Origin of the sequence: Streptosporangium sp. NPDC002544 (assembly GCF_040295965.1) — a bacterium.
In the GTDB taxonomy this organism is placed as follows: domain Bacteria; phylum Actinomycetota; class Actinomycetes; order Streptosporangiales; family Streptosporangiaceae; genus Streptosporangium.
Genome location: NZ_JBEOWJ010000014.1, coordinates 57,672 through 115,342, shown reverse-complemented (window position 1 = coordinate 115,342; position 57,671 = coordinate 57,672). Strand labels below are relative to the sequence as shown.

The 57,671-nt window shown below is 70.3% G+C and carries 49 protein-coding genes (2 of these 49 cut by a window edge); 18 read left to right on the top strand and 31 right to left on the bottom strand.

All coding sequences use genetic code 11. From position 1 onward, the window contains the following. The 4 genes from ABT061_RS22340 to ABT061_RS22325 form a co-directional block, all read right to left on the bottom strand. On the bottom strand, positions 1-61 hold the 5' portion of the coding sequence (locus ABT061_RS22340) for an HAD family hydrolase (RefSeq protein WP_350921121.1). Its footprint begins 725 nt before the window's first position; only the first 61 of its 786 coding nucleotides appear in the window; its start codon is at positions 59-61; its stop codon lies beyond the left edge, outside the window. 157 nt (positions 62-218) lie between these two features. Beyond that, complete coding sequence (locus ABT061_RS22335) at positions 219-851, bottom strand: HAD family hydrolase (protein WP_350920899.1); 633 nt, start codon at positions 849-851, stop codon at positions 219-221. 90 nt (positions 852-941) lie between these two features. After that, positions 942-1,448, bottom strand: coding sequence for a DUF6912 family protein (locus tag ABT061_RS22330; RefSeq protein ID WP_350920896.1), 507 nt, complete (start codon positions 1,446-1,448; stop codon positions 942-944). A gap of 134 nt (positions 1,449-1,582) precedes the next feature. Then, positions 1,583-2,227 (bottom strand): HAD family hydrolase, encoded by a 645-nt coding sequence (locus ABT061_RS22325; protein WP_350920893.1) that lies wholly within the window; start codon positions 2,225-2,227, stop codon positions 1,583-1,585. A gap of 81 nt (positions 2,228-2,308) precedes the next feature. Between ABT061_RS22325 and ABT061_RS22320 the strand changes: the two genes are divergently transcribed. Continuing rightward, entirely contained in the window at positions 2,309-3,511 is a 1,203-nt protein-coding gene (locus ABT061_RS22320) for an acyl-CoA dehydrogenase family protein (protein ID WP_350920890.1), read from the top strand. A gap of 538 nt (positions 3,512-4,049) precedes the next feature. Here ABT061_RS22320 and ABT061_RS22315 read toward each other — a convergent pair. Beyond that, entirely contained in the window at positions 4,050-4,877 is an 828-nt protein-coding gene (locus ABT061_RS22315; RefSeq protein ID WP_350920887.1) for a hypothetical protein, read from the bottom strand. Between the two features lie 81 nt (positions 4,878-4,958). Between ABT061_RS22315 and ABT061_RS22310 the strand changes: the two genes are divergently transcribed. Further along, positions 4,959-9,407 (top strand): HAD-IC family P-type ATPase, encoded by a 4,449-nt coding sequence (locus ABT061_RS22310; RefSeq protein ID WP_350920885.1) that lies wholly within the window; start codon positions 4,959-4,961, stop codon positions 9,405-9,407. 66 nt (positions 9,408-9,473) lie between these two features. Beyond that, entirely contained in the window at positions 9,474-9,599 is a 126-nt protein-coding gene (locus ABT061_RS22305; RefSeq protein WP_350920882.1) for a hypothetical protein, read from the top strand. A 128-nt stretch (positions 9,600-9,727) separates the two neighbouring features. On the opposite strand, the gene ABT061_RS22300 is transcribed toward ABT061_RS22305, so the two are convergent. The 5 genes from ABT061_RS22300 to ABT061_RS22280 form a co-directional block, all read right to left on the bottom strand. Further along, positions 9,728-11,041: a glycoside hydrolase family 3 protein gene (locus tag ABT061_RS22300; RefSeq protein WP_350920879.1), complete on the bottom strand. Its 1,314-nt coding sequence runs from the start codon at positions 11,039-11,041 to the stop codon at positions 9,728-9,730. Between the two features lie 92 nt (positions 11,042-11,133). Then, positions 11,134-11,391 carry an HPr family phosphocarrier protein gene (locus ABT061_RS22295; protein ID WP_350920876.1) on the bottom strand — a complete coding sequence of 86 codons (258 nt, stop codon included), beginning with the start codon at positions 11,389-11,391 and terminating at the stop codon, positions 11,134-11,136. Between the two features lie 119 nt (positions 11,392-11,510). Continuing rightward, a complete protein-coding gene (locus ABT061_RS22290; RefSeq protein WP_350920873.1) occupies positions 11,511-11,966 on the bottom strand; it encodes a PTS sugar transporter subunit IIA in 456 nt (151 codons plus the stop codon). 42 nt (positions 11,967-12,008) lie between these two features. Next, positions 12,009-12,245 (bottom strand): PTS sugar transporter subunit IIB, encoded by a 237-nt coding sequence (locus tag ABT061_RS22285; protein WP_350920870.1) that lies wholly within the window; start codon positions 12,243-12,245, stop codon positions 12,009-12,011. A 64-nt stretch (positions 12,246-12,309) separates the two neighbouring features. Continuing rightward, positions 12,310-13,344: an SIS domain-containing protein gene (locus ABT061_RS22280; RefSeq protein ID WP_350920867.1), complete on the bottom strand. Its 1,035-nt coding sequence runs from the start codon at positions 13,342-13,344 to the stop codon at positions 12,310-12,312. Positions 13,345-13,503: 159 nt separating this feature from the next. Here ABT061_RS22280 and ABT061_RS22275 point away from each other — a divergent pair, with 159 nt between their 5' ends. The 3 genes from ABT061_RS22275 to ABT061_RS22265 all read left to right on the top strand — a co-directional run bounded on the left by ABT061_RS22275 (position 13,504) and on the right by ABT061_RS22265 (position 16,387). Further along, on the top strand, positions 13,504-14,244 hold the full coding sequence (locus ABT061_RS22275; protein WP_350920864.1) for a GntR family transcriptional regulator: 741 nt from the start codon (positions 13,504-13,506) through the stop codon (positions 14,242-14,244). Between the two features lie 49 nt (positions 14,245-14,293). Then, positions 14,294-15,661, top strand: a complete 1,368-nt coding sequence (locus ABT061_RS22270) for a PTS transporter subunit EIIC (RefSeq protein WP_350920861.1) — start codon at positions 14,294-14,296, stop codon at positions 15,659-15,661. Positions 15,662-15,877: 216 nt separating this feature from the next. Further along, a complete protein-coding gene (locus ABT061_RS22265) occupies positions 15,878-16,387 on the top strand; it encodes an Rv3235 family protein (RefSeq protein WP_350920858.1) in 510 nt (169 codons plus the stop codon). A gap of 45 nt (positions 16,388-16,432) precedes the next feature. Here the strand turns inward: ABT061_RS22265 and secA are convergent, their stop codons facing one another. Next, positions 16,433-19,246, bottom strand: a complete 2,814-nt coding sequence (gene secA / locus ABT061_RS22260; protein WP_350920856.1) for a preprotein translocase subunit SecA — start codon at positions 19,244-19,246, stop codon at positions 16,433-16,435. Positions 19,247-19,499: 253 nt separating this feature from the next. Here secA and ABT061_RS22255 point away from each other — a divergent pair, with 253 nt between their 5' ends. Then, the gene (locus ABT061_RS22255; RefSeq protein ID WP_350920854.1) at positions 19,500-19,745 is read left to right on the top strand and encodes an HGxxPAAW family protein; all 246 of its coding nucleotides are present in this window, start codon (positions 19,500-19,502) and stop codon (positions 19,743-19,745) included. Positions 19,746-19,879: 134 nt separating this feature from the next. Then, the gene (locus tag ABT061_RS22250) at positions 19,880-21,067 is read left to right on the top strand and encodes a winged helix-turn-helix domain-containing protein (RefSeq protein WP_350920851.1); all 1,188 of its coding nucleotides are present in this window, start codon (positions 19,880-19,882) and stop codon (positions 21,065-21,067) included. A gap of 138 nt (positions 21,068-21,205) precedes the next feature. Here ABT061_RS22250 and ABT061_RS22245 read toward each other — a convergent pair whose 3' ends face one another. From ABT061_RS22245 to mtrA, 6 genes are all read right to left on the bottom strand, one after another. Further along, positions 21,206-21,910, bottom strand: coding sequence for a response regulator (locus ABT061_RS22245; RefSeq protein WP_343978966.1), 705 nt, complete (start codon positions 21,908-21,910; stop codon positions 21,206-21,208). A gap of 94 nt (positions 21,911-22,004) precedes the next feature. Then, on the bottom strand, positions 22,005-22,646 hold the full coding sequence (gene hpf / locus ABT061_RS22240) for a ribosome hibernation-promoting factor, HPF/YfiA family (RefSeq protein ID WP_350920847.1): 642 nt from the start codon (positions 22,644-22,646) through the stop codon (positions 22,005-22,007). A gap of 520 nt (positions 22,647-23,166) precedes the next feature. Beyond that, positions 23,167-23,871 carry a ComF family protein gene (locus ABT061_RS22235; RefSeq protein ID WP_350920844.1) on the bottom strand — a complete coding sequence of 235 codons (705 nt, stop codon included), beginning with the start codon at positions 23,869-23,871 and terminating at the stop codon, positions 23,167-23,169. A 105-nt stretch (positions 23,872-23,976) separates the two neighbouring features. After that, complete coding sequence (locus tag ABT061_RS22230; protein WP_350920841.1) at positions 23,977-25,764, bottom strand: LpqB family beta-propeller domain-containing protein; 1,788 nt, start codon at positions 25,762-25,764, stop codon at positions 23,977-23,979. After that, positions 25,754-27,493 carry an MtrAB system histidine kinase MtrB gene (mtrB, locus tag ABT061_RS22225; RefSeq protein WP_350920838.1) on the bottom strand — a complete coding sequence of 580 codons (1,740 nt, stop codon included), beginning with the start codon at positions 27,491-27,493 and terminating at the stop codon, positions 25,754-25,756. The genes ABT061_RS22230 and mtrB overlap by 11 nt, the downstream gene beginning before the upstream one ends. 24 nt (positions 27,494-27,517) lie before the next feature. Continuing rightward, positions 27,518-28,195 carry an MtrAB system response regulator MtrA gene (gene mtrA, locus ABT061_RS22220; RefSeq protein WP_030907316.1) on the bottom strand — a complete coding sequence of 226 codons (678 nt, stop codon included), beginning with the start codon at positions 28,193-28,195 and terminating at the stop codon, positions 27,518-27,520. A 343-nt stretch (positions 28,196-28,538) separates the two neighbouring features. Between mtrA and ABT061_RS22215 the strand changes: the two genes are divergently transcribed. The 5 genes from ABT061_RS22215 to ABT061_RS22195 all read left to right on the top strand — a co-directional run bounded on the left by ABT061_RS22215 (position 28,539) and on the right by ABT061_RS22195 (position 34,049). Continuing rightward, complete coding sequence (locus ABT061_RS22215) at positions 28,539-29,843, top strand: DUF7847 domain-containing protein (protein WP_350920834.1); 1,305 nt, start codon at positions 28,539-28,541, stop codon at positions 29,841-29,843. Continuing rightward, complete coding sequence (locus ABT061_RS22210; protein ID WP_350920831.1) at positions 29,828-30,484, top strand: DUF4129 domain-containing protein; 657 nt, start codon at positions 29,828-29,830, stop codon at positions 30,482-30,484. Before ABT061_RS22215 ends, ABT061_RS22210 begins: the two co-directional genes overlap by 16 nt. Next, the gene (locus ABT061_RS22205; protein WP_350920828.1) at positions 30,481-31,656 is read left to right on the top strand and encodes a DUF4350 domain-containing protein; all 1,176 of its coding nucleotides are present in this window, start codon (positions 30,481-30,483) and stop codon (positions 31,654-31,656) included. The genes ABT061_RS22210 and ABT061_RS22205 overlap by 4 nt, the downstream gene beginning before the upstream one ends. Before the next feature lie 101 nt (positions 31,657-31,757). Further along, the gene (locus ABT061_RS22200; protein ID WP_350921120.1) at positions 31,758-32,681 is read left to right on the top strand and encodes an AAA family ATPase; all 924 of its coding nucleotides are present in this window, start codon (positions 31,758-31,760) and stop codon (positions 32,679-32,681) included. A gap of 3 nt (positions 32,682-32,684) precedes the next feature. Beyond that, a complete protein-coding gene (locus tag ABT061_RS22195) occupies positions 32,685-34,049 on the top strand; it encodes a DUF58 domain-containing protein (RefSeq protein WP_350920825.1) in 1,365 nt (454 codons plus the stop codon). 146 nt (positions 34,050-34,195) lie between these two features. Here ABT061_RS22195 and ABT061_RS22190 read toward each other — a convergent pair whose 3' ends face one another. Continuing rightward, positions 34,196-35,191, bottom strand: coding sequence for a stage II sporulation protein M (locus ABT061_RS22190; protein ID WP_350920822.1), 996 nt, complete (start codon positions 35,189-35,191; stop codon positions 34,196-34,198). A 37-nt stretch (positions 35,192-35,228) separates the two neighbouring features. Between ABT061_RS22190 and ABT061_RS22185 the strand changes: the two genes are divergently transcribed. Further along, positions 35,229-36,263 carry an RDD family protein gene (locus ABT061_RS22185; protein WP_350920819.1) on the top strand — a complete coding sequence of 345 codons (1,035 nt, stop codon included), beginning with the start codon at positions 35,229-35,231 and terminating at the stop codon, positions 36,261-36,263. Positions 36,264-36,456: 193 nt separating this feature from the next. Here ABT061_RS22185 and ABT061_RS22180 read toward each other — a convergent pair whose 3' ends face one another. Both ABT061_RS22180 and ABT061_RS22175 read right to left on the bottom strand, forming a co-directional pair. Beyond that, positions 36,457-37,839 carry an LVIVD repeat-containing protein gene (locus ABT061_RS22180; protein ID WP_502991463.1) on the bottom strand — a complete coding sequence of 461 codons (1,383 nt, stop codon included), beginning with the start codon at positions 37,837-37,839 and terminating at the stop codon, positions 36,457-36,459. Between the two features lie 237 nt (positions 37,840-38,076). After that, entirely contained in the window at positions 38,077-39,492 is a 1,416-nt protein-coding gene (locus ABT061_RS22175) for an LVIVD repeat-containing protein (RefSeq protein ID WP_350920816.1), read from the bottom strand. A 420-nt stretch (positions 39,493-39,912) separates the two neighbouring features. Between ABT061_RS22175 and ABT061_RS22170 the strand changes: the two genes are divergently transcribed. Further along, the gene (locus tag ABT061_RS22170) at positions 39,913-40,554 is read left to right on the top strand and encodes a DUF305 domain-containing protein (protein ID WP_350920813.1); all 642 of its coding nucleotides are present in this window, start codon (positions 39,913-39,915) and stop codon (positions 40,552-40,554) included. Between the two features lie 174 nt (positions 40,555-40,728). Here the strand turns inward: ABT061_RS22170 and ABT061_RS22165 are convergent, their stop codons facing one another. Beyond that, on the bottom strand, positions 40,729-41,970 hold the full coding sequence (locus ABT061_RS22165; protein WP_350920810.1) for an adenosylhomocysteinase: 1,242 nt from the start codon (positions 41,968-41,970) through the stop codon (positions 40,729-40,731). Between the two features lie 79 nt (positions 41,971-42,049). Next, entirely contained in the window at positions 42,050-43,477 is a 1,428-nt protein-coding gene (gene ahcY, locus ABT061_RS22160; protein ID WP_350920807.1) for an adenosylhomocysteinase, read from the bottom strand. A gap of 202 nt (positions 43,478-43,679) precedes the next feature. On the opposite strand from ahcY, the gene ABT061_RS22155 reads away from it, so the two are divergent. After that, on the top strand, positions 43,680-44,036 hold the full coding sequence (locus ABT061_RS22155; protein ID WP_350920804.1) for a MerR family transcriptional regulator: 357 nt from the start codon (positions 43,680-43,682) through the stop codon (positions 44,034-44,036). Here ABT061_RS22155 and ABT061_RS22150 read toward each other — a convergent pair. The 5 genes from ABT061_RS22150 to ABT061_RS22130 form a co-directional block, all read right to left on the bottom strand. Further along, positions 44,028-44,957 (bottom strand): cation diffusion facilitator family transporter, encoded by a 930-nt coding sequence (locus ABT061_RS22150; RefSeq protein ID WP_350920801.1) that lies wholly within the window; start codon positions 44,955-44,957, stop codon positions 44,028-44,030. The genes ABT061_RS22155 and ABT061_RS22150 overlap by 9 nt on opposite strands. 47 nt (positions 44,958-45,004) lie before the next feature. Then, the gene (locus tag ABT061_RS22145; RefSeq protein WP_350920798.1) at positions 45,005-46,114 is read right to left on the bottom strand and encodes an SIS domain-containing protein; all 1,110 of its coding nucleotides are present in this window, start codon (positions 46,112-46,114) and stop codon (positions 45,005-45,007) included. Then, on the bottom strand, positions 46,111-46,284 hold the full coding sequence (locus ABT061_RS22140) for a Trm112 family protein (RefSeq protein WP_012888128.1): 174 nt from the start codon (positions 46,282-46,284) through the stop codon (positions 46,111-46,113). The genes ABT061_RS22145 and ABT061_RS22140 overlap by 4 nt, the downstream gene beginning before the upstream one ends. Before the next feature lie 4 nt (positions 46,285-46,288). Next, the gene (locus ABT061_RS22135; protein ID WP_350920795.1) at positions 46,289-47,644 is read right to left on the bottom strand and encodes a phosphomannomutase/phosphoglucomutase; all 1,356 of its coding nucleotides are present in this window, start codon (positions 47,642-47,644) and stop codon (positions 46,289-46,291) included. A 356-nt stretch (positions 47,645-48,000) separates the two neighbouring features. Then, complete coding sequence (locus tag ABT061_RS22130) at positions 48,001-48,369, bottom strand: DUF3499 domain-containing protein (protein WP_030907363.1); 369 nt, start codon at positions 48,367-48,369, stop codon at positions 48,001-48,003. 264 nt (positions 48,370-48,633) lie between these two features. On the opposite strand from ABT061_RS22130, the gene ABT061_RS22125 reads away from it, so the two are divergent. Then, on the top strand, positions 48,634-49,089 hold the full coding sequence (locus ABT061_RS22125; RefSeq protein WP_350920792.1) for a metallopeptidase family protein: 456 nt from the start codon (positions 48,634-48,636) through the stop codon (positions 49,087-49,089). A 17-nt stretch (positions 49,090-49,106) separates the two neighbouring features. Here ABT061_RS22125 and ABT061_RS22120 read toward each other — a convergent pair whose 3' ends face one another. The 4 genes from ABT061_RS22120 to ABT061_RS22105 all read right to left on the bottom strand — a co-directional run bounded on the left by ABT061_RS22120 (position 49,107) and on the right by ABT061_RS22105 (position 56,422). Further along, complete coding sequence (locus ABT061_RS22120; RefSeq protein ID WP_350920789.1) at positions 49,107-50,522, bottom strand: DUF5719 family protein; 1,416 nt, start codon at positions 50,520-50,522, stop codon at positions 49,107-49,109. Continuing rightward, positions 50,519-53,404: a glycosyltransferase gene (locus ABT061_RS22115; RefSeq protein WP_350920786.1), complete on the bottom strand. Its 2,886-nt coding sequence runs from the start codon at positions 53,402-53,404 to the stop codon at positions 50,519-50,521. The genes ABT061_RS22120 and ABT061_RS22115 overlap by 4 nt, the downstream gene beginning before the upstream one ends. Positions 53,405-53,679: 275 nt before the next feature. Beyond that, a complete protein-coding gene (locus ABT061_RS22110) occupies positions 53,680-53,940 on the bottom strand; it encodes a WhiB family transcriptional regulator (protein ID WP_037969494.1) in 261 nt (86 codons plus the stop codon). A 307-nt stretch (positions 53,941-54,247) separates the two neighbouring features. Beyond that, positions 54,248-56,422, bottom strand: a complete 2,175-nt coding sequence (locus tag ABT061_RS22105; RefSeq protein WP_350920783.1) for a hypothetical protein — start codon at positions 56,420-56,422, stop codon at positions 54,248-54,250. 298 nt (positions 56,423-56,720) lie between these two features. On the opposite strand from ABT061_RS22105, the gene cofD reads away from it, so the two are divergent. Further along, positions 56,721-57,671: the 5' portion of a 2-phospho-L-lactate transferase gene (gene cofD, locus ABT061_RS22100; RefSeq protein ID WP_350920780.1), read on the top strand. Its footprint extends 15 nt past the window's final position; only the first 951 of its 966 coding nucleotides appear in the window; it begins with the start codon at positions 56,721-56,723; the stop codon falls past the right edge of the window.

Genomic DNA, 57,671 nt, shown 5'->3' with positions numbered 1-57,671 from the left:
GGCGGTTGATCGGAGCCTCCCGGAATGGGTGCGGATGCCCAGGGTACGGCCCGAGGCGCATGGCGACCGCCTCCGATGCCGAAAACATTAGTTTTTGGTGGGATTGCCCTGTGGTGGTGCCTCCTCCACCATGCCGCCCGGGAAACCCCGCCGTTCACCTGTCCGGCCCGCGACCATTTTTCGGATACGGCGGCCTCCGCAGGCCCGAGGGGCAGAGCCTAGGCGTGGTCGAGGGCGTTCGCGAGGGTGTCGACGACCGGGACGCCGCAGGACATCAGGTCGGCGCGGCTGGTCATGCCGCCGGTGTAGAGGACCGCGCGCGCGCCGACGTGCTGGGCGGCGTGCGCGTCGTCCAGGCTGTCGCCGATCACGAGGACGTCGGCCGGGTCGATGCCGAGCGCGGCCAGGTGGGCCACCATCGACTCGGCCTTGTGCCCGCCGGAGGCGCTGCGCAGACCGTCGATCCGGGTGAAGTGGTGGTCGATGCCGAACTCCGCGATCTTGGGAACCAGCCGGTCATGCGCCCACATGGACAGCAGCGACTGCCTGCCTCCCGTGTTCCCCCAGCTTTCCAGGGTGGAGAGCGCGTCGTCGGCCAGCCCGCACTCCAGCATCAGCCGGTGGTAGTTGTCGTGGAAGCCAAGATCGAGCATCTCCCACTCGCCCTCGTGGAGGGCACGGCCGAGCATGCGCTCGTAGGCGGCCCAGATCGGGCGCGTGTAGACGGCACGGAAGCGGTCCGCGTCGTAGGAGCCCAGCCCGTACGGCTCGAACACCGCGTTCGTCGCACCCACGACGGCGTCGATGTCGTGGAAGAGCGTGCCATTCCAATCCCAAACGATGTGTCTCATATTGCCTCCCAGGATAGCGAAAACCCTCGCTGGAGCGGCGCCACGACAGGGTGGTCGGCCCGCTCTCCGGACTCCGGACGCGCGAGGGGATCAGCCGACCAGGTCGGGAATCTCCTGGGTGGCGTACCAGAGGAGCTCGTTGGCCTCGACGCCGTCCACGGTGAACCTGGCGTCGTCGTCGCCCCGGTCGGCCGCGGACAGCGCCGCGACGGCGGCCTCGACGTCCTTCACCGCCGACAGGTCGTCCACGTGGACGGCGGCGATCCGCGCCAGCGGCACCGCCGCGGCGAGTCGTACCCGGGCGCGCTCGTCCAGGTCGGCGCTCACGCTCACGTCGCCCTCCGGTACGTCGACGGCGACGACCACCCGCCGCGCGGCGACCTCCGCCCCGTCTGCGCGGTCGGCGGCCAGCATCCGCAGGGAATCCCTGGCCGCCTCGGTCAGTGCGACGTACTCCAGTTCCTCGGTGTCACCCGAGACGTACCACTCGATCAACGCGGGTGTCACCGCGTAGCCGGTCAGCGGGGCCGGGCCGAGCTCCCCCACGGTGGCCACGCGGGCCAGCGCCGGGAGCGTACACGGCAGGTAGACGCGCATCCATGCCTCGATCTATCTCTTAAGACATCGGTGCCGGTTCGGCGCCGATTCACGCATCGAGTGTGCCAGTACCGGCGACCCGCGGTGGTACCGCCCGCGCGGGGTGACCCGATCCGCTCCGGACCGGACGGGCGTCAGCGCAGCGAGACCCGCAACAGGGTCTCCAACTCGGCGATGGTCACCTCGGGGTCGCGGTGGTGCACGCCGACGATGCCGAGCCGCCGGGCGGCCTCGATGTTGGCCTCGATGTCGTCGACGAACACGCACTGCTCACCGGCCAGGCCGATCCTGCCGAGCGCGTGCTCGAAGATCCTCTGCTCGGGTTTGCGCATACCGATCTCTCCCGAGATGACGACCTCGTCGAAGACGTCGTCCCAGCCCTCGCGGGGATACTCGTTCGCCCAGGAGTTGGAGAGCAGGCAGGTACGCAGCCCGGCGGCACGGGCCACCCGGAGCATCTCGTACATCGGCTCGACCCGGTGGAAACGGGAGAACATCCTGTCCAGCAGCCCCTCGGCGACCGGCGGCACGCCGTCCGTGGTGACCAGCCTGGCGGCCAGGTGGCGTTCGAAGTCCAGCCCGGAGATCTCCCCCCGCTCCAGAGCGTGGATCACGTTCTCGCTGTTCTCCAGGCCCTCGTACGCGTGGACGATGAGTTCGCGCATCACCTGCCGGTAGTGGTCCGCGTCGAGTCTCTCGGCGACGATCCACTCCGCGACCGCCTCGGAAAGGCCGACGGTGAGCACGCCCCCCCAGTCGATCAGCACGCCCTTGAGCATCTGTCCTCCTTAGTGGAACGGGTTCCAGGTTAAGTGTGGCCGGTGAACGATCGGAGAAGGGGTGGTGCCAAACTTGCCGCCATGGACTTCGCGCTCAGCGACAAGGCTCAGGAATACCTCGCCAATCTGACCGATTTCATGGCAACTCACGTATACCCGGCGGAGCCGGTCTACCATGCGTGGCGCCAAGCCAGGGGCTACGACAACCACGAACTGCCGCCGGTGGTGGAGGAGCTCAAGTCCGAGGCGCGCTCACGCGGCCTCTGGAACCTGTTCCTGCCCGATGAGTCGAACATGTCGGTGCTCGACTACGCCACCCTGGCCGAGGTCACCGGCCGTTCCATCGACCTCGCGCCCGAGGCACTGAACTGCGCGGCCCCCGACACCGGGAACATGGAGGTCCTGCACATGTTCGGCTCGCCCGAGCAGCGGGACCGGTGGCTCAAGCCCCTGCTCTCCGGGGAGATCCGCTCGGCGTTCGCGATGACCGAGCCCGCCGTGGCCTCAAGCGACGCGACCAACATCGCCACCTCCATCCGGCTCGACGGCTCCGAGTACGTGATCAACGGCCGCAAGTGGTTCATCACCGGGGTCGCCGACCCGCGCTGCGAGATCCTGATCGTGATGGGCAAGACCGATCCGGACGGCCCCCCGCACCGCCAGCAGTCGATGATCCTGGTCCCGATGGACACGCCGGGTGTGGAGGTCGTCCGTCACCTACCGCTCTTCGGCTACCAGGAGCAGCACGGCCACTCCGAGATCGTCTTCACGGACGTCCGGGTACCCGCCTCGAACCTGATCGCGGAGGAGGGCGACGGCTTCCGCATCGCCCAGGCCCGTCTCGGCCCCGGTCGCATCCACCACTGCATGCGTGCCATCGGCATGGCCGAGCGCGCCCTGGAGCTGATGTGCACCCGCGCCGCCAACCGGGTGGCCTTCGGCCAGACGCTGGCCCAGCAGGGCGTGGTGCAGCAGCAGATCGCCGAATCACGGCTGGCCATCGAGCAGGCCAGGCTGCTCACCCTGAAGGCCGCCTGGATGATCGACACGGTCGGCGTGAAGGCGGCCGCCTCGGAGATCTCCGCGATCAAGGTCGTCGCTCCGAGGATGGCGTGCGAGGTCATCGACCGCGCCATCCAGGTCCACGGCGGCATGGGTCTCGCCGACGACGTCCCGCTCGCCACGATGTACGCCCAGGCCCGCGCGATGCGCATATTCGACGGCCCGGACGAGGTTCACATTCGCACCGTGGCCCGTCGCGAGCTCAAGCCGTACCTCTCCTAGGGCGCTCCGGAACGGGGTGCATACGGTCCGATGGATTGGAGATTCCTCCCCCAATATCCGATTCAAAGGTCGGTACGAGTTTCACGGCTCCAATTCGAGGAAGATTACGAACATGGCACTCAGGCCATATAGCTGCACGTAGAAGGCGTGATCGGCCTCCTGCGGGCTCCATTTGCACCTTCCCTCGGTTCCCATGAGGAGGGATCATGGCAGTAGCTCAGGCGAGCCGGTCACGCGCCCATACGGCGCGGAAGCCGACCACACCCGCCGCGTCCACCACGCACACACCGTCAGGCCGGAAGCAGGACAACCCCTCACTGAAGTTGAACCTTCCAATGATGACCGTGCAGTTCCGGCCGCCGCATGTTCACATGCCACACGTCAGCCGGCAGGAAGCGGGCCAAGCCGTCGACACCGCCAGGTCCTTCCTTCCGCCCCCTGAGCGCATCGTCTACTACGGAGGGCTCGGCGCCCTGGCTGTGGCGGGGTTGATCGAGTGGCCGGTGGCGGCCGCCATCGGGGTCGGGACGATGATCGCTCAGCGTGCCCGCGGGAGAGGCCGGGCCCCGGTCTCCGCGCCCCGGGCTCCGACGCCCACCGCACGAGCCGCCGGCACCACCAAACCCGCTGCTCGGACCACCACCACACGGGCCGCCAAACCCACGGCGCGCGCCGCCAAACCCACGGCACGGGCCACCAGGCCCGCGGCACGGGCCGCCGGCACCACCACCCGGCCCACAAGCACCACCGCACGGGCCGCCAAACCCACGGCACGCGCCGCCAAACCCACGGCACGAGCCGCCGGCACCACCGCACGCGCCGCCAAACCCGCGGCACGGGCCACCAAACCCACGGCACGAGCCGCCGCCAAACCCACGGCACGGGCCACCAGACCCACGGCACGAGCCGCCGGCACCACCACGCGGACGACGTCCCGGACCACGAAACCCACCACGCGGACCACCAAGACCACATCGCGTGCCGCCAGAGCCACCTCACGAGCCGCCGGCACCACCGCGCGGACGACGAGGACCACGAAACCCACCACGCGGACCGCCAAGACCACGTCACGCGCCGCCAGAGCCACCTCACGAGCCGCCGGCACCACCGCGCGGACCGCCAAGACCACGTCACGCGCCGCCAGGCCCACCTCACGAGCCGCCGGCACCACCGCGCGGACGACGAGGACCACGAAACCCACCGCACGAGCCGCAGGCACCACCTCACGGACCGCCAAGACCGCGTCGCGCGCCACCAGATCCGCATCGCGGACCTCGGCGTCCGTTTCCCGTGCCGCGAGCTCCGCCTCCAGGGCCACCAGGTCCGCCGCCCGCCCGAAGACCTCGACCCGCAGGAGCACCTCCAAGTGATCACAGTGATGGGGCCGATCGGGCCACGTGTAACCACGGCCTGATCGGCCTCGTCATCTCGTCTACTGGAGATCCGGATGTTCCTGCCCCGTCTGCTCTCTCTTCCCGCGGAAACTCTCTGGGGTGCCATGCCCGAAGTGATCCGCAACGCCCTGAGGCATTCCCGAGGAAGGCGAATCTGTCCTGGTGGGCTCCGTATCGACCTGTACGTGATCGGCGGTCCCGGCAGCGGGCGGACGGCGCGACGGCTGGAGAACTCGCTGCTGAAGGTGGAGGGGGTCGAGCGGGCGGAGGTCAACGGCGCCCTCGGGGTCGTGTTCGTGGGGTGCGACCCCGACTCGGTCGACCTGGAGAAGCTGGTGGCGGTCGTCGATTCGTTCGACAACGCTGACGACGGCGACGGCGACGGCGAGCCGGACGTGGACGAGGACGCCGAGTTTGACGACGAGTCGCTGCCGGGCCCGGTGTCCCTCGCTTCCGAATACGCGGAGCACCGCATCGCCAACCCGGTGCGGAGCCACACGCGCATGGGCATCCGGCTCGGCGGGAGCCTGGTCGGAACGAGCATGGCGCTCGCCGGGCGGGTGATGCACGTGCTGCCGCTCACCCCGATCATTCCCGCCCTGCTGAGCCTGGCCGAGTCCACCCCGAAGGTCCGCACCGAACTGGACCGCCACCTCGGCGTTCCGACCGCCTCCGCCCTGCTCGAGACGGCGGACATCGTCACCTACACGCTGGCGTTGCGTCCGCTGGGAATGCTCGTCCAGTCGGCCACCGCCGTCGGCCGCTACCTTGAGACGCGCGACACGCGACGGGCCTGGGAGAGGCACGAGCACGAACTGGGTTCGTGGGGAGGCTCCTACCACCACATCCGCGCGGCTAGGAAACCGCGCCCGTCCCCCATGTCCACCAGCCCCGTGCGACGGTTCGAGCACGTCGCGAGCCAGGTGGCGGTGGGCGCCACCGGGCTGACGTACCTCCTCGGCAAAAACCGGGAACGGACCATCGCCATGCTCACCGCGGCGACCCCCAACGCCGCGAAGCTGGGCCGCGAATCCTTCGCCTCCGCGATCGGGCGCGCCCTGGCGCGGCGCGGCGCGGTCGTTCTCAACAGCCGCGCCCTGCGCCACATGGACGGCATCGACACGGTCATCCTCGACGCCGAAGTGCTCGACACGGGTTCCTGGGAGATCGACCGCATCGTACCCCTCGGCGACGCCGACACCGACGGACTGCACGCGCGGCTCTACGCCCTGCTCGACCTCACCGACCCCGGCGCGCGGCGGGAACACGAGGAGTGGACGGCCGAGCCGGTGCCGGGCCCGGCCGGGCTCATCACGGCGGACGCCGAGGAATGGGAGGCTCGGGGGCTCCGGGCCGTCCGCGTGGCGAGGCAGGGCGTTCCCGTGGCCCTGGTCGGCATGGCGCCGCAGGTGGACCCGCTGGCCGACGCGATCGTCACCGCGGCCAAGGCCGCGGGCACCGTGCTGCTGGCGGGAGGTGATCTGGGGCTCGGTCTGCGGCTCGGCGTCGACGAGTTCATACTGGACGCCTCCCGGCTGACCCGGTCGGTCCGCGAGCTCCAGGCGGACGGTCACGGGGTCGCCGTGGTGTCGGGACGCCGCATGACCGCGCTGGCCCACGCCGACCTGGGTATCGGCGTGCTGTCCCGCTCGGGCCGGGTGCCCTGGGACGCGGATGTGATCGGCGCACTCGAGGAGATCCACCTGCTGCTGAGCTGCCTGGCACCGGCGAGGAAAACGAGCGAGCGGTGCGCATGGCTCGACGCCACGGGAGCGACCGCCGGAGGCGCGCTGACCGCCCTCGGGCCGCCGTCGCGGTCACTGGGCAGGGCGCAGCTCTCAAGTGACTGCACCGCGATGGCCGCCATCGTCACGGGTGTGTGGGCGGGCTGGCACGCCGGGCAGGAGACGCCGCCGGTCCGGGTGGACCAGACCCCCTGGCACGCGATGTCGACCAAGGACGTCCTGTCCCTGCTGGGCTCCTCGCCCAGCGGGATCACCGAGGCCGAGGCCATCCGGCGCAGGACCTCGGCGGGATCCGCGGAGTCCGAGCGTCCCGCCTCGCTGCTCCGCGCGTCCGCCGAGGAGCTGGCCAACCCGCTGACCCCGGTCCTGGCCACCGGGGCGGGCCTGTCGGCCCTGGTCGGCTCGATCTCCGACTCGGTGATGATAGCCACGGTGGTGTTCGCCAACGCGTTCATCGGAGGGGGCCAGCGGTTCACCGCCGAACGGGCGTTGCATCGCCTGACCGAGTCGGTCGCGATCCGGGTTCGGCTGCGCCGCCCCAACGAGGGCGTGAGCGTGACGGTCGAAGACCTCGTACCGGGCGATGTGCTCGAATTGCGCGCGGGCGACACCGTGCCGGCCGACTGCCGGGTGCTCAGGGCAACGGGCCTGGAGATCGACGAGGCCGCGCTGACCGGCGAGTCCCAGCTCGTCACCAAGTCGCCGGCGCCCATCAACGCACCCGCCGTCGCCGACCGGAGCTCGATGGTCTACGAGGGTACGACCGTGGCGGCCGGTAGCGGGCTGGCCGTGGTGGTCGCGGCGGGCGAGGCGACCGAGGCTGCCAGGACCGCCAGGCTCGCCAAGGAGCGGCCACCCGTCTCGGGCGTGCAGTTGCGACTGCGGAAGCTGAGCCGCCGGATCCTTCCGGTCGCGGTCGGCTCCGGCTTCGTCCTGCTCGCCGCCGACCTGCTGCGCGGCAGGTCGATGGTCGAGGCGCTCGCGCCCGCGGTGAGCCTCGCCGTCGCCGCCGTGCCCGAGGGGCTGCCTTTCGTCGCCTCGGTCGCGGAACTCGCCGCCGCCCGGCGGCTGTCGACCCGCAACACCCTGGTGCCCAACCCCTCCACGATCGAGGCCCTCGGCCGGGTGAACGTGCTCTGCTTCGACAAGACCGGGACGCTCACCGAGGGGCGCATCAGCCTGCGGTGCGTCTCGGACGGGCAGGACGAACGTCTCGTCGAGGCGTTGACGCCCGAGATGAGGCACATCGTGGCCGCGGGGCTGCGCGCGTGCCCGCGGCACGATGAGGGGCGTCCCATCGCGCACCCCACCGATCGCGCCGTGGTGAACGGGGCCGAGCAGCTGGGCGTGGTGCCCAGGGAGGGCACAGGGAGCTGGGAGAGGGTCGACGAGCTTCCCTTCGAGCCCGGGCGCGGCTATCACGCGGTACTCGGCGCGAGCGACTCGGGGCCGCTGCTGAGCGTCAAGGGCGCTCCGGAGGTCGTGGTCACCCGCTGCACGTCCGTACTTCGCGACGGTCAGGTGGTCCCCCTCACGGATTCCCTTGAGGCGGAGCTGGAGAAGGAGCTCGACCAGCTCGCCCGGCAGGGCTACCGGGTGCTCGCGGTCGCGGAGCGCGCCGCCTCCGACCGTCGCGACCTCGACGAGTCCCGCATCCAGGGTCTGTGCTTCCTGGGCTTCCTCGGCCTGGCCGACCCGGTGAGGCCCACGGCGGCCGAAAGCGTCGGCCGGCTGACACGGGCGGGCGTACGCATCATCATGATCACGGGTGACCATCCGAGCACGGCGGAGGCGATCGGCGTCGAGCTGAACGTGCTGAACGGCGGACAGATCATGACGGGGCCCGAGCTGGACGAGATGGACGACGAGACCCTGCTGGAGGCTCTGCCGGACGTGACCGTCTTCGCCAGGACCACCCCGGCCCACAAGGCCAGGATCGTCGGCTGTCTGCGCCGGGCCGGCAAGGTCGTGGCGGTCACCGGGGACGGCGCCAACGACGCCCCCGCGATCCGGCTCGCGGACGTGGGGATCGCCCTCGGCTCCCGCGCGACCCCGGCGGCCAGGGCCGCGGCCGACATCGTGGTGACCGACGACCGCATCGAGACGATCGTCGATGCGATCATCGAGGGCAGGGCCATGTGGGGGTCGGTCCGCGACGCCCTGAGCATCCTGCTGGGCGGCAACATCGGCGAGATCGTCTTCGCGGTCGGATCCAGCCTGATCAGCGGCCGGAACGTACTGAACGCCCGGCAGCTGCTGCTGGTCAACCTGCTCACCGACATGCTGCCCGCGATGGCGGTGGCCTCCCGGCCACCGACCGCGACCAGTCCGGAGAAGCTGCTGGAGGAGGGCCCGGAGGCCTCGCTGGGAGCCTCCCTGACCCGGGACATCTACCTGCGGGCCGCCACCACGGCGAGTGCGGCGGGCGCGGCCTGGGCGATCGGCCGGATGACCGGCACGCGTGGGCGGGCGGACACGATGGGACTGGTCGCGCTGGTGTCGACGCAGTTGCTGCAGACCCTGGCTCTGGGCACCCGGGATCGCACCGTGGTGCTGGCCTCGCTCCTGTCCCTCGGCGTTCTGGGCATGACCGTCTCGGTTCCCGGGCTCTGCCACTTCTTCGGCTGCCGCTTCCTCGGGCCGGTGGGGTGGTTCATCGCCCTGGGCAGTGCCGCCGCCACCACGGCCGCCGGGGTCGCCTTCCAGGCATCCACTCGACAGGTGTCACCGAACGTTCACCGAACGGTAATCTCCTAGCTGGTGACTTAGTCCTGTTTGGTATGGATTATCGCATTAAGCGATCCTTCTCCCTGTGAGGTTGTTATGTCTGGATTCCTCTCCACGGTGCTCGCCAAGGCGGCGGTCATGCTGATCGAGGCCCTCCTCATGCGCGTCATGCAGTCCCTCGTCGTCTCGCTGGCCAGGACCGGCAGCCTCCAGGCCGTCTGACCCGGTTCCGCGGCACGGACCCGGCCGTGACCGCGAGAGAACCGTGACCATGAGAGAACCATGGCCGGGTACACGACCATGACCACGGCGACCGGGGCCCAGGCCGCGGTCGCGATCTTAAAGCTCGCTCAGCGGGCCCGCGAGTTGATGAGCCGGGCGACCTTGAGGTGCCCGGCCGAGCGCAGTACCCGCTCGGCCCTGGCCGGGTCGGCGACCGGCGCCCTCTCCAGCAGGCCACGGGCGGCCTTCAGCTTCAGCAGGCGCCGGACGGACTGGTCGAGCCGCGCCTCCGAGATCTTCCCGGACTTCACCGCGGCCAGCAGCGCCCCATGGGCCTCGCGGTAGTCCGGCGGCATGAGCAGCAGGTCCACCCCGGCCTGGATCGCCCGTACCGCCACCTCCCCGTCGCCATACCTCTTGCGCACCCCCGCCATGTCCAGCGCGTCCGTCGAGACGACCCCGTCGAAGCCGAGCTTCTCCCTGAGCAGCCCGGTCAGGATCGGCCTGGAGAGGGTGGCCGGGTCGCCGGAGGGGTCGAGCTTCGGCATGACGACGTGCGCAGTCATGATCGCGTCGACGTCCTTGCCGATGGCGGCGGCGAAAGGCGGGGCGTCCAGCCTTTTCCACTGGGACAGCGAGTGCTTGATCACCGGCAGACCGGTGTGGCTGTCGACGTTGGTGTCACCATGGCCGGGAAAGTGCTTGGCCGTGGCCGCGATCCCCGCGTCGTGGAAGCCGCGGACCGCGGCGGCGACCATCGGCGCGACCTTCTCCGGATCGGAACCGTAGGCGCGCGGGCCGATCACCGGGTTGCGCGGGTTGATGTTGACGTCGGCGACGGGGGCGAAGTCGAGGTTGATGCCCAGGACGCGCAGCTCGCGGCCGGTCACCTCCGCGGCCCGGCGGGCCAGCGAGGGGTCGCCGGTCGAGCCGATGACCGAGGCGCCCGGCAGGTTGGTGACCAGCGGGGCGAGCCGGGAGACCTGACCGTTCTCCTGGTCCGCGCCGATCAGCAGCGGGATCTCCGGCGACGCCTTCTGCAGCCCGTTGGTCAGCGCCACGACCTGCCTGACGTTCTTGACGTTGCCCGCCCAGGGGAACAGGATCACCCCGCCGGGGCGGTAGCGGGCGACCATCTTCGCCGGGGTGTCCACGCCGAACCGCGCCTGGTTCTCCCCCGACACCGTGTCGGCCGCCTGACCGTAAAGCACCGGCATGAAGAGCTGGCCGACCTTCTCCTCCAGGCTCATCGAGGCGAGCACTGCCTCCACACCGGCCGGCTTCGCCGTCTCGGCGGGCGCGGTCGCCGTGCCCGCGGACTCCGCCGGGCTCACGCTCGCGGAGGACTCGCCGCCCCCGACCGCACCGGACGCCGGTGGAACGGCCCCTCCGGTGCCGACACACCCGACCGCCATCGTCGCGATCACTGCGATCCCCGTCACACGCATCCACCGAGCCATGCCTCTTACGCTATCCGGGCGGATGTCCCGGTGCCCGCGCTCCGAACCGACCGGCGAACCAGAGGCACCTCGGCTCACGGTGCCGACGCGATGCCCGCCAACTGGTCGAGAAGCTCCTCGGCGCCCTCGCCCTCGGCCCTGATCACCACTACGTCCCCCCTCCTGACGTCGAGTGCGAGGACCGACAGGATGCTCTTGGCGTTCACCGGCGAGCCGCCCCCCTTGGCGATGGTGACGTCCAGGGACGCCTTGGTCGCCGCCCGCACGAAGGTCGCGGCGGGCCGGGCGTGCAGGCCGACCTCCGACGTGACGGTGACATGGCGCTCGGCCACGTGTTCCTCCCCAGAGTCGACAGTGCGGTCTAGACCACACGGTGTGTTTGCCGGCCTTTGGCCATCCGATGGCTCAACACCATTTCACATTCTTCGCCATCTCCCGGTCCCGCGGGCCGTCAGGCCGGATCGCTCCACTCGAAAAGCCGGTCACCGGCGTCCACGACCCCCTCGGCGAGGCCGATGACGGCGCTCGCGGTGGCGTCCAGCGCCACGACCGGGCAGATCGGGCGGCGCCCACCCGCTTCGATCCCGGCCGGGTCCCACGCCACCACCGGCTGCCCGGCGCTCACCCGATCGCCCTCCGCGACCAGCAGCTCGAAACCCTCACCCCTGAGCTGAACCGTGTCGATGCCCAGGTGGACGAGGACTCCCCTGCCGTCGTCGCCGACGACCACGAACGCGTGCGGGTGCAGCTTGACGATGGTGCCCGCGATGGGGGAGAACACCCGGCCGGGCGCCCTGTCCGGCTCGATCGCCATGCCGGGCCCGACCAGGCCCTCGGAGAAGACCGGGTCGGGTACCGAGTCGAGTCTCACGGCCACCCCCGCGACCGGTGCCAGAACCGTGGTCACCGCACTCCCCTCGGCATGCCCCCGTCCGCGAGGACACCTCCCTCAGCCGATGATGTCCTCGATGTCGCCGGCGATCGTGTCGGCCTCGGGGCCCACCACCACCTGCACGACGCCGCCGGCCACCATCACGCCGTGCGCGCCGGCCGCTCGCAGGGCCACCTGGTCGACCTTGGAGGCGTCACGCACCTCGGTGCGGAGCCGGGTGATGCACGGTTCGATCTCGATGATGTTGTCCGCACCACCGAGTCCAGCGATGATCGCGTCGGCGTCGGCCGCCATGTCGCCCTCCAGTTGTGATCACCCTGTCCCCAGGGCTATGGGCAGGCTAGAGGAGGTATCGCGATCAGTCGGTCTGGGTCACCTTGTTGAGACCACGTGGGGCGTCCGGGTCGATCCCCAGCCTGCGCGCGAGCGCCTCGGTGAGCAGCTGACCGGGGACGATCAGGCCCAGCGGCGCGACCCACTCGGGCAGGTCGGGGCCGTTCAGCGCGGCGGTGGAGACCGAGGAGAGCGCGGTACCGCCGCCGACCGTGTAGGCCGAGGCTCCCGCGCCGGTCACCCGCTCGGCGAGCGCCACGGTGCCGGCCAGGGTCGGGCCCTCGCCCGCCGCGACCAGGATCGCCGGGGTGTCGGAGTCGACCACGGCGATCGGGCCGTGCAGCAGGTCCGCGTACGACAGGCCCATGGCGTGCAGGTAGCACGCCTCCTTGAGCTTGAGCGCCAGCTCCAGCGCGGTGGAGAAGGCCAGCCCCCGGCCGGAGACCACGACGCCGGGCTTGTCCGCCAGCCCCTCGACGATCGCCTCCAGATCACCCGGGTCGCCGACCAGCTTCTCGACCGCGTCCGGGACCCGCCGCAGGTCGCCGGGGTCGACGTCCGCGCCGAGACCGAGGGCGAGCACGGCGAGGGCGGCGAGCTGGGTGGTGTAGGTCTTGGTGGCGGGGACGGCCTTCTCCTCGCCCGCCACCGTGCACAGGGCGAGGTCCGCGGCCTGGGCCAGGGGGCTCTGCTCTCCGCCGTTGGTGATGGCCACGGTCCGGGCCCCACAGTCCTTCGCCCAGGCGAGGGTCTCGACGATCTCCTCGGTCCTGCCCGACTGGGAGAGGGCGACGGCCAGCACGCCGTCGAGGTCCAGCCTGCGCCGGTAGGTGGTGGCGATCGAGGGGGCGGCGAGCGTGGAGAGCCTGCTCGTGTGCGCCTCGGCCAGATAACGGCCGTAGACTGCGGCGTTGTCGGAGGTGCCACGGGCGATGAACAGCAGCTGGCGGGTCTGCCCCGCGAGCCGCTCCACCTCCCCGACCCTGGGGAGGAGGGCGTCGAGCGTGGCTCGCAACGCGGCGGGCTGCTCGGCTATCTCGCTGCGCATCTTGGTCGTCATCTTGCGCTCATCCTTCGGCTCGGACGGACGAGATCGGGCCGTTATCGATCCGTCTCCGGTCCGTACGTTGACACCCTTTTCCGGCCTGTGGTCTAGTCCGGACTAGACCAGTACGAACCATAACTCATCAGACACCTCAGATCGAGGGGGGAGGATCCTGTGGCCCAGATCGATCCGGACAGCCCGGTGCCCAAGTACTTCCAGCTGCGGGAGATCCTGCTCGATCTCATCGAGAACAACGAGCTGGCGATCGGCACCGCGATCCCGTCCGAGCGCGAACTCTGCCAGCGCTTCGGCCTGTCCCGCATGACCGTCCGGCAGGCCGTCGACCACCTGGTCTCCGAGGGCAGGCTCCAGCGGGTCGCCGGCAAGGGCACCTTCGTGGCCCGCCCCAAGATCGAGATGGCCCTGCGGCTGACCTCCTTCAGCGAGGAGATGCGCACCAGGGGCATGGAACCCGGCTCCCGCGACCTGGACCGCCGGGTGGTCAGGGCCAGCGCGCACCTGGCCAGGGAACTCGGCATCCAGCCGGGCGACGAGGTCCACTTCATCGAACGGCTGCGGACCGCGGCGGGCGAGCCCATGTGCATCGAGCGGGCGCACATCCCCGTCTCCATCGCACCCGACCTCGACACCCACGACCTGACAGGCCGCTCCCTCTACGCCCTGCTGGAGACCCGCTACGGCCTGGTGCTCGACGCCGGCGAGCTCACCATCGACGGTGGCATCGCCGACCCCGGCGACGCCGACCTGCTGAAACTGCCACGCGGCGGGGCCGTGCTGCTGCTGCAGCGGCGCTCCTACGCGGGTGGCGTCTGCGCCGAACTCGGGGTCTCCACCTATCGCGCCGACCGCTACCAACTCCGTACGATCCTGGAGCTACCGACCCGCCGCGCCTGACCCCACCCTTCGCCGCACTCCTCCCTCCCACCCCCTGGAGGAAAGCCCGATGAGTCCCCCCTCGGCGGACGCGGGCCTGTCCGCCGCCCACCGGCCCGGGTCCGCCGCGATGAGCGTGCTCCAGCGCCTGGGACGTTCTCTGATGCTGCCGATCGCGGTCCTGCCCGCCGCGGGCCTGCTGTTCAGGCTCGGCCGGGACGACCTCCTCGGCCGGACCGACAGCGTCCTGCTCGACGACGTGGCCCGCGTCGTCGGCACGGCGGGCGGCGCGATCTTCGACAACCTGCCCATCCTGTTCGCGATCGGTGTCGCCATCGGGTTCGCCCGCAAGGCCGACGGCTCCACCGCCCTGGCGGCGCTTGTCGGCTATCTGGTCTTCCACGCCGTCAGCATGAACATGTTCTTCATCCTGTTCGACGCCGACCTGAGGGAGTCCATCACCACCGAGGTGTTCGAGCGGGCCACCCCCGGCGTTCCCAGCGTGGTACTCGACCTCGGCGCGCAGAACCCGACCAGGGTGCTCGGCGGCATCATCATGGGCCTGGTCTCGGCACTGCTCTGGCAGCGCTACCACCGCACCAGGCTGCCGACCTGGCTGGCCTTCTTCGGCGGGCGCCGCCTGGTGCCGATCCTCACCGCCTTCGCCGGGCTCGTGATCGGGGTGTTCCTTGGCTTCGTCTGGCCGGTGCTCGGCGGCTGGGTCCGTGCCTCCGGGACCTGGCTCGCCTCCAACAGCGAACTCGGCGCCGGGGTCTACGGCATGGTCAACCGCGCCCTGCTCCCCCTCGGCATGCATCACATCGTCAACAACGTGATCTGGACCCAGGTTCCCGAGTGCGTGGTCGACGGCAAGAAACTCGCCGGGGACCTGATCTGCTTCAACAGCGGCGCCGTCGGCTACGGCGGCTTCGAGGCCGGCTTCTACCCGGTCCTCATGTTCGGCCTGCCGGCCGCCGCGATCGCCATCTGGCGGGCCGCACCGCCGCACCGGCGCACCGCGGTCGGCTCGATCATGATCTCCGCGGCGCTCACCGCCTTCCTCACCGGGATCACCGAGCCGATCGAGTTCGCCTTCATCTTCGTGGCTCCGGTGCTGTTCGTGATCCACATCGTGCTGACCGGCATCTCCTTGGCCCTCGCCTCCGCCCTGGGCGCCAAGCTCGCCTTCAGCTTCTCCTCAGGGCTGATCGACCTGGGCCTGTACGGGACCGCGCCCAACGCCCGGGGGATACCGATCGTCATCGTGATGGGGCTGGTCTACGCGGTGATCTACTACTCCGTGTTCAGCTTCCTGATCAGGAAGATGAACATCATGACCCCCGGCCGCGAGCCCGAACCCGACATCGACTCCGGCGAGCCGGCCGCGCCCCCCGGTGCGGCGCCTGGCGGCCCTGACACCGGGCCGCCCGGCTCCTGAAGCGGTTTCGGCCGTCCAGCGAAGATCACGACTCGGGCCGGAACCCGCCCCCCTCGGGGATGGACCACTCCAGCTCAAGGTCACCTTCTCCGCCCGAAGGGACGAACCAACCGGGATTTTCAGAAAGTTGGCGGACCGCGTATCTGGGCAGTGGGCCGGAAACTCCTTCAAGTGTCAGTTTCCCCACCCGCAAGCCGAGCCCAATCGGAGTCACCCATGTCGCCCCCACGACGTCCGGCGCCGCTCCCCCGGATCGCGCCGTCCCCCGCCGCCGAGCCGCCCTACGACGAGGACCGCCCCGCGACGGACATCCCGGCCATGCCTCCGTACGTGCAGGGAACCCTCGCCCTCGCCCTCGAACCCGAGGCTCCGGCACCTCCGACCGGGAAGCCGCTGATCTGGGGCCCGCCGGGGGCGATCCCCGACGAGCGGCGGCTGCGCGCCCTCGCGCAGGCCGTCGCCGAGATCCTGGCCGGCAGGCGGCCGCCGGCGAGCGTCTCCTGTCACCTGACCGGCAGGGCCCAGGCCGAGCTGACCAGGAGCGGGAAGATCATCAACAGCGCACGCCCGCCCCGGGCGGGCAGGGCCCACATCTCCCAGCCCGAGGACGGGGTGGTGGAGATGTGCGCCGTGGTCGACTGCGGTGACCGCTCGCGCGTCCTGGCGCTCAGGCTGGAGCGCAGGGGCGTGCGGTGGCTCTGCACCGAGTTCGAGACGACTCCCTGACACGCCGGAGGGCCCGCACCATGGTGCGGGCCCTCCGGTCGGCGATCAGACCTCGACGTTCTTGGGGTCGCCGTGGCAGCGCTTGTACTTCTTGCCGGAACCGCAGGGGCACGGCGCGTTGCGCTCGACGTTGCCGTACGCGTCACGCTCGGCCTTGGTGCTGACCCGGGTGTGCTCCACCTCACCGCTCTCCCCCGGAGCCGTGTACTCCAGCTCGGCGGGGCGCTGCGGGCCGCGCAGGCCACGGGCGATGATCGAGCGGGTCTCCGCGATCGCCGCGTCCTCGGAGGGCTCGGCCTCCTCGACGATCGGGTTGCTCTGCACCTCGACCTCAAGGTTGAACAGGTAGCCGACCGACTCCTCCTTGATGCCCTCAAGCATCTGGGTGAACATCTCGAAGCCCTCGCGCTGGTATTCGATCAGCGGGTCGCGCTGGGCCATCGCGCGCAGGCCGATGCCCTCCTGGAGGTAGTCCATCTCGTACAGGTGCTCGCGCCACTTGCGGTCCAGAACCGACAGGATGACGCGGCGCTCCAGCACCCGCATGCCCTCCGGGTTCATGGCCTGCGCGTTGATCTCCTCCTCGCGACGGTCGTAGGCGGCCATCGCGTCGGCCTTCACCCGCTCGTTGAGGAACTGGGCGGTGAGCTCCTCGCGGCCCCCGGCCTCCTCGATGAGCTCGTCGGCGGTGATGCTGATCGGGTAGAGCTGGCCGAGCGCCTTCCACAGCTTGTCGAGGTCCCACTCCTCGGCGAAGCCCTCGGCGGTGGCACCCGCGATGTACTCGTCGATCACGTCGTTGACGAAGCCGCGGATCTGCTCGTGCAGGTCCGCGCCCTCCAGCACCCGGTGGCGCTCGGCGTAGATCACCTTGCGCTGCCGGTTCATGACCTCGTCGTACTTCAGAACGTTCTTGCGGATCTCGAAGTTCTGCTGCTCGACCTGGTGCTGCGCGGAGGCGATGGCCTTCGAGACGATGCCCGACTCGATCGGTACGTCGTCCGGGATGTTGAGGCGCGTCATGATCATCTCGACCCTGGCCGAGTTGAACAGGCGCATGAGGTCGTCCTCAAGCGAGAGGTAGAAGCGCGACTCGCCCGGGTCTCCCTGACGGCCGGAACGACCGCGGAGCTGGTTGTCGATGCGCCGCGACTCGTGCCGCTCGGTGCCCAGGACGTAGAGGCCGCCGAGTTCGGTGACCTCGTCGTGCTCGGCCTTCACGGCCTCCTTGGCCTTCTCCAGCGCCTCGCCCCAGGCCTTCTCGTACTCCTCCGGGGTCTCGACCGGGTCGAGGCCGCGGCTGCGCAGCTCCAGGTCGGCACGGAAGTCGGGGTTGCCACCGAGCATGATGTCGGTGCCTCGACCGGCCATGTTGGTGGCCACGGTGACGGCGTGCTTGCGGCCCGCCTCGGCGATGATCGCGGCCTCACGGGCGTGGTTCTTCGCGTTGAGGACCTCGTGCTTGATGCCCTTGCGCTTGAGCTCCTTGGCCAGGCGCTCGGACTTGGCGACGCTCGTGGTGCCGACCAGGACCGGCTGGCCCTTCTCGTAGCGCTCCTTGATGTCCTCGACGCTGGCCAGGAACTTGGCGTCCTCGGTCTTGTAGACCACGTCGGCCTGATCCTTGCGGATCATCGGCCGGTTCGTCGGGATCGGGACGACGCCGAGCTTGTAGGTCTGGTGGAACTCGTTGGCCTCGGTCGCCGCGGTGCCGGTCATGCCGGAGAGCGTCTCGTAGAGGCGGAAGTAGTTCTGCAGCGTGATCGTGGCGAGAGTCTGGTTCTCGTCCTTGATCTTGACGCTTTCCTTCGCCTCGATGGCCTGGTGCATGCCCTCGTTGTAGCGGCGGCCGTGCAGGACGCGACCGGTGAACTCGTCGACGATCAGGACCTCACCGTCGACGACGATGTAGTCCTTGTCCTTCTTGTAGAGCTCCTTGGCCTTCAGCGCGTTGTTGAGGAAGCCGACCAGGTGGGTGTGCTCGGGCTTGTAGAGGTTCTCGATGCCGAGCCAGTCCTCGACCTTCTCCACGCCGGACTCGAAGATGCCGACCGTGCGCTTCTTCTCGTCGACGGCGTAGTCGCCGGTGTTCTCCTCGCCGTCCTTGCCCTCGGTGCCCCTGCGGAGCCGGGGAACGATCTTGGCGAACTCGGAGTACCACTTGCCGGACTGCTCGCCGGGCCCTGAGATGATCAGCGGCGTCCTGGCCTCGTCGATGAGGATCGAGTCGACCTCGTCGACGACGGCGAAGTGGTGACCGCGCTGGACGCACTCCTCCAGCGACCACGCCATGTTGTCGCGCAGGTAGTCGAAGCCGAACTCGTTGTTCGTGCCGTAGGTGATGTCCGCGTTGTACTGCTTGCGGCGCTCGTCGGAGGGCATGTTGGCCAGGATCACGCCGACCTCGAGGCCGAGGAAGCGGTGGATGCGGCCCATCTCGTCGCCGTCGCGCTTGGCCAGGTAGTCGTTGACCGTGATGACGTGGACGCCCTTGCCCGAGATGGCGTTGAGATAGGTGGGCAGCGTACAGGTGAGGGTCTTGCCCTCACCGGTGCGCATCTCCGAGATGTTGCCCATGTGCAGGTTGGCCCCGCCCATGATCTGCACGTCGAAGTGGCGCTTGCCCAGCACCCGCCGGGACGCCTCGCGAACGGTGGCGAAGGCCTCGGGAAGCAGGTCGTCGAGAGACTCACCGTCGATGTAGCGCTGCTTGTAGTCGGCGGTCAGCGCGCGAAGCTCGGCATCGGTCAGGCTCGTGAAGTCGTCTTCAATGGAGTTGACCTGGTCGGCGATCCGCTTGAGCTTACGCAGAAGCTTGCCTTCGCCGGCGCGAAGAATCTTATCGAGAAAGGCTGGCACTTTAGGTAAAGCTCCTCGCAGGTCTTCCGCGGCCGGACCGGCCCGGCTGAGGACGAGACATGGTTCTCCGCTGCCATCGTAGGCGGTTCCGCCACCAGACACAGCCACCCTGAAAGACGCTCTTGCGGCCTGTGGAGTTCCTTGCCCGCTTCTTTGAGAGAGTACGGCCAACTTCAAAGGGTATGTCGTCTTTTGTCATGTCCGCATCAGGTGATCGTGTGGACACGACACCGCCCCCCCGGAGGGAGAGGCCGTGACGGCGAGGGAGAACCACTGGGGCAGGGCGTCGTCCTGGCTGACGGTGACCGTGATCATGTTGGGTTTCGCCGTCGCCGGAACCGGCCTCTGCATGGGTCCCGACTGGTTTCTCCTGTGGGCGGGCACGGCGGTCTGCGTCATCGGGGCCATCCTGGTGCCGGTCTTCCGGGTCTTCCAGGACGTCGTCGTGGACGGGCCCCGCACGACGCGCGACCAGAGCGCCCGGGGCGTCCTCGGCTGACGCCGGGTGGGATTCGCCCTCACTCGACCCGAATCCACCCCGTCCGGCGATGTTCTGACACCGGCATAGCATTTTCGTCGGTGTCAGACGCTAGCCTCAGCCGCACACCGTGTTGTCTTCTCCCGGGGCGGTCAATGAAGCTCTCCCTCTCTTCGGACGAGGCCCGTCGTATCGTCCTCCGCGCTCAGGGGTTCCTCGGCGCGGAGTCCCGGCGCGGCGGCGCCCCCGCGGCCCTGCGCCGCCTGGGTGCCGTCCAGCTCGACACGATCTCCGTGCTGGCCCGCTCCCACGAACTGGTCGCGTACGCCCGCCTCGGCGCCGTCGGCAGGCGGGAGGTCGAGCGGGCCTACTGGGACGAGCCCGCCAGGGCCTTCGAGTACTGGTGTCATGCCGCCTGCGTCCTGCCGATCGGCGACTGGCCGCTGTACGCCTTCAGACGGAGGTATTTCCGGGCCAGGAAGTTCCGCTGGCACGAGGTGCCCGACAGTGTCGACAAGGTGCTGCAACGGGTCCGCGAGAGCGGCCCGATCACCACCGCCGACATCGGCGGAGCCAAGAAGGGCGGCCCGTGGTGGGACTGGTCCGACTCCAAGATCGCCATTGAGTGGCTGCTCGACACCGGCGAGGTCGTCTGCACGCGCAGGGTGGGCTGGCGCCGCGTCTACGACCTGGCCGAGCGCACGGTCCCCGGGCACCTGCTGGCCGAGGAGCCGTCCGACGCCGAGTGCGTCACCCGGCTCGCCGGCATCGCCGGGCGCGCGCTCGGGGTGGCCACCCGCGCCGACCTCGTCGACTTCCTGCGTCTGAAGGCGCCCGAGGCGCTGCTGCTCGACAGGTGCCTGCGCGACGGGTCCGCCGGGCTGGTCCCCGTCCGCGTCCCCGAATGGCCCGAGCGCGCCGCCGACGCCTGGGCCGATCCCACCGCGCTGGAGACCGAGCCAAGGGGCCGGCACCGTACGACCCCGCTCTCCCCGTTCGACTCCCTCGTCTGGGATCGCGCGCGCACCGCCCGCGTGTTCGGTTTCAACCACCGCCTTGAGGCGTACGTTCCCAAGGAGAAGCGCGTCCACGGCTACTTCACGATGCCGGTCCTGGCCGGAGGCCGGCTGATCGGGCGTGTCGACCCCGCCCGCGAGGGTTCCACCCTGGTGGCCCGCCAGGTGAGCCTTGAGCCCGGCGTCGCCCCCGGCAGGGGCGCGACCTCGCTGGCCGGGGCGCTCTGGGAGGCGGCGAGCTGGGTCGGCTGCGATGCCGTCCGGGTCGAGCGGGTGGATCCCCTGCTGGCGGGCCCCCTTCAGGACGCCCTGAGCCGGGTGCGCTGAGCACGGGCGCACCGGGCCGACGCTGAGCCGTGACGCTGAGCCGTCGGGCCGCCCGGGCGCCGCAGGGCCTCGGCCGTCGCGCCCGTGACGGCGGCACGGGTGCGGTGACCGTCCCGCGGTCACCGCACCGGGGGTGGGTCAGGTGATCTCAAGCATCCGCTCGCGGACCGCGTAGACCACCGCCTCCATCCGGGAGTGGAGCTGGAGCTTGTCCAGGATGTTCCTGACGTGGTTCTTCACTGTGTTCTCGGAGATGAACAGCTGCTTGGCGATCTCGCGGTTGTTCATCCCCTTCGCGACCAGGCGGAGCACCTCCATCTCCCGATCGGTCAGGCGCGGGACGGGGAGCTGTGGGGGCCGCTCGGCCTCCTTGCGGCTCATGCTGGCGAACTCGCTGATGAGCTTGGCGGCCATCGCCGGATTGATCAGCGACTGTCCTTCGTGGACACCGCGTACGGCCTCCGGCACCTCGTCGAGCTGGACGTTCTTCAGCAGGTAGCCGGTGGCACCCGCCTTGATCGCCTCGAAAAGATCCTCTTCCTCGTCACTCACGGTCAACATGATGATCCGCGTGCTCGGCACCGAGGCCTTGATCTCACGAGTGGCCTCGATACCGCTTCTCCGTGGCATCCGGACGTCCATGAGCATGACATCCGGAGTGAGGCGGTCGGCGAGCTCGACCGCCTCTTGCCCGTCGCTCGCCTCGCCGACAACCTCGATGTCCGTCTCCGCGGCCAGCGCCATCTCCAGACTGCGGCGGATCAGCGCGTGATCGTCAACGATCAGCACGCGGATCGGTTCGCCGCGTCCGGTCGGGCTGGTTGCGTCGTCGGGTTCCGTCACGCCTCCTCCTCGGGGGGCCAGAGCCGGTGGACCGCCATGATTACACGGGTTTCATGGTCCTCGGTTGGTCGGAGAGGATCTTTGAGCGCGTCCGTCAGGGCTCGACGAGCCGCAGCACGCCGTAGTTGTACCCCTGACGCAGGTATACGACGCTCGGCTGCCCGCTCTCCTTGTCACGGAACAGGTAGAAGTCGTGCCCCACCAATTCCATCTCGAGAAGTGCCTGGTCGATCGTGATGGGATCGGCCTTGTGGAACTTCTCCCTGACCATCAACGGCCCGTCTCCGTCCATCTGGATCGGGATGATGGTCTTGTCCTCGGAAAGGTCGGCCTCGGCCTGCTCGGTGAGCGACCGGTCCGGGGCGCTCTCGAACGTCTCCGCGAGCGCGGTGGCCGTCAGCTCGGCGACCGAGGGGGGGCAGTGGTTGCCGTGGTGGACCTTTCTCCGGTCGGCGAGGCGCCGCAGCCGTCCTTCGAGCTTGCCGAGTGCGATGTCAAGGGCGGCGAAACGGTCGTCGGCCGAGGCCTCCGCCCGGACCGCTGGACCACGTGAATGAATGGTGAGCTCGACGCGCTCTCGCTGATCGACGATACGGGGATTACGTTCCTTGGACACCTCCACGTCAACGCGAATGAGCTTGTGGTCCAAACGCTCGATCCTGGCCAGCTTGGTGTTCACGTGGTCACGGAATCGGTCACTCACTCCGGTGTGCCGACCCTTGACGATGATCTCCATGCACGGCCCCCCTTCGAATCTCGACGGTGGTACTGCGGCACCCGCTCGGCCGACCTGGTCTTCGTCCCCACATCCGCCTGCTGAGGGTTTCGCAGCTCTTTGCCACTACATGCCCTTCTCTTCTGGCGAGGAACATCTGGCTCCCCGGGAAGGCAGGACTTACCTCTAAGCCGCACCGTGATCGATCGACGAAAAGTCGTCTTACGTGGACCGTTTGGCCTGCGGCTGGCATCGGCTAGCCGTGCCGGCCTCCTGTCGGAGGTCGGTCCGGCGCAACCACGGACCCGAGCGGGTGCCATGGCTCAGACGCTATCCGCATCCCGGCCGAATGTCAGCTTGGCGATCGGGTCAAGGATCACTTTGTGTGGTTCACAGCCTGTCGGCCGATCATCAGAGACCCTGTCCCCACGGGTGGGCGGTGCCGGAGGCGAGGGCCGCTCGCCACCGCTGAGCAGCCCAGAGGACACGATCGAGACAGTGAGGTGTGGCGCTGGAGTGAGATGGGACGTCGAGCCGCTCTTTACCCTCCGTCACGTTCGCCGGTTCGGACTCTCCGGCGTGTCGCGGCGACCGTGGCGGCGAAGGACGGCGTCACGCCGACCTCGCGCATCGCCCTCGCCGCCTCCGCGAGCGTCGCTCCGGTGGTGACGATGTCGTCGACCAGCACAATCGCCTCTGTGCCACCCCAGGAGCGCGGCACAGGCGCGTTGCGGCCGACCGTGACAGAGAAGGCCGCGGACAGATTCGCGGCCCGCTGGGGCGAACTCAGCCCCGCCTGGTCGGCGACACGCCGCCGCTGGGCGAGCACCCTCGCCACGGTCGCGGGCCAGCCGGCCTGGCGGAGGCAACCGGCCGCCAGCTCCGCGAGCCTGGCCACCGGATCGTGCCCGCGGCGCCGGTGGGCCGCTCGGGCGCTGGGCACCGGCACGAGCAGCACCGGCCGCTCGCCGGCCGCCGTGGCGACGGCCAGGGCGAGGGCCCCGGCCAGGGGAGGGGCGAGGGCCGTGCGGCCGCGCTCCTTGTAGGCGATGACCGCCCGCCGTACGGCGGGGGTGTATTCGGCCGCCGACCAGCACTCCGGCAGGCCCGGCGGGGCGGGGTCGGGCATCCGGCGCGCGGGCGTTCCGTGCAGCTCCGCCGCGCAGCGGGGACAGACGAGGGAGCCCGGCGCGTCGCATCCGGCGCAGCGGGGCGGCAGGATCAGGTCGAGCATGGCGGTCGTCACCAGCCCAAGGTGTCATATCGCACCGACAAAAAGCCCAGCCCAGGGCACCGGCCGGGACACCACCCCCGTCGCGGGAGGCCCGGGGCGGCCCGTGGTCAAGACGGCTCAGCCCAGGGGGAAGGCCGGCGAGGACGGGCCGTTCTCGGTGAAGTCCGTCGAACCGGTCTCGTTCTTGACCAGCGGCTCCCACTTGGTGGAGGTCCAGTAGAGGACCTGCCGGTGGCCCTGGTCGTCCTTGGCCCCGGCCAGCAGGATGCTGTCCAGCGCGGTGATGCTCTCTATCCCTATCCGCGAGTCGAAGGCCAGGGGCTTCGGCTCGGCGGTGACCGACGCCTCCAGCAGTTCCGACTTGCCGGTGAGCGCGTAAAGGGTCTTGCCGTCCTTCCAGGCTATGTCCTCGATCGTCCGCTTGCCCTCACTGTCCACCACGATCTGGAGGTTGGCGATGCGCGTGTTCTCCCGCTCACCGATGACGGTGCCGACGTGGACCTGCTCGCCCAGCCCGTCCTTGACCACCACCGCGACGTGCACGCCGTCCCGCGCGACCTTCAGCGACTTGACGTAGACCGTCTCCAGGTCGGGGGCCGACACCCGGTAGCGGTGCTTGTTGTCACCGTCGTGCCTGGTCACGATCGAGGTGTGGTCGTTGGGCCGGTCGACGGTCCAGAGCGTGTTGTAGCGGTCCCACGACGGCTGGATGAGGGAATCGCCGCTGGCCCACACCCGCCACTCGCCGCCCGCGGCGAGCGGCGCGACGGAGACGCTCTTGCCGTCCTGGGCGAGCGCCGCCACCTGCTGCACCGGCTGGCCGCTGATCGCCGGGCGGGTGAGCCCACTCTTCTTCTGGCCGGCCCTGCCCGGCACCGGCCGCCCGACGTTCTCCTTGTCCAGCAGCCACAGGGCGCCGTCGGCGAGATAGAACGAGGTGACGGTGTCGGGGGTCGTCCACGGGTCGAAGTTCGACTGCTCCTGGGCGTCGATCTGCAGCGGCGTGTCGGCGTAGTACGACTCGCCCTTGACCTTGACCTCGAACCCCCAGCCGCCCTTGGTGAGCGCGGTGAGCGTCGCGGCGAGCTGGGCCGACATCGGGTCGATCAGGTCGGGGTCCACCCGCCTGGTGAGGTCGACGACGACCCGGTTGTTCTCGGTGGTGACGTCGATGAGCTCGGTGTCGGCGAGGGCGGAGCGCACCGAGCCCTTGAGGGAGCTGCTCGGTCCCCGAAGCAGCCGCTCCACGGTCGTCTTGGCGAAGTTGGCGGCCGGGTCGATCGGTACCCGCACCTGATCGACCACCAACCCCTTCCAGTGGGAGTCGAGGAAATAGAGATCCACGGGGAGGTAGCCGCGGGCGACGTCGGCCTCGGAGAGCAGGAGCCCGTCGGGGGCCGCGCTGATGCGCCACTCCCCGCCCGCTTCCTTGGCGAGCGTGAAGGGCTGGTTCAGCGGGCCGCCGCTCGGACGGTAACGGCCGTCCTGATCGATGAAGGCGGTTTTAGTGCCCTTGAGCGTGACCTGGGCATGCTTGTCCTCCTCCCGGAGCGGCGCGAACTTCTCGTAGTCGCCCTGCCGGTAGACCGTGACGCCGCCGTGCGGGTTCCACTTGTCCGCGAAGTCACCGGTGAGGTACTGGCGGGCGACCTGGAAGTCGGGGTCGTCGGGGCTCGCCATCGCGGCGCGGAAGCCGGTGACGACCTCCTCCGGCGACCACGCGGCCTTCGGCGGCATGGCGACGACCCGCGCGTACGGGTTGTCCAGCGGGTTGCCCTTGCGCTCGTTGTCGACGGTCACGACGGACTTGCCGCCGGTGGGGATGACCGAGCAGGCCGACGCCCCGCAGACCAGGGTGACGGCCAGGATCGCCGTCCCCGCCTTCCGCGCGTTCTCAGTCCGCATCGCGTCCCCCGTCGGCCACCGCCGGCGACAGCACCGGCGTCATGTGCCCCCGCCACGTGCGGCGCATCTCCACCTCCGGCGGTACCAGCGGCAGCGGCGAGCCCCGAAGGACCGCCCCCGCCACCCTGGGCAGCGAGAGCCGGAACTGCGACCCCTCCCCGTGCGAGCCCCAGGCCTGCAGCCAGCCGCCGTGCAGGATGGCGTCCTCCCTGGAGATCGCCAGGCCCAGCCCCGTACCGCCGATCGTGCGCGCCCTGGACGGGTCGGCCCGCCAGAACCGGTCGAAGACCAGGTTCTCCTCGCCGGGTTTCAACCCCACCCCGTGGTCGCGTACCGCCACCGCCACCGCGTCCCTGTCGGCGGCGACCGAGACGACGATGTCCCGGCCCTCGCCGTGCTCTATCGCGTTGAACAGCAGGTTGCGCAGGATGCGCTCGACCCTGCGGCTGTCCATCTCCGCCATGCAGGGCTCGCCGGGCAGGCGCAGGTCGAAGCGGGTGGAGTGGCGCTCGGCCAGCGCCTCGGAGTCGGCGACGGCGCGCAGCACCACGTCCCTGACGTCCACCGAGTCGACGTCGAGGTCGGCCGCGCCCGCGTCGTAGCGGCTGATCTCCAGGAGGTCGGCGAGCATCGCCTCGAACCGGTTGAGCTGGTTCTGCATCAGCTCGGCCGACCTGGCCGCCATCGGGTCGAAGTCCTCGCGGGCGTCGTAGAGCAGGTCCGCGGCCATCCGCACGGTGGTCAGCGGGGTGCGCAGCTCGTGCGAGACGTCCGAGACGAACTGCCGCTGGACCTGGGAGAGCTCCTCCAGCTGGTGGATCTTCAGTGCCAGGTTGGCGGCCATCTCGTTGAAGGAGGTGGCCAGGCGGGCCAGGTCGTCCTCGCCGCGGACCTTCAGACGCTCGTCCAGCCGCCCTGCGGCCAGCCGCTCGGCGGCCTGCCTGGCCAGCCGCACCGGCGTGACGACCTGGCGGGTGACCAGGGAGGAGATCGCGGCCAGCAGCAGCACGAGGCCGGCGCCGACAAGGATGATCATCTGCTGGACGGAGGCGAGCGTCTTCTCCTCCTTGTCCAGCGGGACGAGGTGGTAGATCTCGTACGACGAGTCGAGCCTGGTCCCCCAGGTGTCGAGGCGGGTGCCGATGATCATCCCGGGCACCGGCTGGTCCGGTTGCCCCTTGTAGTACAGCGGGGTGTACCAGGTGCTGTCCTCGCCCGCCTCCCTCTTGAACAGCTCGTCGCGCTGCCTGGCCGGGATGCTGACGGGATCGATGTTCGTGGTGCCGTAGAACTCCCCCGGCAGTCCCTCGTTACGGATGATCACCGAGTAACGGCTGGCGGACCCGGCCCGCCGCGCGAGCGCCTCGGTGGCCTGGCTGAGCGGGCTGCTTCCCCCCGGCTGGAGCGCCTGGCCCGACTCGACGGGCTGCTTGGCGGCCTCGGCCGGCTGGTTGAGATAGCCGAGCACCGCGTTCCTGTCGGCCTGGGCCTCGCTCTTCGCCGCGCTCTCCCTGGTCTCCAGGGTGGTCCTGACGATCTGCTGCATGAGGAAGACGCCGAGCACGGCGACGACCACGATGGAGATGACCATCGTGCTGGTGACCACGCGCAGCTGGAGCGAGCGCCAGAAGACACGGCGCACCCTCCCGGCCGCCCGCCGGGTGCGACGCCGGACACCCCGCAGCAGCTGGCGCGGGGTGCGGCGGCGTTTCTTCGGTGCGGGAGGCATCTCGGGCTCCGGGGGGAGTCTCGGCTAGGCCGGGCCGGCCTTGTAACCGACCCCCCGGACCGTCACGACGATCTCGGGATGCTCCGGATCCTTCTCGATCTTCGCTCGCAGTCGCTGGACGTGCACGTTGACCAGGCGGGTGTCGGCCGCGTGACGGTAGCCCCAGACCTGTTCGAGCAGGACCTCGCGGGTGAAGACCTGGCGCGGCTTGCGGGCGAGGGCGACCAGCAGGTCGAACTCCAGCGGGGTGAGGTTTATGGTCTCCTCCTCCCGCTTGACCGAGTGCCCGGCGACGTCGATGGTGATGTCGCCGATCTGCAGGATCTCCGGCGTCGGCTCGTCGGTGCGGCGCAGCCTGGCTCGCACCCTGGCGACGAGCTCCTTGGGCTTGAAGGGCTTGACGATGTAGTCGTCGGCCCCGGACTCCAGGCCGAGCACCACGTCGATGGTGTCGCTCTTGGCCGTCAGCATGACGATCGGCACCCCGGACTCGGCCCGGATCCGGCGGCAGACGTCGATCCCGTCGGCGCCGGGCAGCATCAGGTCGAGCAGTACAAGATCCGGCCGAGTGTCGCGGAACGCGTCGAGCGCCTTGTCACCATCGGAGACGAAGGAAGGTTCGAAACCCTCCCCGCGCAGCACGATACCGAGCATCTCGGCGAGAGCGGCGTCGTCGTCGACGACCAGCACGCGTCCTTTCATGGCCCCTCATTCGGTTTACGCAGTTCGGGAGTTATTGGGATAAACCGCTCGGTCGTCGAAGATTACCCTTGCCCGTCAAGTAGATGACACCGGCCGACGACCAGCCTTCCAAATGACGAACTTTAGGCGCACACAACGTGAAGCGCGCAATGGTGCCCCCGCACGGTCACCACCGGTCCCGGCGACTGCGAACGCCGGGCGGCGATGACCACGCTCCCAGTCTGCGGTAAACGACGGCGTCTCGGCCATCCCTCTGGCATCTCCGCCGCTCTCCGGGGAGATGAAACGTCCGCGTGATCGCCCGATCACCACGAACGGTGTGACCACATGCCAGGATTGGGATATGTCAGACGGTCACGGCTCCGCTCCCGGTACGCCCCCGGGCTGGGCGTCCAACCAACCTCCGCCGTACGGCGATGCCCCGGGATCGCCGTGGACCGCACCCGGCTCGGCCCCCGGCTCCCCCGCGGGCCCGCCGCCTTCCGGGCCGCCCCACGGCCAGGCACCGTACCAGCAGGGCCCCTACGGCCCGCCGCCCCATGGCTCGCCGCCCTACGGCCCGCCGCCCTACGGCGTGCGCCAGGAGCCCCCCGCGATGCGCCCCGGGATCATCCCGCTGCGCCCGCTCGGCCTGGGCGACATCCTGGACGGCGCGATCAAGCTGATCCGTTCCAACCCCAAGAGCGTCCTGGGCCTGTCCGCGATCGCCGCGGCGCTGAGCGCGATCCCCTTGGCGATCGGGGAGGCGCTCCTGCTGGGCTCCACCGCGGCGACCCTGGAGAACCTGACGGACCGGAGCGCGCCGGCGAACCTCCCGGAGACGAGCTTCCTCGCCCAGTACGGCGGCACCCTGCTCTCCTACGCGGTGCAGCTCGTGGCGGTGACGCTGCTGACCGGCGTGCTGACGCGCATCCTGGGCCGCGCCGTCTTCGGCGGCAGGATGACGGCGGGCGAGGCCTGGACGCTGACCCGGAGCCGGGTGCCCACGCTGTTCGGGCTGGTGATCGTCAGCATGGTGGCCATACTCGCCCCGCTGCTCCTGATCGTCGGACTGTTCGCCGCGCTTGACGCGGCCGGTGCCGGACTCTCCGCGGTGGTCATCGCGGGCCTGCTGGCGCTGCTGGCCTTCGTGGCATATGCCATGTTCATCACCACCCGGCTGGCGCTCGCCCCCGCGGCCGCGGTGCTGGAGCGGCTCGGCGTCGTCGAGTCCCTGCGCAGGTCCTGGAACCTGGTCTCCGGCGGCTTCTGGCGGACACTCGGCATCCTGCTGCTCACCCAGTTCATCGCCGGTGTGATCGGCACGTTGCTCTCCCTCCCGTTCACCCTGGGCGGGAGCCTCCTGGGCCTGCTGGGCGGAGGTTCCCTCGGGGCGCAGATCGCCACGGCGGTCCTCATCGCCGTGGGCGCGACCGTCGGCGCGATGATCACCTATCCCTTCCAGGCCGCGGTCAACGGCCTGCTCTACGCCGACCGGCGGATGCGCACCGAGGCGTTCGACCTGGTGCTCCAGACCGCGGCGATCGAGCAGCGACGGCAGGGCTGGGTGCACGCCTCGGCCGACGACCTGTGGGACCCCTCCGTCACGCCCACCGGCCCCGCGCGGCATGGGTTCCCCGATCAGGGAGCTCCGTGGTCCCACTCCTGACGTTCCCGTTCCCGACGTCCCCGATCGACATCGAGCGCGAGGAGGCTCGACGCCGGGCGATCCAGGAGCTGCTCGGAGCCGAGTACGCCAAGGAGTCCCTGGTCGACCGCCTCTGGCGAGGGGTGAACCAGTTCCTCGGCGACCTGCTCGACCAGGAGTCCGCGGGCGTCGTCGGCAGCCTGGCGGCGCGGGCCGTCCTCATCGTGATCGTGATCGGGATCATCGTCGCGGTGTTCCTGGTCGCCCGCAGGACCACCAGAGGCACCTTCGCGCGCGCGGGGGGTCTCTTCGGCGACCGCCGCCTCACCGCCGCCGAACACCGCGAGGCCGCCGAGCGGCTGGCCGCGGAGGCGCGGTGGGCCGAGGCGGTCCGCGAGCGGCTCCGGGCCGTCGCCCGCGACCTGGAGGACCGCGTGATCGTCGACTCCACGCCCGGCCGCACCGCCGGGGAGCTGGCGGCCGAGGCCGGGCGCGCGCTACCCGCGCTCGCCGCCGAGCTGGCCGCGGCGGCCCGGGTGTTCGACGACGTGACCTACGGCGAGGTGCCCGGCACGCCCGAGGCCTACCGGGTCATGTGCGCTCTCGACGAGCACCTGCGCGCCGCCCGCCCGGCGCCGCCCGTACGGATGGAGACGCCATGAGCCTGGCCGCGCCCGAGCGAGCCGGGTCGACCTCCACCTCACCGACCGCCCGCGGCCTCTGGCGCGGCGGCAGGGGCGCCCTCCTGGTGGCGATCCTCGTGGTCGCCGTCGCCGTCGCCGGCGTGCTGCTCGGCGGCTCCGGCCAGGCGGGAAGACCTCTCGACCCCGCCGACACCTCACTGTCCGGCGGCAAGGGCCTGGCCCGGCTGCTACAGGCACGGGGGGTGCGGGTCGCGCGGGTCACCTCGGTCGCCGAGGCCGAGTCCCAGGCCAGGCAGGCCGGTTCCACGGGTAGCACCCTGCTGGTGAGCGACATCTCCCCGCTCGACGAGGCGGAGGCGGATCGGCTCGCCGCGACATCGTCGGACCTGCTGCTGGTGGGCGTACGGTCACATCTGGAGCGGCTCGCGCCGGGGGTGAACCCGGTGCGGGAGGTGCGGGCGCGCTCCCGCGAGCCCCGGTGTGCGCTGCCGGCCGCGACGAGGGCGGGCAGCGCCTACCTCGGCGGCACGGCGTTCACCCTGCCCGCCGGGGCGACCGGCTGCTACCCCGCCGACGGGCGGCCCACCCTGGTCTTCCACCCCACCGGAGACCGGAAGGTCACCGTCACGGGCGACGGGCAGTTCATGACCAACCTGCGGCTCGCCGAGGACGGCAACGCCGCGCTGGCGATGAACCTCGCCGGTGGCCGGCCCACCCTGATCTGGCTGACGGCCCCCGAGACCGCCCCGCCGGCGGGGGGCCAGGCGGGTTTCTACGACCTGATCCCCGAAGGGGTCAGGTGGGCCGTGGTGCAGGTGCTCGTCGCGGTGCTGCTGCTGGCGCTCTGGCGGGGCCGCAGGATCGGTCCCGTGGTGGCCGAGCGGCTGCCCGTCGTCGTCAGGGCGGCCGAGACCGTCGAGGGACGTGCCAGGCTCTATCGTGCGAGGCGTGCCCGCGATCGGGCCGCCGCGGCCCTGCGCGCCGGCTTCATCGACCGGGTGACCCCCCGTCTCGGGCTGCCCTCAAGGGCGGGAGCCGACGCGCTGGTGAACGCGATCGCCGAGCGGACCGGCCAGCCGGCGCCACATGTGGGCGCCGCCCTGTACGGACCTCCGCCACTCGACGAGGCGGGGCTGGTAGCCCTGGCCGAATACATGGACATCGTGGAAAGGCAGGTCGGAAAGTCGTGACCACACCACCGGGGAACGGCGATCTCGCCGAGGCGACCTCCGTCGTCAGGACCGCGCCCGGCGCACCCGCCGCGCCGAGCGCGGACGGCGCCAGGGAGGCGCTGGGAGCCCTGCGCGCCGAGGTCGCCAAGGCGGTCGTCGGCCAGGACGCCGTGGTCACCGGGCTGGTGATCGCGCTGCTCTGCCGGGGCCACGTGCTGCTCGAAGGCGTGCCGGGCGTCGCCAAGACCCTGCTGGTGCGTACCCTGGCGGCGGCGCTCTCGCTCGATTTCAAGCGCGTGCAGTTCACCCCCGACCTCATGCCGGGCGACATCACCGGTTCGCTGATCTACGACGCGAAGACCTCGGAGTTCGAGTTCCGCGAGGGTCCGGTCTTCACCAACCTGCTGCTCGCCGACGAGATCAACAGAACCCCTCCGAAGACGCAGGCCGCGCTGCTGGAGGCGATGGAGGAGCGCCAGATCAGCGTGGAGGGTACGGCGCGCGGGCTGCCGGACCCGTTCATCGTGGCCGCCACCCAGAACCCCATCGAGTACGAGGGCACCTACCAGCTGCCCGAGGCGCAGCTCGACCGGTTCCTGCTCAAGCTGACCGTCCCGCTGCCGCCCCGCGACCAGGAGATCGCGGTGCTGGAGCGGCACGCGCTCGGCTTCGACCCGCGCGACCTGTCGCACATCAAGACCGTGGCCACCGTCGCCGACCTCGCCGCGGGACGCGCGGCGGTCAGCCAGGTGTACGTGGGCCCCGAGGTGCTCGGCTACATCGTGGACATCGCCAGGGCCACCCGCCAGTCGCCCTCGCTCCAGCTCGGCGTCTCGCCACGTGGCGCGACCGCGCTGCTGGCCGGGGCACGGGCCTGGGCATGGCTGTCGGGCCGCGCCTACGTGACGCCCGACGACGTCAAGGCACTGGCCAGGCCCGCGCTGCGGCACCGGATCCAGCTACGCCCCGAGGCCGAGCTGGAGGGCGCGACCGCCGACGGCCTCATCGACGCCGTCCTCGCCTCCGTCCCCGTACCCCGCTGACCCATGGCGCTGACAGGACGGGCCGCGCTGCTGGCCCTGCTGGGCACCCTGGTCGTGCTGTTCGCCCCCCGTGGGGGGCCTGCCGTGGCCGGGGTGGCACTGCTGATCGCGGTGCTGGTCGTGATCGACCTGCTGCTGGCCGGAAGCGTGCGCCCACTGCGCTTCACCCGCTCGGGCGAGCGGCTGGTACGGCTCGGCGAGTCGGTCACGGTCGAGCTGATCGTGGAGAACCCCGGCCCCCGCAGGGTGCGCGGCGTGCTCAGGGACGCCTGGCCCCCGTCCGCCGGGGCCACCCCCCGGCACCTGCCGCTGGACGTGCCGGCCGGCGAGCGCCGCCGGCTGGTCACGACGCTCACCCCCACCCGCAGGGGTGACCGCGAGGCGGTCACGGTGACGGTGCGGGCGCTGGGGCCGCTGGGCATCGCGGGCCGCCAGGGCTCGCACCGGGTGCCCTGGTCGGTCCGGGTGCTACCGCCCTTCCTCAGCCGTAAGCACCTGCCCGCCAAACTGTCCAGGCTCAGGGAGCTGGAGGGCCAGCATCCGTCGATGGTCAGGGGGCAGGGCACCGAGTTCGACTCGCTGCGGGAGTACGTGGTCGGCGACGACGTCCGCTCGATCGACTGGCGGGCCACCGCGCGCCGCAACGACGTCGTGGTCCGCACCTGGCGGCCGGAGCGCGACCGGCGGGTGCTGATCGTGCTCGACACCGGCCGTACCTCGGCCGGGCGGGTGGGCACCGCCCCGATCCCGCTGGCCGGCGAGGTACCGAGGAGCGACCGGCAGGGCAGGTCGCGGGTGGTGCCCGGCTGGCCCCGCCTCGACTGGTCGATGGACGCGGCACTGCTCCTGGCCGCGCTGGCCTCCCGCGCGGGCGACCGGGTCGACTTCCTGGCCCACGACCGCGCGGTGCGCGCCTGGGTGTCCGGCACCGGCCGTACGGAGCTGCTGTCCTCGCTGGTCAACACCATGGCTCCGATCGAGGCCGAGCTGGTCGAGGCCGACTCGGCCGGGATGGTCGCGGCGGTCATGTCACGAGCCAGGCGGCGCTGCCTGGTCGTCGTGCTGACCGACCTCAACCCGGCGGCGCTGGAGGAGGGCCTGCTGCCGGTGCTCCCCCAGCTCTCCGCCCGGCATCTGGTGCTCCTGGCCGCCGTCTCCGACCCGCAGGTGGCCGAGATGGCCGCCGGGCGCGGCACCTCCGAGCTGGTCTACGGCGCGGCGGCGGCCGAGCACCTGAGCGCGGGGCGGCGGCGGATCACCGCCCTGCTGCGCCGCCAGGGCGTGGAGGTGGTGGACGCCGCCCCCGAGCAGCTCGCCCCCGCCCTGGCCGACGCCTACCTGGCGCTGAAGGCGTCCGGGCGGCTCTGATGGTCGCCCGGACACCCTGACGGCGTGTCCGGGCCGCCGACGATGTCCGGGGGATCTGACGGCCTCCGGCCAGGCGCGTCGGCCCGGGGACCGTCACGTCACCGGCCCGGCGAGGCCGGGCGGGCCCGGAACGTCCGGTGGGGCGCTCAGCCGGCGCTCGGGGCGAGGTCGGGGGCGCGCTCCACGTCGCCGGTCTCGCCGGCGGCCACGGCCCGGCGGCCAAAGAAGATCACGTAGGCCAGGAAGGCCGCCTCCGCGACCACCCCGATGCCGATCCGCGCCCAGGTGGGCAGCCCCGAGGGGGTGACCAGCCCCTCGATCAGCCCGGAGATCAGCAGCACCACGACCAGGCCGAGTGCCACGCTCATCACGGCCCTGCCCTGCTCGGCCAGGGCCTCGACGCGCCTGCGCGGACCGGGGTCCACGACCGTCCAGCCGAGGCGCATGCCGACGGCGGCGGCGAGGAACACCGCGGTCAGCTCCAGCAGGCCGTGCGGGGTGATCAGGCCGAAGAAGATGTCGAGCTTGCCGCGCGAGGCCATCAATCCCGCGGAGACGGCCACGTTGACCGCGTTCTCCCACAGCACGTACGGGATCGGCAGGCCGAGCAGGATGGACATGATGATGACCTGCATCGAGACCCAGGCGTTGTTCACCCAGACCTGGCCGGCGAAGGAGGTCGCCGGGTTCTCCGAGTAGTAGTCGGCGAAGTCGTGCTCGACGAGCTGGGTGATCTGTTCCGGGGTGGCGATCGCCGCCTGGACGCCGGGGTTTTTCGCCACCCAGACGGCGACGACCGTGGAGACCAGCAGGAACGCGGCGGTGGTGGCCATCCACCACCAGCGGGCCCGGTAGGCGACCACCGGGAAGGAGACGGCGAAGAAGCGGATGAACTCCCGCCAGGCCGGGGTGTGCGCCCCGGTCACCGCCGAGCGGGCCCGGGCGACGAGCGCCGACAGGCGGCCCACCAGGATCGGGTCCGCCGAGGCCGAGCGGACCAGGGACAGGTGCGTGGCCACCCGCTGGTAGAGGTCGACGAGTTCGTCGACCTCCGCGCCGTCCAGCGAGCCACGCCGCCGGACCAGATCCTCAAGGCGGTCCCAGGCGGGCCGGTGCGCGGTGACGAAGGCGTCGATGTCCACGCGGGCAGCCTATCCAGTCACGGGTAGGGTGCTGATTGTGTCCGATGTCGTAACCGGCGAGGCCGTGGTCGTCGAGGTCCGTGTCGCCCAGCTCCCGAGCAGGGCCGCGGCGCTGCTGATCGACATGACGGTCCAGGTCCTGATGCTGCTGGGGATCTCCCTGCTGGTCGGCAGCCTGGGCCTGCTGAGCGACCCGGCTCTGACGACGATGGTCTACCTCGTGCTCACCGTGCTCGTGATCGTGGGATACCCGGTGGTGTTCGAGACGCTCACCCGCGGGCGCAGCCTGGGCAAGCTCGCCCTCGGACTCCGGGTCGTCAGCGACGACGGCGGTCCCGAGCGGTTCCGGCAGGCCCTGTTCCGCGGGCTGGCCGGGGTCCTGGAGTTCTGGATGCTCAGCGGCGCCCCCGCGCTGATCAGCTCGCTGATCTCGGAGAGGGGCAAGCGGCTCGGCGACATCTTCTCCGGCACCATCGTGATCTCCGAGCGCGCTCCGCAGCAGTACGGGCCTCCGCTGGACATGCCGCCGCAGCTCGCCTCCTGGGCGGCGACGCTGGAGCTGTCGCGGCTGCCCGAGCAGGTCGCGGCCACCGCGAGGCAGTACCTCATGCGCTGGCACGATCTGGCCCCCGCCGTGCAGCACGGGATGGGGGTGCGCATCGCCACCGAGATGTCGGCCTTCGTGTCCCCGCCGGCCCCGCCCGGCGTGCCGCCGTTCGCCTACCTGACCGCCGTCCTGGCCGAACGCCGGCGCCGCGAGCAGGCGCGCCTGGCGCAGCAGACCGGCGCGCACCGGCCCGCCCAGCAGTGGCCCGGCCACGCCTCGCCCCAGCCCTACCTGACCGCACCGTCGCCCCAGCCTTATGCGCCTCCCGGAAGCGGAGATCGGCCGTACGCCCCTCCCGGGGCCGCCCCCGATCCCTACGGCCGGCCCGCCTACCGGCCGTCACAGCCGCGGATCCCGCTCCCTCCCCCGGCCGGGCCGCCGTATCCGGCGTCCCCGCCGCCCGCGGCCCGGCCCGTCGAGCAGGTACCCGGCCCCACGCCGGGCGGTTTCGTCCCTCCGGCCTGACCTCCCCGGACAGGCACGCCGTACGGGCGGCGAGACATCGCCTTCGCCGCGCCTGCCCCAACGAGCCGTCCGCGGGCGAATCGCGAGAACGCGGCGCCACGGGTGCCCGGCAGGCGAGGAGGGATGGCGGGAGACCCGCCATCCCTCCTCTCACCGGACCTGCGGGCCCGGCACCGTTCTCACCTCAGGGCACTCAGTGACCGCCCCGGTAGGAGGCCTGGGTCTGCACGTTCAGCAGGTCCAGGCGCACGTTCCTGGCCGGGTCGGTACGGCGGTCGTCGATCTTGATGACCTCCAGGCCCCGGTAGAAGTCGCTGGCGTAGACATAGCCGTTGTAGTAGTACGCCGACCAGATGCCGCCGCCCCCGCCGTTCGGCTCGGGGCCCCGCTCGAAGAAGCCGAACTCCTGCGGGCGGGCCGAGTCGGTGAAGTCCACGAAGGAGACGCCGCCCTGGTACCAGGCCTGGACCAGGATGTCCTTGCCCTTGACCGGGATCAGCGAGCCGTTGTGCGCGACACAGTTCTCGGTGTCGGCCTGGTAGCGGCCGATCTTGAAGTAGCTCTTGAAGACCAGCTTGCCGCGGACGATGTCGTAGATGGCGTCGGCGCCGCGGTTCGGGCCGATCGCCTCGTTGCAGGTGGCCGCGCCACCGCCGCCGAGCTCGTCGGTGAAGATGACCTTGGTGCCCCTGTTGTTGAACGTCGCCGAGTGCCAGAACGCGAAGTTCGGGTCGGTGGTCCGTGCGGTGACCACCGGGTTCTCCCGGTCGGAGATGTCGAACAGGACGCCGTCCCCCATGCAGGCTCCGGCCGCGATGTCCTTCTCCGCGTAGACGGTGATGTCGTGGCAGCCACTGGTCGGGCGTAGCAGGCCGGGCTGTGTCTCGTTGCCGCCGTCGGGGAAGACGACCGGCGTGCTGACCACGGCCGCGTCGGTCGGCTTGCGCAGCGGCACCTTGATGATCGAGATCTTGTCGTGCGGCGGCAGGCAGTCGGGGAACGAGTCACTCGGGGCGTAGGAGGAGACGTACAGGTAGACGTTCTTCTTGTCCCTGCCCTTGCCGGGAACCAGCGTCAGGGTGTGCGAGCCACAGGCGGTTTCCACCGCCTTGATGTACTTGGGGTTCTTCTTGTCGCTGATGTCGAAGATCCGGACGCCTTCCCACGACTCCTTGATGTCGGCGCCCTGACCGACGCTGTTACAGGAGTCGTCGCTGCGGGAGTTGTCGACCGCGCCGAACAACAGGTCGCCGTAGACGGAGACGTCCATTTGGGAACCGGGGCACAGCACGCCGCTGACCAGCTTGGCCCGCTTCGGGTCCCTGATGTCGTAGATCGAGAAACCGCCGTAGTTGCCGACGTAGGCGTAGTCGCCCTGGAAGGCGATGTCGCTGTTGACGGTGGTCTCAAGGCCGGGAAGCTTGGGCAGGGTGGCCACGTGCGTCACGTTGGGACTGGTGACGACCTCACCGGGCGGGGGAATGTCGGCGGCCTGCGCGGAGACCGTGGTCATCAGCATCGCGGCGGCCGTCGCCGCCACGACCAATGCCCTGACGGTCCTTCGTGGAGCGAACACTCGGGTGCCTCCTTGGAACGGACATAAGGCATGCATAAATTAGCAAATTGTCCGCACTGACACCCGGGTCAACAAGCCATGACTTTGTCACAATAAAATATGATTCAACGTCTTTACTGAGGCCTTGAAAAAGTTTACGCTCTACCTCCTTTTCTCGGTTCGCCCCGGCGCTCCACCCCGTCACCGGTGATGGCCACCGGGCGCCCGTCGGGTGCCCGGTGGCCATCACGTCAGAGGTCAGTGACCCTTGTTGTCGGGCTGGTAGGAACCCTGGGTCTGCGGGTTCAGGTCCTTGAACTTGACCTTGTCGGCCTTGTCCGTGAGCTTGTCATTGATCTTCAGAACGTCAAGACCAAGGTTGAAGTCGCTGCCGTAGATGTGGCCGTTGTAGTAGTAGGCGGACCAGAAGCCACCGCTGAGCCTGTGGGCGCTGTCGGGGCCGCGCTCGAAGAAGGCGATCTCCTTGGCGTTGGCCGAGTCGGTGAAGTCCACGACCGAGATGCCGCCCTGGTACCAGGCCTGGACCATGATGTCCTTGCCCTTGACCGGGATCAGCGAGCCGTTGTGCGCGACACAGTTCTCGGTGTCGTCCTGGTGGCGGGGGATCTTGAAGTAACCCTTGAAGGCGAACTGGCCGCCGTCGATGTCGTAGTAGGCGTTGGCGCCGCGGTTCGGGCCGATCGCCTCGTTGCAGGTGGCCGCGCTGCCGCCGCCGAGCTCGTCGGTGAAGACGACCTTGGTGCCCTCGTTGTTGAAGGTCGCCGAGTGCCAGAACGCGAAGTTCTCGTCGTCCCGGACCGTGGCGGTGACCTTCGGGTCGACCGGGTTGGAGATGTCCATCAGGATGCCCTCGCCCATGCAGGCGCCGGCCGCGATGTCCTTCTCCGGGTAGGCGGTGATGTCGTGGCAGCCGCTCGTCGCCGAGGTGCGGTAGGGGTACGGCAGGCTCTCGCCGGGGTTACCACCGTCCGGGAACAGAACCGGCGTGGCGACGACCTCGGCGGCCGTCGGGTTCTTCACCGGCACCTTGATGATCGAGATCTTGTCGTGCGGCGGCTGGCAGTCCGGGAACGACGCGCTCGGGCTGTAGGAGGAGACGTAGACGTAGACGTTCTTCTTGTCCCTGCCCTTGCCGGGGACGAGAGTCAGGGTGTGCGAGCCACAGTTGGTCTCGACCGCCTTGACGTACTTGGGGTTCTTCTTGTCGCTGACGTCGAAGATCCGGACGCCCTCCCACGAGTCCTTGATCGAGGCGCTCTGGCCGACGCTGCTGCAGGAGTCGTTGTTGCGCGAGGAGTCGACCGCGGCGAAGAGCAGGTCGCCCTCGATGGCCAGGTCCATCTGGCCGCCGGGGCAGACCACCGAGCTGACCAGCGAGGTCTGGTTCGGCTTCTTGATGTCGTAGATCGAGAAGCCGCTGTAGTTACCGACGAAGGCGTAGTCGCCCTGGAACGCCATGTCGGTGTTGATGTCCGTCAGGTTGGCGGGCTTGGGCACATTGGTGACGTGCTCGATGTTCGCGCTCTTGGCGATCTCGCCGGGTGCCGGGATGTCGGCGGCCTGCGCGGGAACCGCGGCCAGCACCGTGGCGACGGCGACCCCGGCCACGAACAGGAAACGGCCGGTCAGACCCTTCCCAGAGGGGGTGGACACTCGTGAACCTCCTAGCTACATGCACTGATAAAGCGTGCATAAGTGCCTAAATCGTTCATCCTGCACGGTCGGTCAGGCAAGCCGTCACAGTGTCAGCAACTGTTTTCGATATGCGGCCTTTACGGACCACCCCGGGAGGGGTTACGGTCTTGCGGCATTGGACATACAGCCCGAAATACCCCGCATCTTCGGTGCGGGGCCCCCTCTCGTCATATCGGCCCGACCCGTTAGGGTTGGGGTGTTCCGCGGCAGCCACGTTGGACATGGCGTTCCAGACGGGACAGGGTGTGCCGTGTTCACGTGCGGGCTTCGGGCGTTCCCGGCCTGCGGACCGACAGATCCGACCGGCGGGCCGGAAGCTGAGATCCCCGGCTTTCCGGCCGTGGAAGGACGTCAATGGACATTCACCAAGGAGGCCGGGTGCGCGTCGCGCTCATCGCCGTGATCACCGCACTGTCTCTCAGCGCGTGCACCTCGGAGCCGGAGCCGTCCGCGGCCCCCCAGGCCCAGGCCCAGGCCTCGGCGCCGGTGATCGCCCCGGGCAGGCCGGGTGAGGTCGCCAGGACCGTCGACCCGAGCGAGGCCGCCACGCTCGTACCCCTGCCCACCGCCAACGCGGCCGACGTGAAGTACGTCCAGGACATGATCGTTCACCACCGTCAGGCCCTCGACATGTCCGCCCTGGCCCCGACCCGGTCCGAGCACACCAAGCTGAAGGGCCTGGCCTCCCGGATCAAGGACGCGCAGGGGCCGGAGATCCAGTTCATGACCACCTGGCTCCAGCAGCAGGGGCAGCGGGTTCCCGAACACCACGCCGGGCACGGCGACATGCCCGGCATGGCCACGCCGGAGCAGATGGAGGCGCTCAAGGCCGCCTCGGGCAAGGACTTCGACCGGCTCTTCCTCCAGCTCATGACCGCGCACCACCAGGGCGCCATCACGATGTCCGAGCAGGTCCTGACCTCCGGCTCACATGTGCGGATCGAGGAGCTGGCCAACGACGTCTCGGTCACCCAGAGTGCCGAGATCCGCAGGATGCGGGAGATGCAGGCCGAACTCTGAACCGCTCCCCCTCACGAACGACTCCGGTGGCCGACCGCCATCGGTCGGTGTCCGATGTCGTCATCCGACGCGAGGCACCCAGGGTGAGCGGAGTCTCCGACGGGGGATCCCCCTGCGCGGCCCGCTCGCCCGTTCAGGGTGACGCGTGGATCGCGGGCCGAGGTGCGGGCGTGACTACGAGCCGAGCCGCCACGAGTGGAGATACTCCCCCTGCTCGGGGGTGAGCTCGTCCGTCTCGATCCCGGCCGCGGCCAGCTTGAGCCGCGCCACCTCCACGTCGACCTCCCCCGGCACGTCGTAGACCCCCGGCTCCAGCCGCACCCGCTCACGGGCCAGCCAGGCCACCGAGAGCGCCTGCGCGGAGAAGGACATGTCCATGACCGCGGCGGGATGCCCCTCTGCGGCCGTCAGGTTCACCAGGCGGCCCTCGGCGAGCAGCAGGATCCTGCGACCGTCCGCGAGAACGTACTCGTCGGTGTTGGGGCGTACCCCCCGGTGGATCTCCTGTGCCAGGCCGTCCAGGGCGCGAACGTCGATCTCGACGTCGAAGTGTCCGGCATTGGCGAGGATCGCGCCGTCCTTCATCTCCGCCAGGTGCTCGCCCCTGATCACGTCGCGGTTGCCGGTGACCGTGACGAACACGTCCCCGGCGCGGGCGGCCGCCGCCATCGACCGTACGTCGTAGCCCTGCAGCAGGGCGTCCAGCGCCTTGACCGGGTCGATCTCGGTCACCACCACCCGCGCGCCCAGGCCCCTGGCCCGCTCGGCGACGCCCCGGCCGCAGTAGCCGAAACCGGCGACCACCACGGTCTTACCCGCGAGCAGCGTGTTCGTGGCGCGCATGATGCCGTCCATGGTCGACTGGCCGGTGCCGTACCGGTTGTCGAACATCCGCTTCGTCCGCGTGTCGTTGACCGCCACCACGGGGAACCTCAGGGCCCCCTCCGCGGCCATCTGGCGGAGCCTGATGATGCCGGTGGTGGTCTCCTCGCACCCCCCGGACACCGTCTGCAGCAGTTCGGTCCGCTCGGTGTGCAGGATGTTGACCAGGTCACAGCCGTCGTCCAGGACGATGTCGGGGACGATGTCGAGCGCCTGGTGGATGTGCTGGTAGTAGACGTCCCTGGTGACCCCCGCCCGCGCGTGCACGACGACGCCGTAGTCACGGAGCGCCTCGGCGACGTCGTCCTGGGTGGACAGGGGGTTCGACGCGGCCAGGGCGATCTCAGCCCCGCCCGCCCTGAGCGTGCCCATGAGCACGGCGGTCTCGGCGGTGACGTGCAGGCACGCGGCGATCCGCAGCCCTTCCAGCGGCCGCTCGGCGGCGAACCGCTCACCGAGGGCGGTGAGCACCGGCATCGCCCGCGCCGCCCACCCGATCCTCCGCTCACCCGCGGCCACCAGAGCGCTGTCCACGTCTCTCCCCAGATCGCCCGCCAGATCGCCCGAAGGCCCCCGCGAAACCGCGGGGGCCGATGAGACTCAACCGCAGTTATCAGTAACGGTAGTGCTCGGGCTTGTAGGGACCCTCGACGTCCACGCCGATGTACTCGGCCTGGGCCTTGGTGAGCTTGGTGAGCTTCACTCCCAGGGCGTCGAGGTGGAGGCGGGCGACCTTCTCGTCCAGGTGCTTGGGCAGCACGTAGACGCCGATCGGATAGTCGTCGGTCTTGGTGAACAACTCGATCTGCGCGATCACCTGGTTGGTGAAGGAGTTGGACATGACGAACGAGGGGTGACCGGTGGCGCAGCCCAGGTTCATCAGGCGGCCCTCGGCGAGCACGATGATCTGCTTGCCGTCGGGGAAGCGCCAGGTGTGGACCTGCGGCTTGACCTCGGTCTTCTCGATGCCGGGAATCCTGGCCAAACCGGCCATGTCGATCTCGTTGTCGAAGTGACCGATGTTGGACACGATCGCGTTGTGCTTCATCTGGGCCATGTGGTCGGCCGTGATGATGTTGAAGTTGCCGGTCGTGGTGACGAAGATGTCGGCGATGCCGACGACCTCGTCCAGCGTGGTGACCTGGAAGCCATCCATGGCGGCCTGAAGCGCGCAGATCGGGTCGATCTCGGTGATGATGACCCGGGCCCCCTGGCCCTTGAGCGCCTCGGCGCACCCCTTGCCGACGTCGCCGTAGCCGGCGATGACCGCCACCTTGCCGCCGATCAGCACGTCGGTGGCGCGGTTGAGGCCGTCGAGCACCGAGTGACGGCAGCCGTACTTGTTGTCGAACTTGGACTTGGTCACCGAGTCGTTGACGTTGATCGCCGGGAAGAGCAGCGTGCCGGCCTTGAACATCTCGTACAGGCGGTGCACACCGGTGGTGGTCTCCTCGGTGACGCCCTTGATGCGCGAGGCGACCTGGGTCCAGCGGCCCTCGTCGGTGACCGTGCGGCGGAGCAGGTCGAGGATGATGCCCCACTCCTCCGGGTCGTCCTCTCCCGTGCTGGGCACGGCGCCGGCCTTCTCGTACTCGGCGCCCTTGTGGACGAGCAGGGTGGCGTCGCCGCCGTCGTCGAGGATCATGTTGGGGCCGTCACCGCCGGGCCACACCAGGGCCTGCTCGGTGCACCACCAGTACTCCTCCAGCGTCTCGCCCTTCCAGGCGAAGACCGGGACGCCCTTGGGGTCCTCGGGGGTGCCCTCGGGGCCGACGACCACGGCGGCGGCGGCGTGGTCCTGGGTGGAGAAGATGTTGCAGCTCACCCAGCGAACCTCCGCGCCGAGCGCGACCAGGGTCTCGATGAGCACGGCGGTCTGGATGGTCATGTGCAGCGAGCCCATGATCTTCGCCCCGGCCAGCGGCTGGGCCTTGGCGTACTCCTCGCGGACGGCCATCAGACCCGGCATCTCATGCTCGGCGAGCTGGATCTCCCTGCGCCCAAAGGCCGCAAGGGAAAGGTCGGCGACCTTGAAGTCCATGTGTGGTTACCCCTCTGGTTGATGGGCGGTCCGCCTCACACCCTCGCCGATCACGCTTCGCTCTCGGGCCGGGCTCACCACTCCACCGGAAAAGTCGACGGTTGCGAGTTTAGGCGGCCGGGGAGCCTTCGCGCACCTTCCGAGCGGGTAACCTGACACAAGAATGTAAGCTTTCCCGAAAATCTGCGAAGAGGGGGCGGCGATGCGGATCACCGAGGCCGCCAGGAAGCTCGGCATGTCCCCCCGGATGCTCCGCTACCGCGAGGCACTCGGCCTGCTCCCGGAGATCAGGAACCAGGGCGCGCACCGGCGGTTCGGCCCCGAGGAGCTCTCCGCCGTCGCCCAGAGCGTCGAGCTGGAGAAACGGTTCGACATCTCCCCCGCCGAGCTGGCCTTCGCGCTGCGAACGCTGAGCGAGCCCGCGGTCGCCCAGGCCGTGCGGGACCTGGGCCTGCGGATCGGCCGTCTCCAGGCGCCCCGCAGGGCCCTGGACTTCGAGAAGGAGAAGGCGCTGCGGCTGCTCCAGCGCCCCCAGCCGTCTCGTCCGGATTCAGACTGAGCCGTTGACCCTGGATCTGTCCAGGTCGGGCTCCAGGTAGATGACGCGGGCCTCGGGGACGGCGGTGCGGACGCGCTGCTCGGCCTCGTCGATGCCCCGGGCCACCTCCGCGGCCGTGTCGTCGTGCTCCACCGCGATCTTGGCGGCGACCAGGATCTCCTCCGGGCCCAGGTGGAGCGTGCGCATGTGGATGACCCGGGTCACCTCGGGCGCGCTCTCCAGGGCCTGCGCGATGCGTGTCTCGACCTCGGGGCCCGCACCCTCGCCGATCAGCAGCGACTTGGTCTCGACCGCCAGGATGACCGCGATGATGGCCAGCAGGACACCGATCATCAGGGTGCCGATGCCGTCCCAGACGGGGTTGCCGGTCACCACGGCCATCGTCACGCCGAAGAGCGCGAAGAGCAGGCCGAGCAGCGCGCCCAGGTCCTCAAGCACGATGACCGGTAGCTCGGGCGACTTGGAGCGGCGGATGAACTGCACCCACGTCTGGTCTCCCCGGACCGCGTTGGACTCGATGATCGCCGTCCTGAACGAGAACGCCTCGGCGATGATCGCGAAGATCAGCACGCCGAAGGCCCATATCGGGGAGTTGAGCTCCTCCGGAGCGGAGATCTTGTGCCAGCCCTCGTAGAGCGAGAACACCGCGCCGATGGTGAACAGCACGACCGCCACCACGAAGGCGTAGAAGTAGCGCTCCCTGCCGTATCCGAAGGGATGCTGGGGCGTGCGCGCGCGCTGCGCGCGCTTGCCGCCGAGGAGCAGCAGCGCCTGGTTGCCCGAGTCGGCCACCGAGTGGACCCCCTCGGCCAGCATGGATGACGACCCCGTGAAGAAGGCCGCCACGAATTTGGCCACCGCGATCGACAGATTGGCGGCCAACGCCGCGATGATTGCCTTGGTACCGCCGCCCGCACTCACGGCAGCCTCCGCTCAGCTCATTGTTCCGGTAAAGATGAGACAGGATCCTATTGTGAAATCCTCGCCCTGACTTCTGTAATCGCCGACACAACGGTCGGGTCGATCCCGTACCCGAGAGCGAGGTACGCACTCGCGAAGTCTCCGAGGGCGATCAGCACGGCGAGCCGCTCCAGCGGGTGCTCCCCCTCGGCGACGATCTGCGTGACCGGAACGCCGCGATCCTCCGCCAGACGCACCGACGCCTCCCGGTGCCGTACGACCCGGGGGTGCTCCTCGACGTCGCGCAGCACGAACAGCCGGAGCGACCTGCCGCTCTCGTCGGCGAAGATGTCGCGGTGGGCGAGCGGGCCGTCGAGGGCGGCCACCTGGTTGTGGCCGACCTCGGGGAGCTCTCCCCACATCGCCGGATACCTACCGTTCACATTGAGCCCGCGGGCCCACTGGTGGGCCGCGACAGCCGCCACCGGGGAGGATCCCCAGATCATCGGCACGGTCTCGGCGATCTCCATGGCGAGTGACTTGCCGGGATTGATGAACGACTCGCTCGTCGGGCGGCAGCGGTGCGCGAGGTCCTCAAGGCGCCTGGCCACCCCCTCGAACACCTCCTCACCCGCTGTGATCAGGCCGAGCTCGGCCGCGGCGACGATCAGCGGGACCGACAGCGCCCATATCCCGGTACGGAGCCGGCCTCCTCCGTCCGTGACGGGCACGAACGGCGCTCCCGCCTGCCTGGCGATCGCGTGCAGCGGCGAATCGGGGGTACCGACGGCGAGCAGGCGGCAGCCTCGGCGGACGGCCTCGGCGGCCACCGTGAGCGTCTCCTCGGCCCCGCCCGAGCGCGACACCGCGATCACCAGGTCGGTCGCGCCGATCCAGCCCGGCAGCCGGTAGGACCTGACGGTCACGATCGGCAGCGGGGCGCCGTGGCCGCACACCACATTGAGGATGTCACCGGCGATGCCCGAGCCGCCCCCGCCGGCGACCACGACCGCCCGGGGCCGGCCGTCCTCGGCGAGCGAGGACAGGCCTGACTCCAGGGCGGCCCGGTGGGAGGTACGGACCTGCGCGGCCGAGTCGGCCACCGCCCGCAGCATGCCCGACGGGTCACCGTCGACCAGCTGTTCTCCTTCGTCGAGCCGATCGGGCTCCCAGTTCACGACTTCCGGGCCTCGTCGACCAGCAGGACCGGGATGTCGTCCCGGACCGGGTAGACCAGGCCGCAGGAGGCGGAGGTGCAGGACAGCTCGTCCACCTCGGGCTCGGCTCGTAGCGGAGACTTGCAGTTGGGGCAGGCCAGGATCTCCAGCAACCAGTCGTCGATCTTCACTCGTTCAGCTCCTCACGACAGCAAGGACCTCGTCCCTGATCGCTGCCATCTGAATCTCGTCTGCCGCCTCGGCGTTCAGCCTGAGCAGCGGCTCTGTGTTGGACGGACGGAGGTTGAACCACCATCCTGGGCCGGAGACGGTCAGGCCGTCCAGCTCGTCGAAGGTGACGCCGTCGCGGGCGGCGAACGTCTCGCGAACCCGCTCCGTCGCGGCGGCCTGGTCGGCGACCGTGCTGTTGATCTCTTCTGAGGCCGCGTAGCGGGTGTATTCGGCCAGGATCTCCGAGAGCGGCTTCTCCTGCTCGCCCAGTGCGGCCAGCACGTGCAGCGCGGCCAGCATGCCGGAGTCGGCGAACCAGAAGTCCTTGAAGTAGTAGTGGGCGGAGTGCTCGCCGCCGAAGACCGCGCCGGTCTCGGCCATCTCGGCCTTGATGAACGAGTGACCCACGCGGGTGCGGACCGGCCGGCCGCCGTGCTCGGTGACGATCTCCGGAACGCCTCTGGAGGTGATCAGGTTGTGGATGATCACGGCGCCGGGGTGCTTGACCAGCTCGCGGGCGGCGACCAGCGCGGTGATCGTGGACGGCGAGACCGATTCGCCACGCTCGTCGACCACCCAGCAACGGTCGGCGTCGCCGTCGAAGGCCAGTCCGATGTCGGCGCCCACGTCGAGCACCGCCTTCTGCAGGTCGCGCAGGTTGTCCGGCTCGATGGGGTTGGCCTCGTGGTTGGGGAAGGTGCCGTCGAGCTCGAAGTAGAGGGCGGTCAGCTCGATGGGCAGCCCCTCGAACACCGTCGGGACCGTGTGCCCGCCCATCCCGTTCCCCGCGTCGACCACGACCCGCAGCGGCCGGATGCCGGAAAGGTCGACCAGGCCGCGCAGGTGGTCGGCGTAGCCGCGCAGCAGATCGCGCTCGGAGACCGTCCCGCCCCCCTGGCCGCCGAGGCCGCCCGACGCCAGGATCGCGGCGGCCCGGTCCCGGATCTCGATGAGCCCGGTCTCTCCGCCGATCGGCACGGCGCCGGCCCTGCACATCTTCATGCCGTTGTAGCGGGCCGGGTTGTGGCTGGCCGTGAACATCACCCCGGGCAGGCCGAGGCTGCCGCTCGCGTAGTAGAGCAGGTCCGTGGAGCCCAGCCCGGCGTGGATCACGTCGGCCCCCCGCGAGGTGGCCCCCCTGGTGAAGGCCGCCGCCAGAGGCGCCGACGACTCGCGCATGTCGTGTGCCACCACGGCGGTCGCGGCCCCGGTCACTTCCACGAAGGCCGCGCCGACCGCCTCGGCGGTCTCCTCGTCGAGTTCGTCCGGCACGACGCCACGAACGTCGTACGCTTTGAAGATCTTGACAAGGTCGCCCACTCCAGCTCCGCCCTCTGCGTCGTGTCCGCTGCCGTTGCCTTCCAGTTAGCGCCGGTCAGCGCATTGTCGGGCAGTCCGCGCCTTACGACGCGAACGTTCTCCCTCGCGGGAGTTCTCGCTTCACCGCCGACCGCCTGACCTTGCGGCCCGGTCTTACACCGGCTCCACGAGCGTTTAAAGTCTCCCCGCAACCCTGGGCGACCTGACCGTGAGCACGATCAACGCTTCAGGAGACCAAAACCCTCACCGGCTACGGCAAGGCCACGACCAACCGGCCGTATCACTCTCCCAAGCATGCCAGAGCATAACGGCGCACACTCATATCCGAGCAGCTCTTGCTCCCCAGCCTAGTAGGGTCAGCGGTCGCGCTGGGGTTGAGCGGAGCGGAGCACCCGCAGATGACCCCGGCGCCCGACCTCGACGCCCTGGCCGACCGGCTCGGTGCCGCCGCTGGGGGCGGGTCTCGCGGCCTCGCGGACCGCGTTGGCGAGGGCTTCCAGGTCGTCCGTACTCGGTGTGGCGCCGTCGGTCGGCAGGCGGACCACCTCCCAACCGCGGGGGGCGGTGAGCCGCTCGGCATGCTCGGCACACAGGTCGTAACAGTGCGGCTCGGCGTACGTCGCCAAGGGCCCGAGAACAGCGGTCGAATCGGCGTAGACGTACGTGAGCGTGAAAACGGCAGGCTGACTGCACGCGGTGCGGGAACAGCGGCGGACGGGGCTCACGGTGGGACCGTATCCGGTAAGCGTCCGGGGCGCCACTATCTGAGCGCTCTTAACGAGCGTGTCGCCACAATTCGGACACGTGTCCCGGCTTCCACCCGCCTGTATGGCTTACGCCCCTCCTCCGCGCTCCCGCCACACGGCCTCTCCGGTCCCACACTCGGCACACCGCCCTCCGTCACCGGCACTCCCGCCCCACGCACTCGATACGACACCTTCCGTCACCGGCACTCCCGCCCCCGCTCGGGTCACGTCTAAGCTGGGGCCGTGAGCCCGGCACCCGGCAGACCTCGTTCTCCCCGCAGGCGCGACAGGCACGGCCGCGGCCTGCGCGGTCCGCTCGCGCCCTCGCACGTGCCGATCGCCAAGTCCCGCAGCGAGCGGTTCGACGATCTCGTCCTGGACGCCGTCGACCGGCTCAAGCCCCGGTGGGCCAAGCAGCTGGCGGCCGTGGAGTTCGCGGTCGAGGAGGTCCCGCCGATCAGCGAGCTGGGCGACGGCCCCGAGCTGCTGACCGGCGACCCGATCCCGTTCGGGCGGGCCAAACCCGCCGACGGGAACCGCCCGGCCGTTGTGATCATTTACCGTCGCCCCCTGGAGAGCCGGTCCCGCGATCGTGACCACCTCGGCGCGATGGTGCACGAGGCGGTGGTCGAGCAGGTCGCGGGCCTGCTCGGGCTCTCTCCAGAATCGATCGACCCCGGCTTCGACGACCACGACTGACCCGTCCAAAGCGCCTCTCAGGGCAGGACCGTCGCGGCGGACTCCGCGATCGGCGGGATCAGCGCCCACATCCGGGCCGCGGCCAGTGGCTGCACGGTCAGCGCCAACCCGCCCTTGAGCCGCTCGTCCATGACGCGCCCGCCGTAGACCGGCCCCGAGCCGGGCATCGGCTGCACGACCACCGCGAAGGCCCCGTCCACCTTGGGCAGTTTGACCTGCTTGGTACGCGAGGCGGAGATGTCCACCTGGAACGGCTCACCCGGATCGCCCTTGCGCGGAACCACCTGCACGCTCACCTTGCCCGCGGTGTCCGGCGCGGTCAGCAGCAGCCGGGAGGTCACCTTGCCTCCCGTACGGTTGTCGGCGACGACGCTTCCCAGGTCGACGGGGTCCGCCCCGGCGGTGAAGGCCACGTCGACCTTCGCCCCGGTGCCGGTGGCGACGAGTCCCGCGACGATCGGGGTCTCCGAGGTGAGCACCAGCGCGGACGGCTGGCCGCCGATCCCGGTGGACAGGTCGAGGGTGGCGACGGAACCGGCGGGCACCTCGACGAGCTCGCGGCCCTTGAGCGCGTACGTCCCGTCGGGGGTGAGCGCCCTGACCTCGACCAGCGTGTCGACCTCGGCGTCGGAGGCGACGAGCAGCTCGCGTTTCCCGCCGCCGCCGGGGATACCCGGCACGACGACGCGGGTGGCGGGGGCCGCGGAGACGGGCAACCAGTCGACGCCGCGCCCGCCGTTCATGATCGCCCTGGCCGCGGCGGTGACCCGCCCGGAGCTGGTGCGCACCTGGATCGCCAGGACGAGCGCCGTGGGCGCGAGATCCCTGACCTTGATCGAACGGTTCTCGCCGGGTTTCAGGGTGAACACACCACCGCTGTCGGCGACCACGGGACCCTCGCCCGAATAGATCATGATCTCCGCGATGGCCGGGGCGAGATCGGCGTTGGTCAGGTAGAGCGTGACCTCGGCCGCGGCCGGTCCCGGGCCGACCAGCCAGGTGCTCGCCACCGGCTCGGTGCAGCGCACCCCGGCCAGCCCTCGCTGCCTGCCCGACTTCTCCTTGCGGGTCTGCGCCACCTCCAGGCCCGCCGCCATGCTCCCGGTGGCCGTGATGACAAGGGGCGGCGACGAGGCGGGGACCTTCTCATGCCAGAGACGGCCGGGGGTGTCGAGGGTGGCGAGGGTCTTGTCGCCGGTGACCAGTGCCGCGGTCCCCTGCGCCCGGCTGCCCGGCGGCGCCACCACGGCGACGGAGGCGTCGCCGGGCGATGGGCAGACCGTCGTCACCGAGGCGACGGGAACCTTCTGAACCTGTGGCGCGGGGGTGGCGACCGCCTGCGGCTGGGTGGCGGAGGCCACCCCGTACAGGGCGAGCAGGGCCACCAAGACCAGCACCAGCAGGCTGAACCGGTTCTCGATCAGGGATTTCACCGGGGGGCCAGCTCTCTACGGGACTCGGGCAGGTCCTGTGCGGCGGCGGGCTGGTCGGACTCGGTACGCGAGCCGGGCGCGGCCAGCACCAGGACGACCAGCACCAGCGCGGCCTGAATCCACAGCCAGCGGCTGTGCCAGGGGTCGCCGGGCGGGGTGACGGGAACGGCGATCGGCTGGGTCAGCCGCCACACGCCGACCGAGCGGGACAGGCTCATCCTCGCCAGCGAGGGCTGCGAGTCGAGGGCGGCGCTGATCGCCGCGTCGACGGGCGCGGTCACCACGACGAACCGGACACCGTGCGCCGCCAGCACCCGGGCGTCGTCGCCGCCCCTGCCGGACACCAGCCCGGCCGTGGCGACGCGGACCCGTTCCCTGGGCCCCTCGGGCACGGGGATGTCGGCCTCGCCGATCACCGGGGTACGCCCGCGCAGCACCGTGAAGAGCAGACCGTTCGGCGAGGTGCGCAGCAGCAGGGTCCGCTCGCCACCGGCGGAGTTGACCGCCGCGAGGGCGGGCATGACGTCGCGTACGGTTCCGCGGATCGGGCCGTTCACGCCCTCGACGATCCACATGCCCGCGGCGAGCAGCGGCGTGGAGAACGCGACCAGCACGACCCCGAGCGCGGCGAGCCTGCGCAGCCCGCCGGCCGCCCGGAACTCCACGACCCGGTCGGCGGTGAGCGCGGCCACCACGAGCATGCCGGTGGCCGCGAAGGCCAGTGGCACACCAGGCCACGCGGGGGCCTCGACATCGCCGTTGATCGAGGTGACGGGGGTCCTGCTGACCAGGATGGCCACCAGCACACCGAAGAGGGCGACGCCCCAGCCGACCGCGATGACCATCCGGTTGCGGCGCATCAGCAGCGCGAGCAGGCAGGCGGCGATGAGACCGCCGGTCACCCAGAGTGGCGGCATGCCGGGCCCGCCTGGGCTGAGCAGCAGCAACGACTGCGCGGGCAGTCCGGGGTCGACCAGCGCGGGCTGGTGCAGCCCGGCCTCCAGCAGCAGCCGCTTGGGATCCGCGACCAGCTGGGCCAGCCAGGGGAACAGCAGGACCACGGGCACGACGAACGCCACGAGCATCGAGACGGCGACGCCCCGGCGCGGGAAGGCCAGCGCCGCCAGCGCGCCGAGGATCGCGGTCAGCGGGTAGACCAGCGGGGCGAAGGCGGTGCCGACGGCCAGCAGGAGCCCCAGGCCCCAGGCGGCGCGGCGGGCACGGCGCCGCTCCCCGGCGAGCACCGTGGTGGCGAGCGCCGCGTAGACGGGAAGCAGTACGAAGACCATCGCGGTGCCGAGCCGGCCCGCGGCGACCGCGCCGGTGGCCACCGGCAGGAGGGCGTAGGAGGAGGCCAGCCAGACCCGGGTCCAGCGGCCCGGGATCATCGACCGGGTGGCCGCGTACGCGGAGATCCCCGCCAGCGGCACGCAGCCGAGCAGCAGCAGCGAGACCGCGAGCCACGTCTTGCCGAACAGCACCGTGGAGAGCACGGCCAGCACCGCCACGTACGGCGGAGCCCACGCGTCGGTGCCCAGGCCCGTCTGGTGGTAGCTCTCACGGTAGAGAGCCCACAGGTCGGAGGCCCCGCCGATCACCGGGACGAGCGCGCCGCCGCCCAGCCTGGCGCCGCCGGTCAGGGCACGCTCGGCGATCAGCGTGACCAGGGCGAGCGCCAGGAAGAGCAGGACACCCGGGTTGCCGAAGACACGCTGCATCACGCCGGCGTCGGTGAGCAGTTCCTCGCCGTCCTCCTGCTGTGGGTGCGGCGAGGCGGCCACCGCGTGGTGGCGCCCCTCGGACTCCACGAACCCGCCCCCGGCCAGGTAGTTCTGGGCCCGGTCGACGAGCCGCCGGTAGCCGGCACCGGGTGGGGTGAGCAACCGGCTGATCGCCGCGTACCCCTGCCTACGCCCCTTGGCCCGCACCCGCCGAGCCTTGATCATCCGAATGGGATGGCCGAACACCGAGCCGAACGCGAGGAACTCGTCCAGCGCGTTGGCGGGCTGCTTGGCCACCAGGAACAGCACCGTGCGGAAGATGGAGCCGAACGCGTTGCGTACCAGCGCCCACAGCAGCGGTCTCAGCGGCAGATTCGCCATGACGACGAAGAGGGCGTTACGCCGGTCCAGGCGGCGGGGGTGGTCACCGCTGGCGGTGATCCGGCGACGCCGCCTGGCGGCGGCCTCGGCGTGCCAGGCGACCGCCCGGGTGACGTTCTGCACGCGGTATCCGACGGCCCTGACCCGCCAGCACAGGTCGAGGTCGTCACGGAAGAGCGGCAGAGCCGGATCGAGACCGCCGACCTCGTCCCAGACATCCCTGCGGATCAGCATGCCCGCGGTCGAGACCGAGAGCACGTCCCTGATCCCGTCGTACTGCCCCTGGTCGAACTCACGGGCCTCCAGCCCGGTGTTCCTGCGGCCGGTGCGGTCGACGGTGACGCCGACCTCCAGCAGGATCCGCCGGTCCAGCCAGTCCCGCAGCTTGGGGCCGAGCACCGCCGCCTTGGGATCCGCCTCGGCGGCCTCCAGCAGGATCCGCAGGGCATCGACGTCCGGCGCGCAGTCGTCGTGCAGCAGCCAGATCCACTCCTGCCCCCCGCCGGGGCCGAGCCTGTCGAGTACCTCGGCGACGGCCTCGCCGAAACCGGTCGAGCGCGGCAGGGTGAGCACGGCTCTGGAGCCGAGGGCTCCGGTCAGCAGCGCGGCGCTGCCGTCCCTGCTGCCGTTGTCGACCCCGACGACCCGGTCCACGGGACGGGTCTGCCGGAGCAGGGCTTCCAGGGTCTCCCCCAGCCAGCGGGAGCCGTCGTGGGAGACGACGATCGCGGTGACCGTGTGGTGGGGGCGATGGGGGCGCTGGGAGTCGGTGATGGACATACGTCCCGTGTTCAGGAGGTGTTGATGATCGGCGCGACAACGATACGACACCCTATGTCTGACTATGTCTTACACCTGGTCACGCGAATGAAAAAAGGGTCACGTGACCGACGGTCACGTGACCCCATGGACATATTCATCAAGCGCCCCGAGGGGCGTCACATGCTTCCTGTCAGACCACTCGAACTTCTTCGGCGTTTCCTCAGTGGTTGGATTTCCAGACCGTCCGGACTTCAGCGTGCCCAAGCCTTCCAGCCGTCCGCTTCCCGGACGGCTCAGACCGCCTCACGCTTGATCCGCCGTCGCTCCCGCTCCGACAGTCCACCCCAGATTCCAAACCGCTCGTCGTGTTCCAGCGCGTACTCAAGACACTCGGCACGCACCTCGCAGGAGCGGCAAACCTTCTTGGCCTCGCGGGTGGAGCCTCCCTTCTCCGGGAAGAACGCCTCCGGGTCGGTCTGCGCGCACAAGGCGCGCTCCTGCCAGCCAAGCTGCTCTTCAGCGATGCTCTCCTGTGCGATGACCAGGTCGGCCACTGCACACCTCCCTGCCGCACGCCCGCAAATGGAGCCCCCCTATGAACGCCTCCCCCTTACCCACCCAGAGAAAGGCGTAACAACACGTGTGTAATTACACGCGCGTGCCCGGTGTGGCGTCAAGCGGCATGCTGGTATCCGGGGAAAGACCTGCTCTCCCCGGTTGTGGGTCGTGTGCCTGCCACGACGGCAATTGCACCAGGTGATCGCCGCGATCGCCAGGGGCTCAGTGCTCTCGGCGGTCGGAACCGTACCAGGACATGTTCTGATCCTGACCGGGGCCCACCCTCTCTCTAGCCGGGCTTTCCTAATCCATGCCCTGACCTGGGCGTTGTTCGGGCTTGTAGATCGCGGTGGGGTCTATCGGCTGCGAGTCCCACGTCCTGACGGAGAGCGCGGGGTCGCTCAGCGGGTCTCCGGAGTAGGTGCTCGGGTCGAACCTGAGCGTCGCCTCCGAGCGCGGGTCCCACTGGTGACCGCCGCCCTGCGGCTGGTACGGGGCCTGCGGAGCCGGGGGGTTCTGCGGAACCTGAGGGGCCTGGGACGCCTGCTGCGGATGCCCGAACGGGCCGTCGTAGCCGGAGGAGCCGTACTCGGGGACGCGAAGCTGCGGCTCGGTGCCCTGGGCCTGCTGCTGGTAGCTCTCCGCCTGCTGGTACGCCTGGGCCATCTGCTGCGACCTGAGGTCCACCGGGTCGGGCGCGGAGTACTGCGGGCCCGGCTCGGCCGGCCGGGCGAACTCCGCGCCCGAGTAACCGCTGAACGGCTGGCCGTAGTTCTCCGGAGGCTGCGGGAAGGACTGCGCCTGGCCGTCGAACGCCGGGCCCTGGCGGCCGTCGACCGGCGGGTAGGGCGCGGGGGCCTGCTGCTCGGGCTGGTGACCGTAGCCGGACGGCTGCGAGTCCTGCTGCCCGAAGCCCTGCGGCTCGGACTGCGGGTAGCCCGGCGCCTGCGACTCCGAGCGCCGGCCGGAGCCCGCGAGCTGCGGCTCCTGCCCGTACGCCGGAGAGTCCGGCTGCTGGCCGAAGCCCTGCGGCTCGGACTGCCCGTACCCGGGAGTACCGGCCTGCCCGTAGTCCGGCTGCCGCTGCTCCGAGCGGAGGCCGTACGCCGAGGAGTCGGCCTGCTGGCCGAAGCCCTGCGGTTCCGGCTGCCCGTACGCCGGGGAGTCGGGGAACTGCGGATAGCTCGGCAGCCTCGGGCTGGAGTGCCGCCCGGAACTCACCGGCTGCGGCTCCTGACCGTACGCCGGAGAGTCCGGCTGCTGGCCGAAGCCCTGCGGCTCGGGCTGCCCGTACGCCGGAGAGTCGGGGAACTGCGGATAGCTCGGCAGCCGGGGTTCCGTCTGGGGCTGCTGATCCACCGGAGCGGCGTAGACCGGCGGGTCATAGGCGGCGGCCGACGGGTCATAGGCGGCGGCCGGCGGCTCGTACGGCTTGGCCGGGGCCGGGGGCTGGACGTCGGCCGCGACGTACGGGCTCGGAGTGTAGCCCCCGGTCTGCGCGACGGGCTGGGAGACGGGCTGCGGCGGCTGCGGCACGGACTGCGCGTACCCCTGCCCCTGCGGCTCCGGCTGCTGGGAGGGCTGCGGGTAGGCGCCGGGCGGGGGAGCGTACGGCTGGCTCTCGACAGGCGGCAGGTAGGGCGGCTGAGGGTGCCCGTCGCCCGCCTGCGGCGCGGACGGCGCGTAGGAGGCCGCCTGCTGCCCGTACCCCTCGGAGACGTGCGCGGGCGCGGGCGGAAGCGCGGGGAGGTTCTGCGGGGGCTGCGGGGCCTGGGCGGGCGGCGCCTCCTGCGGGTAACCGTGGCCGCCCAGCGGAGCCTGATCCTGCGGGTGGTGGACACCCTGCTGCGCCATCTGGCCCTGGGGGTACCCGCCCTGCCCCTGCGGGTGGTCCTGGAAGGGAACCTGTCCCTGTGGGTGGTCCTGGAAAGGAACCTGTCCCTGTGGGTGGTCCTGGAAAGGAACCTGTCCCTGCGGGTGGTCCTGAAAAGGAACCGACCCCTGCGCGGGAACGGGCTGCTGGGGGTAGGCGTACCCCTGCTCCCGGGGGCGCTCGGCGGGGCGGCCGAAGCCGTCCTCGGCGCGGAGGGCCCCGGCGCGCGAACCGGCGGGGACCGCCTTCGGCAGCACGTAGAGCAGTACGACCGCGGTCAGCGCGAGGGCGGGCAGGTGGACGAGGAGGATTTCGATCTTCTCCCGGAGGTCCGTCGCACCGCCGAACAGCGCGGTGAGCAGGCTGACCGCGCCGAAGAGCACGGAGAGCCCGAGCACGCCGGCCGCTACGAGGGCCATCTGCTTCAACCGCTCGATCACCGGACCGAGGTGGGTGGCCAGCAGCACGGCGCCGACGAACAGCGCGGCGGTTGTCGGCGAGGTGAGCTGACCCAGGTAGCCCGCCGCGCGCACGGCGAAGGACGATCCCCCGAACAGCAGGCGTTCGATGCCGACGAGAACGCTCGCGGACGCGACGGCTACCATGAGCCACGCCGCCGGTTCTCGGAGCCGGCCCGCCTCGACATTGATCACAACTACCCCCATAGGGTCTTTAGGTAAACCCGGGTCAGTTTTGCACATGGCTGACTTTGCTGTTGGTAGTCCCAGGAAGCCCACCAACCTCGTAAGTGCTCCATTGCACCTTATATGTCCATAATTCGGGCATCAGGCTAGGCGATTCTGCCAGCGCGGACAGCCCTCATAACGATCATGAAAAGACTGCGTCCCCCCTCTCCCGGAACCCCGCCGACATCCGTAACGACCTAGTGGAACACTGGACGGCATGCGCATCGTGTCCCTCGCCGGCGGAATCGGTGGCGCCCGCTTCCTGCGGGGTCTGCTCACCGCCGCCCCCGACTCCGAGATCACCGTCATCGGCAACACCGGTGACGACATCAGTCTCTACGGCCTGCGGGTCTGCCCCGACCTCGATACCGTGATGTACACCCTGGGCGGCGGCATCGACGAGGAACAGGGCTGGGGACGACGGCAGGAGTCGCACGTCGTCAAGGAGGAACTGGCCGCCTACGGCGTCGAGCCGCAGTGGTTCGGCCTCGGCGACCGCGACTTCGCCACTCACATCGTGCGCACCCAGATGCTCGACGCCGGATACCCGCTGTCGGCGGTCACCGAGGCACTGTGCCAGCGCTGGCAGCCGGGCGTGCGCCTGATCCCGATGAGCGACGACCGGACCGAGACCCATGTGGTCATCACCGACGAGCAGGGCCGCCGCGCCATCCACTTCCAGGAGTGGTGGGTGCGGCTGCGCGCCTCGGTTCCCGCCGAGCAGATCATCCTGGTCGGCGCCGACCAGGCCTCCCCCGCCCCCGGCGTGCTGGAGGCCATCGCCGCCGCCGACGTCGTCATCCTCCCGCCGTCCAACCCGGTCGTCAGCATCGGCACAATCCTGCAGATCAAGGGCATCCGAGAGGCCCTGGAGAGCAAGACGGTCATCGGCGTCTCCCCCATCGTCGGCGGCGCCCCGGTCCGCGGCATGGCCGACGCCTGCCTGACCGCGATCGGCGTGCAGACCACCGCGCAGGCGGTCCTGGAGCTGTACGGGTCGCCCCTGGTGAACGGCTGGCTGGTCGCGGAGGAGGACGCCGGAGTGGCCCTCGCCGGCGTCGACGTCGAGGCCCGCCCGCTGATCATGCACGACGTCGAGGCCGCCGCCGCCATCGCCCGCGCGGCCCTGGACATGGCCACCCGGCTCGCGTCCTCCGCCACTCGCGAG

Bases quoted from the DNA above. Each gene is read 5' to 3' on its own strand.
- ABT061_RS22195 (WP_350920825.1), top strand. From the start codon at position 32,685: ATGGCGCTGACAGGACGGGCCGCGCTGCTGGCCCTGCTGGGCACCCTG.
- ABT061_RS22305 (WP_350920882.1), top strand. From the start codon at position 9,474: ATGTCTGGATTCCTCTCCACGGTGCTCGCCAAGGCGGCGGTCATGCTG.
- ABT061_RS22325 (WP_350920893.1), bottom strand. From the start codon at position 2,227: ATGCTCAAGGGCGTGCTGATCGACTGGGGGGGCGTGCTCACCGTCGGC.
- ABT061_RS22105 (WP_350920783.1), bottom strand. From the start codon at position 56,422: ATGGTAGCCGTCGCGTCCGCGAGCGTTCTCGTCGGCATCGAACGCCTG.
- ABT061_RS22155 (WP_350920804.1), top strand. From the start codon at position 43,680: ATGCGGATCACCGAGGCCGCCAGGAAGCTCGGCATGTCCCCCCGGATG.
- ahcY (WP_350920807.1), bottom strand. From the start codon at position 43,477: ATGGACTTCAAGGTCGCCGACCTTTCCCTTGCGGCCTTTGGGCGCAGG.
- ABT061_RS22265 (WP_350920858.1), top strand. From the start codon at position 15,878: ATGTCGCCCCCACGACGTCCGGCGCCGCTCCCCCGGATCGCGCCGTCC.
- ABT061_RS22310 (WP_350920885.1), top strand. From the start codon at position 4,959: ATGTTCCTGCCCCGTCTGCTCTCTCTTCCCGCGGAAACTCTCTGGGGT.
- ABT061_RS22115 (WP_350920786.1), bottom strand. From the start codon at position 53,404: ATGTCCATCACCGACTCCCAGCGCCCCCATCGCCCCCACCACACGGTC.
- ABT061_RS22280 (WP_350920867.1), bottom strand. From the start codon at position 13,344: ATGACGACCAAGATGCGCAGCGAGATAGCCGAGCAGCCCGCCGCGTTG.
- ABT061_RS22335 (WP_350920899.1), bottom strand. From the start codon at position 851: ATGAGACACATCGTTTGGGATTGGAATGGCACGCTCTTCCACGACATC.
- mtrA (WP_030907316.1), bottom strand. From the start codon at position 28,195: ATGAAAGGACGCGTGCTGGTCGTCGACGACGACGCCGCTCTCGCCGAG.
- ABT061_RS22330 (WP_350920896.1), bottom strand. From the start codon at position 1,448: ATGCGCGTCTACCTGCCGTGTACGCTCCCGGCGCTGGCCCGCGTGGCC.
- ABT061_RS22215 (WP_350920834.1), top strand. From the start codon at position 28,539: ATGTCAGACGGTCACGGCTCCGCTCCCGGTACGCCCCCGGGCTGGGCG.
- mtrB (WP_350920838.1), bottom strand. From the start codon at position 27,493: ATGCCTCCCGCACCGAAGAAACGCCGCCGCACCCCGCGCCAGCTGCTG.
- ABT061_RS22285 (WP_350920870.1), bottom strand. From the start codon at position 12,245: ATGGCGGCCGACGCCGACGCGATCATCGCTGGACTCGGTGGTGCGGAC.
- hpf (WP_350920847.1), bottom strand. From the start codon at position 22,646: ATGGAGATCATCGTCAAGGGTCGGCACACCGGAGTGAGTGACCGATTC.
- ABT061_RS22270 (WP_350920861.1), top strand. From the start codon at position 14,294: ATGAGTCCCCCCTCGGCGGACGCGGGCCTGTCCGCCGCCCACCGGCCC.
- ABT061_RS22250 (WP_350920851.1), top strand. From the start codon at position 19,880: ATGAAGCTCTCCCTCTCTTCGGACGAGGCCCGTCGTATCGTCCTCCGC.
- ABT061_RS22230 (WP_350920841.1), bottom strand. From the start codon at position 25,764: ATGCGGACTGAGAACGCGCGGAAGGCGGGGACGGCGATCCTGGCCGTC.
- ABT061_RS22205 (WP_350920828.1), top strand. From the start codon at position 30,481: ATGAGCCTGGCCGCGCCCGAGCGAGCCGGGTCGACCTCCACCTCACCG.
- ABT061_RS22320 (WP_350920890.1), top strand. From the start codon at position 2,309: ATGGACTTCGCGCTCAGCGACAAGGCTCAGGAATACCTCGCCAATCTG.